The sequence below is a fragment of the Lactococcus sp. dk101 genome (genome assembly GCF_009601055.1).
Taxonomy (GTDB): domain Bacteria; phylum Bacillota; class Bacilli; order Lactobacillales; family Streptococcaceae; genus Lactococcus.
In genome coordinates this window covers 1-55,824 of the sequence record NZ_WITI01000011.1, presented here as the reverse complement: position 1 = coordinate 55,824, position 55,824 = coordinate 1, and the positions used below count along the sequence as shown (strand labels likewise).

Sequence of the window (55,824 nt, the reverse complement as noted above, 5' to 3'; positions counted from 1 at the left end):
GTAAAGAGAACAGCGTCGTTCAACCCTAATTCATTGACCAATGCTTTCAAATCATCTTCGTATGGGCCGTGGCCGACAATGACCAAACGTACAGGGAATTCTTTGAGCATTTCAGGTAAGGCACGAACGACTGCTTGAATGTTCTTTTCTGGCGCAATGCGAGACAAAGAAAGCAAAATGCGTTCCTCAGCTTTAATTCCCAGTTTTTCGCGGAGTTTCTGAATATCGTCAGCATTGATATCGGGGCGCTTAAAGCGATTGATTTCAATTCCTGTTGGAATAACGCGTTTGGGGATTTTAACACCGTAACCATTGACGGTGTCAAGAACCATTTCGCTTGGGCAAATAATTCCTTCAGTTCCTCTGAGATAATTTCTGACGATGTATTTGACCATGGAAGGACGGATGATGCGCCCTTTGGCAATGTAATGGACATAGTCTTCATATTTGGTATGCAAGGTGTGAATAACAGGAATATGAAGCTGATTGGCGACCATTTTCCCTAAAATTCCCATACCAAATTCAGTTTGTGTATGGATAATGTCCAAATGATAATCTTGTGCAATCAGATAGGCAGCAAAAACGCCTTTGACAACAATCTTTCGTTCTGCCAATGAGACAAAAGGAATGGATTGGAGGCGTATGATATTGCGTTCATGGTCAACGTCGGCATTTTGGTCTGTTGTTGTAAAAATATAAACTTCATGCCCTAATTTTTCGAGTTCTAGTGTTAGTGTTTGAATACTTGTAGCTACCCCACTGACTTGTGGGAGATAACTATCTGTAAATAAACCAATTCTCATAATGATAAACTTCCCTAAACATTCTAATTATTGATTATAAGCTTGTTTGTAAGCTTCTAAAAGTTGTTCGGCAGATTTTTCAATGCTTCGTGACTGAGCAACTTCATATCCTGCAGCAGTTTTATCAAGATTGTTGTAAAGTACGTCCTGCAAAGCAGCTACGAAGCCGTCAACATCGCTTGCCATCGCGCTAGAATTGTCATCAAGCCAGCCATTGTAAACGGGGATGTCTCGAACAACCACTTTTTGATGGCTTGCTAATGCTTCAAGCACAACAATGCCTTCTGTTTCTTCTCGTGAAGGGAAAAAGAAGCAATCAGCCGCCGTCATTGCGCCCTCAAAGACATCTCCTGAAATATATCCAGGGAATTCAACATTTTTCGGGTGCTTTTTCTTAACGATACGACGTACTTTTCCTGGAATTGTCCACAGGTTCTGATAACCAAACCAGATGAAGCGAACGTCAGGCATTTTTTCAGCGACTTTGACAAAGTCGTCAATTCCTTTTCTCATAAAATAAAGCCCGGCCGTAATGACCACTTTTTCGCCAGCTTTGATGTTAAAATGCTGACGAAAGGCTTCTTCCTTCTTTTCAGAACGTGAATATTTTGCCAAATCAATTCCGTTTGAAATAGGAATGATAGGACATTCGATGCCGTAGGAACGAATAAGACTCTTGGAATATTCGGTGGGCGTGATTATCAAGTCTGCAGCGCGATAAAAGCGCAGTAAATACATTTTGAAGAGCGGGGCGATAAAATTGGACAGCAAGAAAGAGTTTTGGAAATCTTCTTTTGTTGAATGGCCGTGAAAAATCACTTTTTTCCCTTCTTTTTTGGCCTGTTTCAAAATTTTCCAGCTGTTGGGACTATATGTATTGAGGTGTAAGATATCATAATCATCATTTGGATCTTTTGTCCAATCAATGTGCATCAAATCCAACGCACGTTGCTGATGTTTCATTGCGCGGCCAATTCCTGAGTGACTCAGAAAATCTTCGGCTCCTAAGTATAGTAAAATTTTCATGCTTACCCTCTATTTTACCACAAATGTAATGAGAATTGATAGCTCATTTTAGGGCAAAAGGCTGAAAATTGATTTTATTTACGATTTTAAATAATCTATAAAATACAAAATGTAATATAATATAAAAAATATTTCATCGAAAAGGAGCGTAAAATGAAAAAACATCTTTTACGTTGGGGAATTTTGTATTACTCAGTACTGTCATGCCTCGCAGTTGTGGCTTATGCCATGCTACACCTGATTGTTTATAAGGTCGATTGGTACAAATATGAAACCAACGGAAACTATTACATTAAAATTTCTAAATTGATGTCAGGTGGATTGGTAAGAATTTCAGGAAATGAGCGGCAAATTAACTCTCCTTTCTTAATCTCTGTATTTCTGATTGGTTTTTTGATTGCTTTTGGAATTTTCATTTATGCTTATCGCACCTTTTATGCAAGGACTTATACACCTTTGCTGCCCATGTTTGGCTATCTTGTCCCCATATTTTATGCTTATGGCTTGAGTTCGAATAGTATCACAGTTCTCGCGATTTGCTATCCTTTAATCATTGTAGGGGGCATTATTTCGGCTGCTGCTTTAAAAAGTCTTTATTAAAATAAAAAAATATCTCCGAGGAGATATTTTTATTTTTAAGGATTTGTAGAGCTGCTTGAAGTTGATGTCTGCAAGTCGCTGTTTGATTTGTTCAAATTAAGTGTTGCAGTCGTTTCTTTACCACTACGGTAATAAGTGACCTTGATTGAGTCTCCAACGCTGTACTTGTAAAGTGCGCTTTGGAGGTCAGTAGAAGAAGTGATTGTAGTATCGCCAATCTTGGTAATGACATCGCCTTGCTTGAGTCCTGCAACGGCTGCTGGCATGCCAGATTGAACGCTGTTAACAACAACTCCACCTGTAACGCTGTCTGGAAGTTTGAGTTTTGAAAGTTCATCAGTGCTGAAATTAGACAAGTCATACATTGTAATTCCGAGTGCTGGACGAACAACTTTACCATCTTTTTCAAGTTTGGCAATGATATTGACAACATCATTTGATGGAATTGCAAAGCCCATACCTTCAACAGTTGTGCTACCGTCTTCAGTCGTTGTCAATTTACTTTGAGTAATCCCAATGACTTGACCTTCGATATTGATCAAAGCACCACCTGAGTTACCAGGGTTGATTGAAGCGTCTGTCTGAATGGCATTGACACTGACGTTTTGATTTTCGCTATTTGTCATGGATACTTGACGGTTGATGGCAGAAACAATTCCTTCAGTTGCTGTGTTGGCAAACTGACTACCAAGTGGCGAACCAACGGCAATCGCAGGTTCACCAATGGTCAATTTACTTGAGTCGGCAAAAGTTGCAACAGATTTAACGTTTTTAGAACTGATTTTCAAAACGGCAAGGTCTGTATAAGAGTCAGAACCGACAACAGTTGCTTTCACACGTTGACCACCGGCAAGGAGGACTTCGAGAGAAGTATTTCCTTCGATAACGTGATTGTTGGTAACGATATAAGCTGTATCACCATCTTTTTTATAAATGACTCCAGAACCTTCGCTTGCAGGACCTGAAGAAGTGCTGCTTGAAGAATTTGAGCTATTTCCAAAAATGGAGCTATAGATATCGTTAGAACTACTTGATTGATAATTTAAAACGGAAACGACAGAATTTGATACTTTTTTTACAGCAGCAGTTGTGTCAGTACTGACATTTACTTTTACTGTGCTGACTGGTGAAGAGCTGGAAGATGAATTCGTTGTACTTCCTTGAGTTTGCTGATAGACCGCATTTCCCCCGAGTGCGATTGCACCGCCAACAACGCCAGTTAAAACGAGTTTAGTGATGTCACCTTTTTGCATGAGTTTTCCCCTTCTTGTTTTCTAATAAATTTATAAGAATAATTTTATACCCATATACTTAATAGTACCTTAATTGTTGGTAAAAGGGAAATGATAAGAGAGTTATCCACATAATTGTGGATAAAAAAAATAACTTTGTGTACAAGTGGAATAAATCAAGAAGTTTTCCACAGAAAAGTGGAAAAAAGAGTTAATTTGTTGATAACTACCCGTTTTCATAAGATTTTCAAAGGGGGAAAAGACAAATTTTAGTGAAAAAGGAGGATAATCTTTCCAAATTATCATAAATTTTGGTAAATTTAGTAGAGAAATAAAAATAAAGTGAGAAAAAATGAAGATAAAACTTATTGTTGTGGGGAAATTGAAGGAAAAATACCTGAAAGAAGGAATTGCGGAGTATCAAAAAAGGTTATCCACCATGCTTCCTGTGGAAATCATTGAGCTTGCGGATGAAAAAATTCCTGACCATGCTTCTGAGAAAGAGAGAACAGCAGTCAAAAATCGCGAGGGAGAGAAGATTTTGGCGCGTGTCAGTGCTGACGACAAGCTTGTCATCCTGGCCATCAAAGGAAAATTGATGTCGTCAGAAGAACTGGCTGAGCTGGTCAAAAGCTCTGAAATTTATGGCACGAAAAATCTAGTTCTTGTGATTGGTGGCTCGCTTGGGCTTTCTGACAGTGTTTACGAACGTTCCAATGTTCAGATTTCATTTGGGCGAATGACTTTGCCTCATCAACTCATGCGTTTGGTTTTGATGGAACAAATCTATCGCGCACAAATGATCAATCGCGGTTCTGCCTATCATAAATAAACAATTCCTGTGGATAAGTAAAAAAATTCTCAAATTTGGGAATTTTTTTTGATTGGCAAATTTACGTGGTATAATTAGGCAAAAGGAGGCTCCAATGAAAATAAATGTTGAAAAATTAAATGTGACCTACGGCGCAAAAAAAGTAATCATCGATGGATTTGCTAGCTTTGATGAAGGAAAAATTTATGGGATTGTAGGAAAAAATGGTGCTGGAAAGACGACTTTCTTTAAGAGTTTGACCAATATCATTACAAATTACGGAGGACAAGTTACTTTTGATGGCCAAGATGTGCGTCAATTTCCGTCAGTACTGACAAAAGTAGGAATTTTACTGGATGACATCGAACTCTACAAATCTTATACAGGCTGGTTTAATTTGCGCTATTTTGGTGGTTTGCGTGGCACTTTTGATGAAGACAACGCAATGAAATTGGCTGAGTCCTTGGAAATTTCTGATGTTTTGAACAAAAAAGTATCGACTTATTCACTCGGCATGACCAAAAAGTTGCTGCTTTTGATTTCGTTGATGAATGATGCCGAAGTCTTGATTTTCGATGAACCCTTACGTGGCATTGATGCAGATGCAGTGCGTTGGTTCAGACATTATTTACTTGATTTGAAACAAAAAGGAAAAACAATTTTGATTTCAAGCCATGTTCAAGAAGATATTGAGTCTTTATGTGATGAAGTTTTTGTTTTATCTGAAGGAAAATTCGCAGCGCCGATTGATTTGACGGATCAAAACCGACTTTCTGTTTATAAAGTCTTTGTCAATGAGCTGTCAGCACTGACAAACTTATTGGAGCAGGCTGGACTTCGCTATCAAGTCGATTTGGAACAGGTGATTTTTGAGGCAGAGCCAAAAGCTTATCAAGAAATTTTCCAAGCGGCTGTAAATCAAGGGCTTGTTTTCAAGGAAATCAGAAAAGAAGCAAAATTTTCTGAGCATATCAACTAGGAGGCGAAAATGACAAAATCAAGTATTTTTAAAATGGAAATGTATCGAAATTTTCGGGACAAGGCTTATCTCATTGTGATTGCCATTTTGACTGGCCTATCCGCAGTTGCAGCAGGAATTGGCGTTTATCTTTTTTCACAGGATCCAACCATGTCAACATCGAACACACTTGCGATTTTTGAAACCACATTTGCAGTTGGATTAATCTTAGGTACTTTGGCTTTTGCGATTGTTTATCCTTGGCATTTGTTGAGTACGGATTATAACAATAAAGTTCTGAGTTTGGTGATTGCGAGTGGCGTTAAGCGGACGGATTACTACTTTGTTAAAATTTTTGCGACAATCTTGACCAATCTGATGGCTTATCTTGTCATTGGTTTCATTCCGGTTGTTTTGCTTTTAGGATTTTTCAACAAAGCATTTATTTCAGCCGTTCAGAGTTTCGCGTCATCATTTACGAGCAGTGAAGCTTGGCTTATGTTATTTGATACGATTTTTTCTGCAATCGCCATGATTGTCATTCTTTACTTTGTGGTAATCATCACACGAGGCAAGTTCTGGGGCATCTTTGTTTATCTGGGCATTAACTTTGGAATTGGCATTTTTACAAATATGATTACGGTATCCCTTGCGATTTTTGCAAGTTCTAGTTCAATGCCAACATTTTGGGTGGCAACTTTCTTTTCAGTCGCGGAAATAGTGGCGTTTGGTCTTGCAGGATATCTGATGCTTAAGAAGCAAGATTTATAAAAATCAAATTTGACAGGGCAGTCATACTATGATAAAATTATTACAATGTTCAAAAAAATGGGCTAATAAGATAAAGAGGAAATATAAAAATGGGTAGTTCAATGTCATTAGTATTGATTGTTATTGTTTTTGGTGGAATGATGTTCTTCATGAACCGTCAACAAAAGAAACAACAACAAAAACGCCAAGAACAACTGAATTCAATGAAAACAGGTTCAGAAATTGTTACAATCGGTGGTTTACACGGTGTGCTTTCAAGCATCAATGAAGCTAAAGGAACAATCGAATTGGATTGCGAAGGCGTAATCTTGACATTCGATCGTGCAGCTGTAAAAACTGTAAAAGCTCCGGCAACTGCTGAAACAGCAACAGTAGAAGCTCCAGTAGCTTCAGAAAATCCAATCGAAGAAAATTAAGAGTTTTGTCAGCGCTGACAAAGAGAAAAGTTCAATTGAACGTTCTTATCAAGGCTGACAAGCTTTTTTTATTCCAAAAAATACAATTTATTCAAAATTTATGATACAAAAACCTGTAGAAATATGGTAAAATAGGAATACTAACTGTGAGGTAATATGAACAATCATTTAAACCACTTACAAGATGATATTCCACTTCCAAATCATGTTGGCATCATTATGGATGGTAACGGACGTTGGGCAAAAGCACAGGGGAAACCACGTATCTTTGGTCACCGTGCAGGAATGGACACTCTTAAGAACGTCGCTATTCACGGACAACATCGCGGCATTAAGGCCATGACAGTTTACGCTTTTTCGACAGAAAACTGGAAACGACCGCTTGATGAAGTCAAATTTATTATGAGTTTACCTATTGATTTTTATAGCAAATATGTCCCAATCTTAAACGAAGAAAACATTCAAATTCGTTGGATGGGTGAACGTGAGGGATTGCCTAAGGCAACCTTGGCATCAATTGACCGTGCTTCCCGTGAAACTGCTGGGAATACAGGGATGATATTGAATTTCGCCTTAAATTACGGTGGCCGTCGGGAACTTGTTTTAGCCATTCAAGAAATGGCAGCAGCAGGAATTGATTTGTCAGTAGTGACAGAAGAAGAAATTTCAGCTTATTTGCAAACAAATGTTCTTCCTGAAGGCTTGCGTGATCCGGATTTGATTATCAGAACTTCTGGCGAAGAACGCTTGTCTAATTTCTTGCCCTGGCAGTCTGCATACAGTGAATTATTGTTTACAGAAACCTTATGGCCAGATTTTGACGAAGATGAATTTGATAAAGCCTTGCTAGAATACCAAAAACGCGATCGTCGTTTTGGTGGGGTTAAAAATAAATAAAAAAGTTCTATGGAGGAGCAATGAAACAACGAATTATTACAGCGGTAGTTGCGGGAGCAATTTTCCTAAGCCTACTCGTCTTGGATAATGGCATTTACTTTCAAATATTGGTAGGTTTGCTTGTCATTATTGCCATGCAAGAACTTTTCAAAATGGCAAAACTGCATCTCTTATCTTTTGAAGGAATATTAGCAACACTTGCAGCACTTAGTTTGGCAATGCCTTTTGGGCAAAGCTGGTTAGGATTAAATATTGATCGTGGCTTTGGCCTCTTTACAATTTTTGTCTTTGCCATGCTGACGGGAATGGTCTTTTCAAAAGGCAAATATAGCTTTGAAGATGCTGGCTTCCCCTTCCTTTGTGCATTTTATGTAGGGATTGGCTTCCAAAACTTGTTAGCTGCGCGTGAAGCAGGGATTGCGATTGTCTTTTTGGCATTGTTCATTGTCTGGTCAACAGATACAGGAGCTTATTTTATCGGGAAATCATTTGGGAAAAATAAACTTATCCCATCTGTATCTCCAAATAAGACGGTTGAAGGCTCATTGGGCGGTATCGCTTGTGCAGTCGTAGTTGCCATCATCATGTACTTCTTGTACAGTAAAGAATTGCCACAAATTGGCTACTTGCGTCTCATTTTGTTTACTGTGATTTTCTCAGTTGTTGGACAAATTGGCGACCTTGTAGAGTCAAGTATCAAACGCCATTTTGGTGTGAAAGACTCAGGAAAATTGTTGCCAGGACATGGCGGAATTTTGGACAGATTTGACAGTTTGATTTTCGTTTTCCCAGTCATGCACATTTTAGGTTTATTTTAAATCAAAGCTAAACAGCAAAAAGGAGATTTTTATTGATTGAAACTCTCATAACATTTATTATCGTATTTGGAGTGATTGTTGTTGTTCACGAATATGGTCATTTATGGTGGGCGAAACGTGCAGGAATTCTCGTGAGAGAATTTTCTGTTGGAATGGGGCCTAAAACATTTGCCCATCAAGCGAAAGACGGCACTTTTTACACCATTCGTATTTTGCCAATCGGTGGTTATGTCCGCATGGCCGGTTGGGGCGAAGATAAAACAGAAATTAAAAAAGGACAACCAGCAGCTTTGGTTGTCAGTACTGACAGCGAAAATTTAGTTACTCGGATCAATTTGTCAGACCGAGTAGAATTAGACAATGCCGTTCCCATTTTGGTAACGGATTATGACTTTGAACAAGACCTTTACATTGAAGGTGAAGTATTTGGCGAAATGAAACGTTTCGCCGTTGACCATGATGCAACCATTATTGAAGAAGACGGAACGGAAGTGCGCATTGCACCTCTTGATGTTCAATATCAATCGGCAAGCATTATAGGCAAGATTTTGACCAATTTTGCAGGTCCCTTGAATAATTTTATTTTGGGACTGATTGCATTCATCGTCGTTGTTTTCATGCAAGGCGGTGTTGCCAACCAAGCAAACATTATCGGAAGTGTCGAGAAAGGCACACCTGCTTATTCAGCAGGTTTGAGAGCCAATGATAAAATCATGGCTGTCAATGGACAAAAAACGGCAACTTGGTCGGATGCCGTGACAGAAATTCAATCCTCTGAAGGTAAGACGCTTGATTTAACGATTGAGCAGGCTGGAACTGAAAAAGAAGTGAAAGTAACGCCTAAAAAAGTAGATGGCACTTATCTCATTGGCATACGTCAAAGCCTAAAAACAGGATTTTGGGATAAAATTACGGGTGGCTTTGAGCAAACAGCTTATATGTTCACCGCGATTGGACGTGCGCTGAGTCAGTTGATTTCACGACCGTCACTAAATGATTTAGGTGGCCCTGTTGCAATTTATCAAATGAGCGGACAGGCTGCCAAAGGGGGAATCATTACGGTCATCAGCTTCTTAGGAATGCTGTCTATCAATCTGGGCTTGGTAAATTTGATGCCTATTCCAGTACTTGACGGTGGAAAAATCTTACTCAATCTTATCGAAGCAGTAAGACGCAAACCACTTTCACAAGAAAAAGAATCAATTATTACGATGATTGGGGCGGTTTTCATGATTGTACTCTTTATTGCAGTCATGTGGAATGATATTATGCGCGCCTTCATTCGCTAAAATGATAACGTTATTTAAAAAAGGGAAAATATAATAAAATGAAACAATCAAAAATGCTTATTCCTACGCTTCGTGAAATGCCTTCCGATGCACAAGTTATTAGCCACGCACTTTTAGTTCGAGCAGGATATGTACGTCAAGTCTCAGCAGGGATTTATGCTTACCTTCCACTTGCCAACCGCGTTTTGGAAAAATTGAAAACCATCATGCGTGAAGAATTTGAAGAAATCGGTGCAGTTGAACTTTTGGCTCCCACCTTGTTGACAGCAGATTTGTGGCGCCAATCAGGTCGTTACGATACTTACGGTGAAGATTTGTACAAATTGAAAAACCGTGACCAATCAGACTTTATCCTTGGCCCAACGCATGAAGAAACAATGACAGCACTGGTTCGTGACGAAATCACTTCATACAAGAAATTGCCATTGAACATTTACCAAATTGCTTCAAAATATCGTGACGAAAAACGTCCACGTTATGGGCTCTTACGTGGTCGTGAGTTCATCATGAAAGACGGTTATAGCTTCCACGCAAATTATGACAGTCTTGATGAAACTTATGAAGACTACAAACACGCTTACGAACGTATTTTCACACGTGCCGGTCTTGAATTCAAGGGAATCATTGGTGACGGTGGTGCAATGGGCGGAAAAGATAGCCAAGAATTTATGGCTGTCACTGCTGACAGAACAGACCTTGACAAATGGGTAGTGTTGAGCAAAAATATTGAATCAATCGATGAACTCCAACAAACAACTTTAGAAGACATTCAAGCAGAACTTTCTGCTTGGCTGACTGCTGGTGAAGATACAATCGTTTATGCTGAAGGTGGCGACTACGCAGCCAACATCGAAATGGCTTCAAACCTCTTTGAAAAGACAGCAAGTTATACAGAAGAACTTGAGCTCGAAAAAGTAGCAACACCAAATGTAAAAACAATTGATGAAGTTGCTGAATTTTTGGATATTGATCCAATGACAACCATCAAAACATTGGTTTACAATGCAGATGACCAACTTGTCGTTGTATTGCTCCGTGGAAATGATCAACTCAATGAAGTCAAATTGACGAATTTCTTGGGAGCTGATTTCCTTGAAGCTGCTAGCGAAGAAGACGTTGAAAAATTGATTGGTGCACATTTTGGTTCACTTGGTCCTGTTGGACTCAAAGACATCAAAATCATTGCTGACCGTGAAGTTGAACTCGTTAAAAATGCTGTTCTTGGTGCAAACGAAGATGGCTTCCATTACATCAATGCAAATGCAGGACGTGATTTCCAAGTTTCAGAATACGTTGATTTACGTACAGTCAATGAAGGTGAAGTTTCACCTGACGGACGTGGAACGCTTAAATTTGCGAAAGGGATTGAAATTGGACACATTTTCAAACTTGGAACACGTTATTCTGACAGCATGGGAGCAAATGTTCTTGACCAAAACGGTAAATCAATGCCAATCATCATGGGCTGTTACGGTATCGGCGTAAGTCGTCTCTTGTCAGCCGTTTTGGAACAATTTGCACGCATTTATGTTGAAAAAACACCAAAAGGCGAATTCAAATATAGCTGGAGTATCAATTTCCCTAAAGAATTGGCACCTTATGACATTCACCTCGTTCCAGTCAATACAAAGGACGAAGCAGCAATGGCATTGACACAAGAGCTTGAAGACAAACTCCGTGCCAAAGGCTATCAAGTGTTGGTCGATGACCGTAATGAACGTGCCGGCGTTAAATTTGCAGATAGCGATTTGATTGGACTTCCAGTTCGTGTCACAATCGGTAAAAAAGCCGCAGAAGGCATCGTCGAAGTCAAAATTCGTGCGACAAGTGAAGTTATTGAAATCAATAAAGATGAACTTGTAAATACGATTGAAATTTTGAATAAATAATCATATTCTCGATGATAATTAATACTGTTTAACTTCTAAAAAATATAGAAGTTAAAGTTTGCGTTTTACGCAAACCACTTCTTGCGCTAGCGCAAGGCAGTATATCTGCAGTTGCCATTTGGCGTTATCGCTTCAGCGATTTACAGCCAATGGACAGCGTAGCAATCTACTAAACGACTAAAAAGTCGTTTAGAGGTTAACTAGTATAAAAAATGAATCACCTGTCAGCTCTGACAGGTGTTTCAAGTTCAAGAGGAAGCCTTGAAAATAGGGCAAAATCAAATAAAGGAAGAAATAAAATCATGGAAAATCTTTTTGAAAAATTGATGGATCAGATTAAGCTCCCACGCGAATGGCGTGAGCAGCCTCTTTTTCAAACTGCTGAAATAAGAGAAGTACAAGTCCATACAGAACGTCAGTTTTGGGATTTTCAGCTTAATTTTTCAGAAATTTTACCAGTTAATGCCTATCGGTTGTTGTCAGAGCTGACAGCTGCCGCATTTGCCACGATTGCAAAAACAGATATTAAAATTAGTATTGAAAATCCGCAGTTTGATGAGCAGTTGCTCAATGCATATTATCAATATATTTTGACTCTGCCTGATTTTGATGAAACCTCGTTTTCGAGTATTTTCAAAAAATATCATCTCGTCTTGCGCGAAAATCAAATCAATTTGATGGTGGAGGATAATCCTCAACTGGATCGCTTTGTTAAAAATTATTTTCCACAATTAGAAGAAAAATTTGCTGACTTTGGCTTTGGAAAAATTGTTTTACGACCAATGGTTGACGAACAATTAACGGCTCAAATAAAAGCAGCACACGAAGAAAAAATCAATCACAGCATGGCTCAAGTGGCTGTTGAACAACAGCAGGTGGAGTCACAGAAAAAACAGCGTGCGGAAAAACGAGAGTCAGAAACGGTTTCTGAAAAACCTGAATTTGTTGAAACTGCCTTGTCAAATGGTATTTCATTTGGACGGAAAATTTCTGGACAGAGTCCGATGACCTCGATGGCTTTCATTTCTGCTGAAGGTTTAGGTGTTATTTTTGAAGGTTACGTTTTTGAAGCCAGCCACCGCGAATTTCAAAGTAAAGATGGAAGTAAAACCAACCATATTTTAGAGTTGAAAATGGCAGATGATACTTCGACTTTCCAGATTTCTAAGTGGGGCAGAAAAGACGAAGAAATCGCTCAATTTGATCAAATCGTTAAGCAAGTAGCGGCAGCAAACGAGGACGAAAATCCTGTCAGTGCTGATGGACTTTGGCTCCGTGTTCAAGGAAATATTGAACATGATAAATACAAAGATGAATTGGTAATGACTGCCAATGCCGTGGTTCAGATTGAAGCGAAAAATAATGCTGATCGTGTCAGCATGCAAATCAAGGCGGTCAAATCTGACAAAATTCAAATTGGCCGTGAAATTAAAAACAATGAACCAATTACGCCAATGCGTTCGGTTAGTGAATTTTCGGCCAATGGCCCCCTTGTATTTGAAGGCTATGTTTTCAAGGCTGAATTACGTGAAATTAAATCCCGCAAAACAGGAAATGTTAACTACCTGCTTGAATTTGAAATGACTGACTATACGTCAAGTTTTTACATTCAAAAATGGGTGCGTGGTGATCAAGAAATCGCATTGGCCAAACAAGTCAAGGCAGGACTTTGGTGCCGTGTCCGTGGGAATGTTCAACGGGATAATTTCAAAAACGATTTGACATTGCAGTTGAATGATTTGATTGAAATTCCAACACAAAATGTACGTGAAGATAAGTCTGAGGAAAAACGTGTCGAATTCCATGCCCATACACACATGAGCCAAATGGACGCCATTCCAACGCCAGAAGATTTGGTTAAATTGGCACACAAATTTGGTCACAAGGCAGTTGCCATTACTGACCACGGTGGTTTGCAATCATTCCCGCATGCGCATCAAATGGGGAAAAAACTGGGTGTCAAAATTTTGTACGGTGTGGAAGCAAATCTGGTTGAAGATAAAATTCCAATCGTCTATAACGAAACTGATGTTGACATGTACGAGTCCACCTATGTGGTCTTTGACGTTGAAACAACAGGACTTTCAGCTGTTCACAACGATCTTATTCAGATTGCGGCGACAAAGATGCACAAAGGAAATCCGATTGACCAATTTGTTGAGTTTCTAAATCCGGGCTATCGTTTGAGTGAATTTACGACAGAACTAACTAGAATTACAGATGATGATGTTAAAAATTCGAAGCCACTTTATGAAGTGCTGACCAATTTCCAAAAATTCTGCGAAGGCTCAATTTTGGTTGCCCATAATGCGACCTTTGACGTTGGTTTTATGAACATGAACTATCAACGCAACGGCTTGCCAACGATTACGCAGCCGGTTATTGATACGCTGGAATTTGCGCGCAATCTTTTCCCCGACATGAAACGTTTTGGTTTGGGACAGTTGACCAAAAAATTCCAAATTGATTTGGGCGCTGCGCACCATAGGGCAGACTCAGATGCCGAAGCTACGGCACGCTTACTTTGGGTTTTCTTGCTCGAATTACGTGATATTCGCGACTTGGGTTGGACATCATTGCTAGACTTGAACAGCAAGCTTGTCAGTGCTGACAGCTTTAAAAGAGTCCGTCCAAAACACATGACCCTGTATGCTAAAACGCAAGCAGGTTTGAAAAACTTATTTAAGTTGGTGAGCTATTCCAACGTTAATTATTTTGCAGGTGTGCCACGCATTCCGCGGTCTGTTTTACAAGAGCACCGTGAGGGGATTGTGGTGGGTTCAGCCTGTGAAGTGGGCGAAGTTTTTGATGCCATCATGAATAAAAGCTTTGAAGAAACGGTTGAAATTGCCAAATTCTATGATTTCATCGAAGTGATGCCACCAGCACTTTATCGTGCATTGGTTGTCGGCGGGAATTTCAAGAACGAAAAAGAAGTTGAGCAGACCATCAAAGATTTGATAAAGGTCGGAAAAGTTTTGGACAAACCAGTTTTGGCAACTGGAAACTCGCATTATCTCAATCCAGAAGATGCGATTTATCGTGAAATCATTGTTCGCTCACTTGGGCCAGGTGCTGAAATCAACTGGACACAAGGACATGGCGAGCACGCAAAACCATTGCCATTACCAGAAGCACATTTCCGCACCACTGACGAAATGCTTGACGCCTTTAATTTCTTAGATGAAAAGACAGCGCGTGAAATTGTCATTGAAAACACCAATAAAATGGCGGACAGTTTTGATACCTTGACACCCGTCAGAGATGACCTTTATACGCCAGTCATGACATTTGAAGGTGGCGAAGGTTCAGAAGAACGGATTGTTAGATTGGCTTACGAAAAAGCGCATGAATTGTATGGTGATCCGCTCCCTGATATGATTGATGCCCGTCTTGAGCGTGAGTTACGTTCCATCGTGGGAAATGGTTTCTCCGTTATTTATATCATTGCACAAGAACTCGTTTTTCGTTCTAACAAACGTGGGTATATCGTTGGATCTCGTGGCTCTGTCGGTAGCTCATTAGTGGCAACAATGATTGGGATTACCGAGGTTAATCCATTGCCGCCGCATTATATTTGTCCAGAATGTCGTTATTTTGAAGAACATGATGACGGATCAGTTGGTTCAGGCTATGATATGCCAGATAAAAACTGTCCAAAATGCAATCATCCGCTCAAAAAAGACGGCCATAACATTCCATTTGAAACCTTCTTAGGCTTTAAAGCGGATAAAGTACCCGATATTGACCTGAATTTCTCAGGCGATGACCAACCTTTTGCCCATTTGGACGTGCGTGATATATTTGGAGACGAATACGCCTTCCGTGCCGGAACAATCGGTACCGTTGCGGATAAGACAGCCTTTGGGTTTGTCAAAGGTTTTGCCAGAGATTATGATCAATACTACAGTAATGCAGAAGTCGATCGTCTCGCAATGGGCTCAACAGGGGTCAAACGAACGACAGGTCAGCATGCTGGTGGGATTATCGTTATCCCATCTTATATGGACGTGTACGATTTCTCACCTGTCCAATTTCCAGCAGATGATGTCAATGCAACTTGGAAAACGACTCACTTTGATTTCCATGCCATTCACGACAACATTTTGAAACTTGATATTCTTGGACATGATGATCCAACTATGATTCGAAAACTGCAAAGTTTATCTGGTATTGTGCCACAGGATATTCCGATGGACGATCCAGCAGTTTATAAAATATTTACAAGTACTGAAAGTTTGGGTGTTACACCTGAGCAACTAAACGGCGTTACTCTTGGCACGCTTGGTATTCCAGAAATGGGAACTTTTACCTCAATGAATATGATTGCGGAAGCCAAGCCAAAGAATTTTGCTGATTTGCTCCAAATCTCTGGACTGTCACATGGAACGGACGTTTGGTCAGGGAATGCGCAAGATTTAATTCGTTCAGGAATTGCCGATCTGTCAACAGTTATCGGCTGTCGTGATGATATCATGGTTTATCTGATTCACAAAGGACTTGAAAACGGTATGGCATTTACGATTATGGAACGCGTGCGTAAAGGAATGTGGTTCAAAATCCCAACCGACGAACGCGAGAAATACATCGAAGAGATGCGTGCCCATGATGTGCCTGAATGGTACATCGAGTCTTGTTCGAAAATCAAGTACATGTTCCCGAAAGCCCATGCGGCAGCCTATATCATGATGGCACTCCGGATTGCATATTTCAAAGTTCATTATCCAATTTATTATTATTGTGCGTGGTTCTCTATCCGTGCAACAACCTTCGATTTATCGGTCATGGGTGCAGGACTTGAGGCAGTAAAAGCCAAGATGAAAGAAATCAAAGAAAAAGGATTTGACGCCACCAACACTGAAACAGCATTGATGACAACCCTTGAGTTGACCAATGAAATGCTTGAGCGTGGTTTCAAATTCAGTAAGATTGACTTGTATCGTTCGGATGCACTTGATTTTGTTATTGACGGCGATACCCTCATTCCACCATTTGTTACAATGGATGGTTTGGGAGAAAACGTTGCAAAACAAATTGTTGAAGCACGTAAAGAAGGCGAATTCCTCAGCAAAATGGAACTCAGAAAACGTGGAGGCGTCTCACAAACCATTGTTGAAGCCCTCGATAACATGGGTGTCCTCAAACGTATGCCAGACGACAATCAACTCAGCTTGTTTGATGACTTATTCTAAAATAAAAAAATTCTGTCAGAGCTGACAGGATTTTTTTGTTAAATAATATATAAGAAGAAGGAGTTATTTTCAATAAATATGGGAGATGAAATAAATAAAAAGTTAAAAAAATTTTATGAATATCAATATTAAGTAATTTAATAATTTTTTTCAGTGATGAAAAATCTGGCTCAGTTCGATCGTTCTCCCAACTTGAGATTGCTTGTTTTGATGTGAAAAGATGTTTTGCTAATTGTTCTTGAGTCCATTTTTTTGATTTTCTAGCTTCTTGAATAATTTTTCCTAAAGATTCATTTTTCATAAGTTCCTTCTCTCTATTCACTATTTTAACCATTTTACCATATATGTATTTTTTTTACTACTAAAATTAGTAAATAACGATGCTGATTTAAAAAGTCAACAAAACTGATACTTTTTACTATTGCCAAATAATAATAAATAGAATACAATATTATTGTGAACGTTTGCTAAAATATTATGGAGGACAAAAATTTGAAAAAAACAATGTCATCAACCTTATTCATTGCAGTGCTCTGTTTTGGATTTTCTTTACAAGCAAAGGCTTATACTTTACAGGCTTGGTGGTTGGGAGGAAGTAATAAAATTTTACGATATAATGAACCCCAAACAAAACATACATTGCAAGTGGCACATGCTGATATATATTGGAATCAGCAGTCTTCAGGTACTATCCAAAGAATGGATAATGCAGCAAATGCCTATTTGAGCGATTTTAATGACCCAACCTCATTAGTAGGTGGACAGACGTCAATATTATCAGGACCTGGGTTTAGTGTATACCCACGGGGAACAATTCAATTCAACGATTACTGGATGATTAAGGATAATCATCCAGATAAAAGAGAATATAGCTTTCATATTGCTGTCCATGAATTTGGTCACGCATTAGGGTTAGGACATAATGGTGATTCATTGAGTATTATGTATCCAAACTTTGGGGCAAGCCTCCCCATTGTAAATCTTCCTTCCGCAGATGATAAATCTGGACTTCTTCAATCAAAAACAAGGTGGTAATTATGAAAAATAATAAAATTTTATCAATAACAACGCTTGTCTTATTAACGTTTGCACTTTCCGGTTGTACTTCTGGAAAATCAGCTAAAGTAAATGTATCGGTCTTAGAGCAACTTAACCTTAAAAATCAAAATAATGTGAGAACTTCCACGAGTAAAATTCCTATTGTTGTAAGTCAGGCAGATTATATGGGAGCAACTACAGAAACAGGAAAAATATTAGAATCAGATAATATTTTTGTTGCAACTGTCCAAAATATGAAAACTTCTTATACAAACCCTGTAAATGACTCGAATGGTAATTTTTTATCCAGCATTCCACGGACAGAGTTTCATTTAAAGGTTTTAGAAAATTTACAAGGAAATCTTCCCACAAAAAAAGTAATTAAAGCTTCCCGTTCTTTTTTTGGCTATACACAAAATCAAAATCAGTTTATGACTTTGATTGAAAATGATATTATCCCAGAAAAAGGTAAAACTTATATCTTTCTTTCTCGTGTTGTAGACGGAAAATTATATATTCAAGAGGGAGGAAATGTTCCAAGTAATTTCCCACTGGATGATTCACCAATGGATTTAGATCAACAATCACAAGAAGTAATTAAAAAAATATTAGTAAATTCTAAAAAAATAAAATCAGTTGAGGCTGAGATTAAAAATGAAAAAATAGACTTCGAGAAATTTGGGAGAGATTTAGTCACGGCTCCAGAAATTGAAAAAAGATTAAATGGGAATGGTAATAAAGTTGATTTTAGTCAAATCATGGACTAAAAGACTTTCTGCTAGTTTTTAAAAAAATTGTTAAGTCAGAGAGTACTTCTCCTATTATATATCGAATTGTACTGCAATAAGGTGGGTGATTTGACGAAAAATTTCTCAACTAATAAATAAAAAAATCCTGTCAGAACTGACAGGATTTTTTTGTTATTTATTTATTATTGGTGAGCAATGGCGTAAGCGATTTGAGCGCTTGTAAATCCCCAAGATTGCATATTTGATTGAATATCTGCTGTGGATAGGCCTTTCAGCTGTTCGTCCAATGCCACTTTTGCCGCAGTATTAAAGTCAGCAGCAGGTGTATTTGCGACCGCATAATCAGCTTGAGCGCTTGTAAATCCATCTGTCAGCAGTTGAGCTTTCAAATCTGTTGGAGATAAATCAGATTTTACAGATGGAGCCATATATTCGAGGGCAGATTCCAATGCGGAGCCATTATAGTCTGCATTGACATTTGCAATGGCATAAGCGACTTGTGAACTTGTGAATCCATCAGTTGTCAGTTGCTTAGCTAATTCAGTTTGAGAAAGGTTTGATTTCGTGCCATCAGAAGCAGGAGCCATATATTCGATAGCAGATTCTAAAGCTGCAGCATTGTAGTCAACTGTGAGATGACTCAAAGCATATTGTACTTCTGAAGCAGCATAGCCTGCTTTTGTCAATGCTTGTTGCACTTCTGTAGCAGACATGTTTGCAGGTGCAGCTTCTAAAGTATTGGCATCTTTCAAAGCAGCAATATCATTTGCTGTTGCTGGGACTTGATAGCCATACCAAGCAACTTGACGGTTGCCATAAACTGCAGGTGTGAACGTATGATTGCCATCAACATTATAATAATGGCTGCCTTGAGTATTGAACCAGACATAGACAGGCATGGCATTGCCATCAGTTGAACTTGCTGAAAGTAATCCTGTGCTTCCGTCCATTTCAACATAACCAAGTGCTGTGAGACGTGCTTGATTGGTTGCTGAATCATCAGTTGTCAAATAATGCCCTTGTTGTGTACTGTACCAGCTATGAATGGGAGTGCCACCAGTTACGGGCTGATAACTAATTACAGTTTTTGAATTATAGCCTTGTTGTAAAAGCTGGTTGACACGATTGAGGTCAGTTGTTAAGTAATGGTCAGTTCCCTTAGCAATCGAATATACTGGAATTGAAGTTGTGGTATCAGCAGAAACTGCAGTTACAGTGACTCCACCAGCGAGCAAAAAAGTTCCTAAAGCAAGCCCAGAATAGCTTGCCAGTTTTTTTAATGAAATCTTCATTACATCTCCTTTTGTAATTTAATAATTACAGAATTTATTATATCAAATGTAGAGGAGATGTCAATAACACAGTCATGACAAAAAACAAAAAAATGGTATCTTATCTTATCTTATCTGCTTGATGACATTATTAAAATAAAAAGCCTGTGACAAAGAAAGCAAAAAAACGTATATAAAAGTATGATACAAAAAGAAGCCAAAAAAATGATTGAAAGAGCCGTAAAATCAGGCATTTATGACATTTATATCCATTATGAGAGAGAAGCCTATCAGGTTTATTTTAAGGGAATAGGCGTCAGAAGTTTGGAGAAAACTTATCCAGAAGCTGAAGGCCAGGCACTCATCACGCATTTTAAATTCATGGCAGGCATGAATGTGGGAGAAAAAAGGCGCACCCAGTTGGGCAGTTGTTGGTATGACACATCAGAAACTAAAAGACGGCTGCGGCTCTCTAGCGTTGGCGATTTCAATGGCGGCGAGTCACTTGTCATCCGGATTTTGCATGAGCAAAGTCAGGAGTTGAAGTTTTGGTTTGAGTCAGAAAAAGCACTTGATAAAGTGACGCTTTCGAGAGGATTACACCTTTTTGCAGGCCCTGTTGGTTCAGGAAAAACGTCAGTGATGTTTGATTTGGCGGCGCGCACCTTTGCTGGAGAGCAGATTTTGACCGTGGAAGACCCTGTTGAAATGGTCAATGCTCAATTTCTTCAGCTTCAAGTCAATGAAACGATTGGCAATGACTATGAGGAATTGATTAAATTATCATTAAGACATCGTCCAGATTTATTGATTGTAGGCGAAATACGAGATAGAAAAACAGCGCGTGCCGTTCTACAAGCGAGTTTAACAGGATTTACGGTTTTTTCGACCGTTCACGCGAAGTCAGTATCGGGTGTCCATTCACGTCTGTTGGAACTAGGCTTGTCGGCTTGGGAAATAGATAATGTCCTCCAAACCGTGGTATATCAGCGTTTAATCAAAGGAAAAGGAGTGCTTGAAATTGCCGAAAACAATTTTTCGTCTTGGGACGATGGAAAATGGAATGAAAAGATTGATGCGCTTGTTGCAGACGGACATCTCACAGCTCCTCAAGCTCAAAAAGAAAAAATTAAGTCTTGATAAGCAAGCTAAATTGATTCAACTGATGGGAAATCTCTTGTCAAATGGTTTTCATTTGGGCGAAGTAGTCGATTTTTTAGAACGTTCTCATTTGGTTGAAAAAACATTCGTTCAAAATATGAAAATGGGATTAAAGTCTGGTCAAAATCTAAGCTCTATCTTAGAAAAACTCAATTTTTCTCATTCTGTCCTCACACAAATTTCATTAGCTGAACAGCATGGAAATCTAGCAGGAACCTTGCAACTGATAGAAGTTAATGTGCGAAAGAAGTTGCAAATTCAACGAAAATTGATAGGAATTTTGATGTATCCCATCCTGTTGATTACTTTATTGATTGGAATTATGCTGGGATTGAAAAACTATTTATTGCCCCAAATTTCAGATGGTCAGGACAACTTGCTCACTCAAACCATCAGTCATTTGCCCAGCATATTTCTCCTCAGTTTGCTCTTTATTATCATTTTAAGTGGCTTAACTAAGTATTTTCTAAGAAAGAAAAAAGCAATTTTTAAAGTTTTACTCATGATAAAAATTCCTTTACTGTCAGAAGTCGTCAAGCTGTATTTAACAGGCTATTTCTCAAGAGAATGGGGAAATTTGATTGCTCAGGGCGTGGATTTACAAGAGATTTTTTATTTGATGAGCCAGCAGAAAAGTCCAATTTTTAGTGAAACAGGAGATTTGTTATTAAAAAAACTGAATTCTGGAACTTCATTTGGAAAATCTGTGAATCAAATGAGATTTTTCAAGCCAGAATTAGCATTGATGATTGAATATGGTGAACTCAAGGACAAATTAGGCCTCGAATTAGAAGTGTATGCGGAGGAGTGTTGGGAACAATTTTTCCTGAAAATTGAACGCGCAATCCAACTCATTCAACCCCTTGTTTTCATTTTTATCGCCTTAATGATTGTCCTTTTGTACGCCGGAATGCTGATGCCAATTTATTCAAATATGGGGCAAATGATGTGAGTATAATGAAATAAATTTTAAAAAAAGAGAATAAGGAAAGAAAAAATGAAAAAACAAACAGTTCGTGCATTTACCCTGATTGAAATGCTTGTTGTGCTTGCGATTATCAGTGTTTTGATTTTACTTTTTGTCCCAAATTTGATGAAAGAAAAGAAACAAGTTCAAAAAACTGGAGAAGCTGCTGTTGTAAAAGTCGTTGAAAATCAAGCAGAAATGTATAAATTGGAGCATTCAGAAAACGTTAGTCTTTCAGATTTGATTACTTCTGAAATGATTACCAAAAAACAGGCAGAAAGTTACGAGCATTATTATGCAGAAAATAAAAATGAGACTCGCAGCATCCCTAATTAAAGGATTTACATTGATAGAAGCCTTGCTGGTTTTGATGATTACAAGTTTTATTTTGCTTTATTTTTCGTCAGAGCTGACAAAAACGGTGAAATTTGTGCAAAACCAACTCTTTATTTTGACATTTGAAAATGCATATAAAGATACGCAGGCTGATGCCGGATTACTTGGTATTCCTACCAGTTTTTCATCAAAAAATAAGATTTTGATGAGTCGTTCTCAAAAAATTGATGTGCCAAATGAGATTTTAATTGATGATTTTAATATTATTTTTAATGAGAAAGGGGAGAATTCGAGTTTGTCTAAGATTAAAATAAGAATTCCCTCAGAAAATAAAACAATAACGTATCAATTGGAGATGGGAAGTGGAAAATATAAGAAAACAATCAGTTAAGGCATATCTCTTACTAGAAAGTCTGATTACAATGGCTTTGCTTTCAGTTTTGGTGACGGATGTTTTATCAGCACTGACAAAGAGTAAACAAGAAGACGAAGCAATCAATCGGCAGATAGAGGCGTACAATGTGGCACAAATGGCTTTACAGAGTAATCAAAATAAGCTGTCATTGAACGGTTCAGAAATTGAAATCGTAAAAAATGAACATGAGACAATCATTAAAAACAACGGAGAGGAATTGCTAAGATTTGAAGAAAAAGATTAGTGCATTCTCATTATTTGAAGCATTATTGGCTTTGCTCGTAATCTCCCAATCGGTACTTGTCATCATCGGACTGACAAAAATATTGAACCAGCAGATTGTGGCAAGTCGTCAAAATACAACAAAAGATTGGCAGATATTTTGCCAACAAATGCGTGCGGAACTGGGACAGGCAAAACTTGTTAAAGTAGAGCAAAACTATCTGTTTGTCAGCACTGACAAGGACTTACGCTATGGGCTAGTAGGCGAAGATTTCAGAAAAACGGACGCAAATGGGCGCGGTTATCAGCCGATGCTTTACGGAATTAAAAAGGTCGAAATGAGCCAGCAAGGACAAACGGTTAGTCTTGAGCTAAATTTTGATCAGGGAGGAAGACGAACATTTATTTACACATTTTTAGAAGCTACCGAGTAAAAGCGGGCGTTTTACTCTATGCGATGTTGATGGGGCTCATATTTTCCATGCTTTTACAGTTTGCCCTGCAATGCCAGCTCGCTTCAAAAAAGCAACTTTTAGAACGTAAAAACCACTTGATTGCAGAAATGATGGTGAATTTATCTCTTGATCAAGTGAGAGAAAATCATGGAACTTTTAACTTTTCCACTGGCACATTAGTTTACCAAAAGGATGCAACAGGTCTGGTTTTTGAAGCGCGCTTGAAAACGGGGGAAGTTGTCCGAATTAATAAATAAAAAAAGAATGGCAAATCGTTGACATTCATTTATTTTTTAGATATACTTAACCAGTAAACTAATTTTAAGAGGAGAAAAAATGAGTTTAGAACTTCAAATTGATCAGTTTTTAAGTCAAGTCACGCAATTTGCTGAGAATAAACATGAAATATTACTCGGAAAATGCGAGTCAGGTGTACAACTGACTAGCACACAAGAACATATTTTAATGTTACTAGAAACTGAAACATTGACGAATGCAAAAATCGCCGAACTATTGTCCATCTCCCCGGCCGCTGTTACTAAAGCCATCAAGAAATTGCAAGAACAAGGGTTGACAATCTCAAGCCGCTTGCAAGCAGATGAACGCGTTGTTTTGTGGAGTTTGACCCCCAAAGCTTTGCCGATAGCACAAGAACACGCACAACACCATGCTTCAACTTTAGAAGCTTACAAAAAATTGACTGAAAAATTTACCAGCGAAGACCAGGAAGTAATTCATCGCTTTCTGTCAGAGCTGACAGAGGTACTCGAATGAAAAAATGGCTCTTAATTCCAATCTTATCTGTCTTAGTTTTACTGACAGGTTGTCAAAAAACAGCATCTAAACCACAAATTATGACAACTTTTGAACCCATGTATGAATTTACAAAAGCAGTTGTAGGGGACAAAGTTGATGTGGCAATGATTGTACCAGCCAATCAAGAAGTACATGATTATGAACCTAGTGCAAAGCAAGTCGCTCAAATGACCGACGCTTCTGCCATTGTGTATAATTCAAATGACTTAGAAAAATGGGTGCCTTCTGTTAAGACATATGCGACAAAGATCGAAGCTGCAAGTGCCGTAGATCAGATTGCGGGAGACCCACATACTTGGATTAGTCCAAAGCAAGCTATCAAGGAAGTCAAATATATTCAAGAAGAACTAAGCAAAAAATTTCCAGAATATAAAACAGATTTCGCTAAAAATGCCGAGGCTTATCTCATAAAATTGGAAGCATTAGATGCCCAATTTGATACATTAAAAAATGCCAAACAAAAGACATTTATCACACAGCACGAAGCATTTTCATATTTAGCGCGTGATTATGATTTGAAAGAAATCGCGGTCACAGGTATTGACCCAGATATTGAACCTTCTGCGTCAGCACTGGCAAATTTGAAAAAGGAAATGGAAAAAGCAGGGCTGAAATCAGTCTATGTTGAAGAAAATGCCAACAGTAAAATCGCTGATACATTAGCTAAGTCGGCAGGAGCAGATACGCTGCTCATCAATACGGTTGAATCGCTTTCAGACGCCCAAAGAAAAGCAGGCGACGACTACATCAGCCTCATGCAAGAAAATTTAAAATCACTTCAAAAAACGATTAAATAATTTAAGGATATGTTAAGGGATTGGCACTATAATAAAGTCCTTCCTAAAAAAATCTTTTCATAAACTCCTTAAAGTTCTCGTTTAATATTTATTCGAGAACTTTTCTTTTTAATTTGTTAAAATAAAGAAACAATCAACCAAAAAGGAAGTAACATGCGCTACATTGACGTAGAAAATTTGACTTTTTACTATGATAAAGAGCCAGTATTAGAAAATATAAGCTACCATATCGACTCAGGTGAGTTCGTCACACTGACAGGCGAAAATGGTGCGGCCAAGTCAACTTTAATTAAAACAACACTCGGCGTCTTAAAACCCAAACATGGAAAAGTAACGATTTCTGCCAAAAATAGTTTTGGAGAAAAGCTCAGAATTGCTTATTTGCCACAGCAAGTTGCAAGTTTTAATGCAGGATTTCCAAGCTCTGTCGAAGAATTTGTGACGAGTGGACGTTATCCAAGACGAGGCTGGTTCAAAAAACTCAATGCGCATGATACAGAACATGTCAAATCAGCTCTTGAGTCAGTTGGCATGTGGGAATACAGAAACCATCGCCTTGGCGAGCTTTCTGGTGGACAAAAACAAAGAATCGCTATCGCAAGAATGTTTGCGAGCGATCCTGATTTGTTTGTTTTGGATGAACCAACGACTGGGATGGACGATGTTTCTTCGGCTGATTTTTATCAACTCATGCACCACGCGGCACACAAACATGGAAAAAGTGTGTTGATGGTCACGCACGATCCAGAAGAAGTCAAAGCATTTGCTGACCGTAACATTCATCTTTATAAAGATCAAAATGGAAAATTTGCTTGTTTCGATTTACACACGGATCGTGAACATATCGAGACAAAGGAGGCACAAAATGCTTGATATTCTCAGTTATGATTTTATGAGAAATGCCCTCCTTGCAGCAACTGCGATTTCGATTTTCTCACCACTTCTCGGTGTTTTTCTAGTACTTCGTCGGCAAAGTTTAATGTCTGATACCTTGTCGCACGTCTCTCTTGCAGGTGTTGCATTTGGTATTTTATTGAGTTGGGATCCAACCATTACCACATTGATTGTCGTAGTATTGGCTTCTGTTTTCTTGGAATATTTGCGAACAATCTATAAAAATTATATGGAAATTGCAACGGCCATTTTGATGTCGGCAGGGCTTGCAACGGCGCTTCTGGTTTTGAATTCTTCAAAAGGAGCAACCAATGTCAGCCTTGACCAATACTTATTTGGTTCGATTATTACCATCACAGTTCCACAAGTAATCATGCTCTTTGTTATGGCAATTTTTGTTTTGATTTGTTTTGCATTATTCCTTCGTCCCTTGTATGTTATGACTTTCGATGAAGACACGGCTTTCGTTGATGGCTTACCTGTTCGTCTCATTTCGATTTTATTCAATATCGTGACAGGAATTGCCATTGCCTTGATGATTCCCGCAGCAGGTGCCCTCTTAGTATCAGCCATCATGGTGCTTCCGGCATCTATTGGGATGCGCATCGGTAAATCATTCAAGTCAGTCTTGACTTGGTCAGTGATTATCAGCTTTATTGGGCTGAATGCAGGGATTATTGCTTCTTATTATCTAAATGCGCCAGCCTCAGCGGCCATTACTTTGATTTTAATTGTCCTCTTCTTGTTGACATCGGCGATCAAAAGTCTCACTCGGCGCTGATATTTCAATCCATTCATCTGTAAATGGATGTCTTAAACGGATTTGTCTAGCATGGAGCATCAAACGTGCTTCATACTTATCATTGCCATAAAGCAAATCACCAATAATCGGTCTTGTCAGCGATGACAGATGAACACGAATTTGATGTGTGCGGCCTGTGTCAAGGCTTAACTTGACGAGGCTGCTTTTTTTATAGGCTGTCAGCACTGACAAATGTGTAATTGCCTTTTTTCCCGTCTTACTCACCACTTGTTTGCGTTTGTCATGGCGGTCACGCCCGATGGGACGGTCAATGGTCATATTCTTTTGTGGAAAATGTCCACGCACAAGTGCCACATATTCCCGATGGATTTGATTGTCCTCAAACATCTTCCCAAGAATAGGAAGCACCAGCTGATTTTTTGCAAAGAGCACAAGCCCAGACGTTGCTTGGTCCAAGCGATGAACAACAAAAACGGGCTGGCCAATGGCTGCCGCAACGTGATTCTGTAAGGCAAGCTCATCTGCTTGGTTCGGATGAGTTTTCATGCCTTCAGGCTTACTGGCGATGACCAAATGCTCGTCTTCATACATGATATTGGCTTGGCTTTTGTCGCCAAATTCCACAGATAATTCATTGAAATCTTCTTTGTCAAAGCTGATTTTGATTTTGTCACCGCTGACAAGTAAAGTCTCATCACTGACCGTTTGACCATTCAGCAAAAAATGCTTTTTTTGACGTAAAAAATGGCGTTGCTTACGTGGAAGAAGCCATTTTTCTTCTAATAATTGCTTAACACTTTGTTCTTCAAAGTTTTTTGGTAAAATAAAGTTAAATTCCATGTCCATATTATATCACAAAGCGAAATTTGATAAAATAGTCGGATAAGATTTTTTAAGAGTAGTTATAAAAAAGTTAAAAAGCTATAATAGAACTATCAGTATAAAGAAAGTCATCGTGTTCATTTTTGTCTCATCAAAATGAATGCGACAGGACTTAAAATAAAGAGAAGCTAAGGAATAAAACAATGTCTGAAAATCAAAATTTTAGCCGTCGTTCTAAGGACTCGAAGCCCAAGAAAAAGAAGCTGATTAAAACAAAAAATACAGAAGAAAAAGAAGTTAATGAAGCAGAAGAGTTGCTTCCGGAAGGAAAATCAACTTTTTCAAAAATCATGCGTCCAATCAAGCGCTTCTGGAAAAGATATAATCTGACCAAGATTTTAATTATTTTGGTCTTATTGACCGTTGTAAGTATGGGCTCATACCTTTTTTATCTTGCCAAAACAGCAAATGTAAAGGTACTTGAGAGTTCCATTGCAGCGCAAACAGAAATTATTGATAAAAACGGTGCCGTTGCCGGTAAACTATACGGTCAAAAAGGAACAACTGTCGAATTAAGTCAGGTTTCTAAAAACATTAAAGATGCAGTTATTGCTACGGAAGATAGAACTTTTTATTCTAACCACGGAGTCAACGTCAGTCGTTTTACACTTGCTGTGCTGACTTTTGGTCGTTTCGGTGGTGGGTCAACCATTACGCAGCAACTGGCTAAAAATGCGTATTTAACACAAGCCCAAACCATTGACCGTAAAGCAAGAGAATTCTTCTTGGCACTTGAAATCAATAAGCATTACTCAAAAGATGCGATTTTGGCTATGTATCTTAACAATTCCTATTTTGGAAATGGAATATGGGGCATCGAAGATGCTTCTGAAAAATATTTCGGTGTTCATGCCAGTGAGGTCACAGTGGATGAAGCCGCGACTTTGGCAGGAATGCTCAAAGGGCCAGAAATCTACAATCCACTTTATCTCAAAGGGAAATATGCAACGAACCGTAGAGATACCGTCTTACAAAACATGGTCAATGCAGGCTATCTCAAGCAAGCCCAAGCGGATCAGTACATGAAAGTTGATCTACTTTCACAAGTCAAGGACAACTACAAATCCCCATCAACACAGTATCAATATCCAAGCTATTATAACGCCTTGATTTCTGAAGCAGAGAGCAAATACGGTCTGAGTCTTCAGGAAATCATGAATAATGGCTATAAGATATATACAGGAATGGATCAAAGTATGCAAACGGGACTTCAAAAGACCTACAGCAACTTGAGTTTGTTCCCTCAAGCTTCTGATGGTACCTATGCACAGTCTGCTTCAGTTGCCATAGATCCTAAAACAGGTGAAGTAGAAGCGCTGGTTGGAAATGTGGATACTTCCACATCAAATTCATTTACAGACTTCAACTATGCGACTATGGCTAAACGCTCGCCAGGTTCTGCAATCAAACCCTTAATTGTTTACACACCTGCGATTGAAGCGGGCTGGACAATCAATCGTATCGTCAATGACGTGCCAACTGATTTCGGAAATTGGTCTCCAACGGAAGCTAGCGGAACATGGGCAGGACAGGTGCCACTTTATCAGGCACTTGCAAATTCATATAATATACCTGCTATTTCAACTTATAAGACCATTGGCCCAGCAGTTGGAAATGCAAAAGGAAAAGAATTTGGCATTACAGTAAATACGACCAATCTGACCAATGCTTTAGGCTCTGGTATTGAGACAAATCCTTGGCAAATGGCACAAGCTTATCAAACTTTTGCCAATGGCGGCGTGATGAAATCCGCTCATCTCATCACAAAAATAGAAAATGCGGCAGGGCAAGTCATTAAAACGGCAGACGTTACTTCAAAACGTGTTGTCAGCAAGGCAACTGCCGATACAATGACCCAAATGATGCTCGGAACATTTAGTAATGGGTCTGCCTACAATGCAGCTCCAAAAAGTTACACCATGGCTGGTAAAACGGGAACCAACGAAAATGTTGACCAATGGGTTGTCGGCTACACACCAGATATTGTAATGGCACTTTGGGTTGGTTATTCTAATCCAAATGACACCCTCTACAAACTTTCCGGTACTTCCGAAGGACAAACGTCAGTTATTTTCAGGCAGGCGGCAAGCTATTTGCTTCCATATACTAAGGGGACAGCTTTCACCGTTCAAAATCCTTATGTAACAAACGGAATTTCTGCGAAAACACCATATTATACTTATCAAAGACAGTTACAAGATAATATTGTGGCACAAGAGCAAGCTCAAGCAAATACAACAGGAAATACCCCTACAACGAGCAGCAGTAGCAGTTCAAGTACAACAAAATCATCAAGTAATGTGCTTGATAAAACAGTTAAAAGTATTCAAGATGGAGCAAGCTCTGTCTGGAATTCAATTAGTAATTTATTTAAGAATTAGCAACAGTAACAATATTGAAAAAATATGCTAAAATAAAAGCAAACATGCAATGAACGAAGCCAAATTGCAGGAGTTTGTCAGGAATTAGAAAGATTTAATTTAGAAGGAAGAAAAATTAGGAAATGAAGCGTTACATCACAGGCTTTAATGGATTAAGAACACTCGGGGTAGTGGCAGTTATTCTATACCATTTATTTCCCGCGACCATAAAAGGAGGATTTCTAGGGGTTGTTTTATTCTTTGTGCTTTCGGGGTATTTGGTAACCAATTCCCTCCAAAGAGAGTATGAAAAGACACAATCAATCAACATATTTAAATTTTTAGGGAAGCGAATGAAGCGGATTTATCCGACTTTAATTGCCATGTTCTTTATTGTGACGCCCTATTTATTCTTCTTTCAAAAAAACTTGCTACAAGGGCTGCGCTCAGAGTTCTTCTCAAGCTTGTTTTCAATACAAAACTGGTGGCAAATCCAACAGGGAAATTCATATTTCACTGACATCACGGGTGCTTCACCTTTTAAACACATTTATTATCTGTCTATTGAAGGTCAATTCTTCATCGTTTGGTCAATCCTTTTCCTCCTTTTATTGAAATTTGTTAAAAATAAAGGAATAATATTTATTGTCAGTTCAGTGATTTCGTTTATTTCAGTATTGCTGATGGCAATCTTATATGTGCCTGGAAGTGACCCAACGCGCGTTTATTATGGAACAGACACACGTTTGTTTAGTTTGATGATGGGGGCAAGTCTAGCCATCATTTGGCCAATGAATAAACTGTCCAAAAAGGTCAATCAAAAAGGAAGACAAGTTGGCTTATATGCAACGATAGTAACAACGGCCATTTTAATCCTTGCTTATCTGTTTATGCCTGCCGAGAGTAATTTTGTTTACTATGGTGGTATGTGGTTGATAAGTTTTGTAACCATGATTTTAATTGCTTTAATCGCTCATCCAGCACTTCCTGCAAATAAAATCTTCAGTAATAAATTTTTTGATTATATTGGAAGTCGGTCTTTGGGAATATACATCTGGCAACTGCCAGTCTTTGCCCTCTCTGAAGCGAAATTATTAGAGCCAACAGCATGGTACAATATTCTTTGGCAACTTGCTTTGATTGGTATCCTTTCAGAGCTCTCTTACCGCTTTGTTGAGCTACCAGCACAGCATTTTGATTATTCCAATATCATGGACATTGTTCATAAGTTTATAACGGGCGGAAACTGGAAAACACGAAAGAAAATAATTCAGTCTGCTTGTATTCTAGTGGTTGTTGCCATTTTGAGTATGATTGTATTTTCTCCAGCTTCTGCGCGTGACCAAGAAATTTTGCAAAATAAAATCTTAGCTCAACAAGAAGCCTTGATTAAAGAGCAAAAGCAACAAGCCAATGCCAATGTTAGTTTGCCACTTAAAACAGTGGCGACAAAATATAGCGTGGAGCCAGTCATTGCTGAGGAAATGAGCAAGAAGCCGATTTTAGCAATCGGGGACTCGGTTATGGTTGCTGCATCAAGTAATCTTAAAGAAATGTTTCCAAAGATGATGATTAACGCAACAATCGGTGAGCAAGCAGCCACAGGTGCTACGTATTTGGAAAGCCAAAAGAACAATTTGAAAAACTATGATGCGATTTTGGTTGGTTTGGGGACAAATGGAACACTAACGTATGGTGGCACAAATTATATTGACAAGATGATGAGTCTGGCAGAAGGTAAGCCCGTTTATTGGATCAATATTCAAGCGCCAAACAAACCTTGGGTTTCACCAAATAATAAACAACTGGCAGAAGCTGCTAAGAAATACAGTAACTTAACGATTATTGACTGGAATAAGGCTTCAAACAATCAAAAGAGTTGGTTTTATAGTGATTTGATTCACCCACAAAATGAAGGGGCGATTCATTATACAAGTTTAGTGGCTAAGGCAATGGCCAAATAAAAAAGCACAATAAAGCAGAAAATACAAGAAATCATTTATCGTTTTCTTGCGAATTTTCTATTTTTTTGATAGAATGGAGAGCAGATATGATTAAAAAAGCAGGATTAGCATGTACAGAGTGCGGTTCAAGAAACTACACTTTGAATTTGTCAGGCAATGCAAAAGAAAAACGAATTGAAGTTAAAAAGTTTTGCAAAACTTGCGGCAAACATACATTGCATAAAGAAACACGATAATAAGAATTAGACGATAGGTCTAAAAGACAGGATAGCATATGAATTTTATCAAGGGTATCATTGAAGAAATGAAATTAACAACTTGGCCAACGCGCAAACAATCTGTTCGCGACTTTTTCCAAGTCATTGAGTACACAGTATTCTTTTTGGTGTTTATTATGATTTTCGACTGGATCAGCAAAAACGGAATTACAACGGCTGTAAATCACTTGTTGCCACTCTTTTTTAAATAAGAATTTAAAATTGGAGAGTGAGCGGATAATTTTCTCTATTCGTTTTAATTAAAACGTAGAAAAGTTATTCCAATCGCTTAAAAATATGTTATAATAAAGAAGTTGAGGGGGAACCCCTTTTTCTTTTTAAAATAAAGTGAAAATAAGAATAAAAAATAGAGGTATTTAAAAATGGACGAAAATTCAACAGTTAATTTGGACCAAGGCTGGTTCGTTATCCAAACTTATTCTGGATACGAAAAGAAAGTAAAGGAAGATTTGTTGGATCGTGCTCAACTTTACAACATGTCTGATAACATTTTGCGTGTTGAAATCCCAACAGAAACAATCCGTACCGAAGTAAACGGAAAAATGAAAGATGTTGAGGAAAATCTTTTCCCGGGATACATTTTGGTTGAAATGAACATGACTGACGAAGCTTGGTTTATCGTTCGTAACACACCAAACGTTACTGGTTTCGTTGGTTCTCACGGGAACAGATCAAAACCAACACCACTTTTCGAAGAAGAAATCAATGAAATTTTGGTTGGTATGGGACAAATGGTTCGCGAAGTGGACTTTGAAGTTTTTGTTGGCAAACGTGTCCGTATTGTTGACGGTGCATTTTCAGGATTTGAAGCACCAATTACAGCCATCAACGGTGATAAATTGACTTTGATTGTTGATATGTTTGGTCGTGAAACACCAGTTGAACTTGACATGCACCAAATTGAAGAAATCACTGAATAAAATAACTAACGAATTAAATAAAAGGGTTGCCTAAAATATGCAGCCCTTTTTTGTTATAATGACATTAAGAAGAAATGCAGAGGTTGTCTACGTGAAAAATAATAAGGAAATCATTAAATTTGCTTTTCCAGCCATGGTTGAAAACTTTTTACAGATGTTGGTCGGCTTGAGCGATACGTTTTTGGTGACTCGAATTAGTCTTTCTGCCGTCGCGGCCGTTTCCTTATCAAACAACATTATTGCTGTTTATCAAGCCTTGTTTATTGCCATTGGGACGATTGTTGCTAGTCTTTATTCGCGGCGTTTGGTTGACGGAAGTAAAGAAAGTCGTCAGAAAATTGTTGACTCAGGATTGAAATTAACAGGAATTGTCGGTCTTGTCTTAGGTCTGGTTTCACTTTTTCTGGGCTCTTTTCTGGTCAACCTTTTCGGCGCAAGAGGAGAAGTTTTGACACTTTCCTATGATTATCTGGCTTTGGTAGGTGGAACAATCATCTTGCTTGGTTTAATGACAACTTTTGGGAGCTTTTTGCGCGCACATGGAGACTCAACCACACCGATGCTTGCAAGTTTACTGGTCAATGTTGTTAATTTGCTTTTGGCGGCCGTTTTTATCTTTGTTTTTCATTGGGGTGTGATTGGTGCAGCGCTTGGTACGGTGATTGCTCGCTTATTAGGAACTATTTATCTTTATCAGAAGATAAAGGAAGAACGTCCCAGCCGTCAGTTCTGGCGGCTGAAATTGGACAAGGAACTGGTCAGAATGACCTTTCCGGCGGCAGGTGAGCGGTTGTCAATGAGACTTGGTGATTTGTTGATTATGATGTTGGTCATCAGCTTTGGCGAAAAAGTATTTGCAGGAAATGCGATTGGCGAAAGTATCACCCAGTTTAATTATATGCCCATGTTTGGAATTGCGACAGTTACAGTCGTTCTAATTGCACAAGAATTTGGTAAGCATGATTTTGAGAATATTAAACGCTATATTCGAAAGACAATGTTGCTGTCAGTACTGATGATGGCTGTTATTGGTGGTGTTATTTTGGCATTTGCGCATCAGTTGAGCCAGATGTTTACGTCAGATGCTGTCGCTATCCAAAGTAGCGATACGGTGATTTTATTTTCTTTTATTGCCATCTTTTTTGTGACGGGAGCAAATATTTACACAGCCGCATTTCAAGGGATTGGTAATGCCAAACTGCCGTTTTATGCGACAACATTTGGCATGCTTGTGGTTAGGACACTTTTTGGCTTATTCTTTGGCCATTTTCTTGGCTTGGGGCTAGAGGGCGTCTGGTTTGGCGTGATATTGGATAATCTTTTCCGTTTCCTCTTCCTTAGATATAAGTTCAAGCAAGTGAGTACCATATAAAAAAATCTGTCAGAGCTGACAGATTTTTTTTATTTTATTTGTTCGTTGGCTTTTAGTAAGTCACGAATTTCGCGAAGGGTTTGAAGTTCTTCGTTGATTTTTTCTTCTTTAATTTCGTCTTCTTCTTTTTTAGTTGGGAAAAGTTTGTTGATTGTTTTGATAATCAAGAACAAGACAAAGGCAACAATGATGAAGTTGATGACGTCGTTCAAAAAGGCACCATAACTAAATTTTGCTTTTCCAATCGTGAATTCCATGTGGGCGAGCGCACCACTACTTGTGAATAAACCGATGAATGGGTTGAAAATGTTGTTGACAAGTGATGTCACAAGTCCAGTAAAAGCAGTACCTATGATAACACCGACTGCCAAGTCAAGCACGTTTCCGCGCAAGATAAATTCTTTAAATTCCTTAATCATAAAAACCTCCAAATAATATAAATATGATAAATCAATTATATCAAATGAAAGCTGTGAAATAAATTTTGACTGACTGAAAAAAAGAGACCCTGAAGGTCTCTTTTGATTGGTTTATTCTTCAATGGTTTTTGCACGGCGCGTTTCATTGATGAAGTCTTGGTAAAATGAAGTTAAACCTTCATTGTCGCGTAAGTCTTCTAAGTCAAGGTGCAAACGATAACGCCAGTAATGATAGGTATGTTCAGGATTGTTAATGCGTTCGTCAGAAGGATTATCGACACGCAATTCGCTCGTCATGTCAATCCAATCTTGAATTGGAATAATGGCAAGCATAGCTTTCGTGTTCAGGTTGCGACGGACAATTTCTTGAACGATTTCAGGTTCAGCGAACTGAGGTGCTTCGCCAATCCAATGCATGACATCATTGTAATAACGTTGCGTGAAGTCGCGGTCTTCTTCCCACCACATTCTCAGCGGTGTGGTATCGTGTGAAGAAGTTGTCACGACTGACAGATACGGCGTGTAAACTAAGTCGCTGACAAAATCGCCATCAGCAGGCATACGTTCGATAATCAAACGAAGGATTTGCAAATTCCACATGACATTTGGCACATTGTCAGGAACCATGCCGAGATCTTCGCCGCACGCAAGCATTTCAGTTGCTCCCTTGATGGCAGGCAGTTTTTTATAGGCCTGTTCTTCCCAGAAACCATAGTTTCTTCCATAGAAGTAATCATTGTAAAGGCGTTCGAGATTATTTCTAAACTCATCGCCGAGTTCACGGAAAGAAGAAGTTTCGAGCATCTTAATCCGTGGGTGATACATGTATTCGTTTTGGTGGTCGCGAACGAAAAGAACATTTTCATGCAAACGATAAAGCCCTTCAATTTGCCAATCTGGCGTATCTGCTAATGCTTCGACCTTGCGTTGTGTATTGACAAATGCTTTAAGGCGATAATTGCCATTTCCAACATAATCCAAGAATTGACTGATGATATAGTCGCGATTGTCACGTCCGAAATTTTCGTCAATGACCCAGTCCTTGATAAACGGTTCAAGGAAACGTTCAACTCCCCACCAACGGAAAGGAATGCCATAGTTTTCAATTTCCCAATCAGGCATGGCAAGCGCTGGTGAAAAATGACCAAGCAAACCGCGAACAGCAGTGGCTGGAATTTCCCAAATGCGGAAGAAACCTAAAATGTGGTCGAGGCGGTAGGCATCAAAATATTCAGCCATGCTCTTCATGCGACGTGTCCACCAATCAAAGCCGTCTTCAGCCATCTTGTCCCAGTTGTACGTTGGAAATTCCCAGTTTTGTCCAACGGCAGAAAATGGGTCAGGTGGGGCTCCAGCTTGCATATCCATATTAAAGAGGTCTGGATTTGCCCAAGCGTCAGCAGATTTACGGTCAACACCGACAGAAATATCACTTTGACAGCAACGCCGAGTGCATGACAAAACTCAACGGCTTCTTTTAATTGTTGATGAAGTAAAAATTGGACGAACATCTGCAGATTGATTTGTTCAGCGAGTTTAGGGTCGCTAGTCAGCTCTGACCAAATGCTTTCAGAATATTGAACGAAATGTTCTCCCCAAAGGTTGCTGTCAGCACTGACAAATTTGTCCCGTAAGACGCAAAAGGCTGCGTATGCTTTCAACCATGCTTGGTTTTCGTCAAAGAATTCCTTAAAGTCATCACTTTCTATAGTAGATTTGCCGATTTTTTTGTAAATTGCTCCTGCAAATTTCCATTTTGAAGCCAGCGTTTGTTCATAATCAACTTGAGTTAAAGCGTTAAGTTCAGCCTGTTCAGTTGCAAATTTCTTTTGCATACTGTCTGAAAGTTGGTTGATAAATGGTGCCAAGTCAAGATAGATTGGGTGCAAGGCGAAAACAGACACCGCACGATAAGGAGAAGAATCCTTCCAATTCATGAAAATCGTAGTGTCATTGACGGGGAGCAGTTGAATAATATCCATGCCGGAGCGTTGAACGAACTCAGCAAGAATTTTCAAATCAGAAAACTGGCCAATACCGAAGTCATGTTCAGTTCTCAAAGAAAAGATAGGAACGGCCACGCCTGTGTGATAGGGCTTGTCGCCATGTGGTCGAATCACGAAGTTTGTATCCATTGAATTTGCCTCAAATTTTTAGTCTGTAAAAATAAAACGTTATCATTTTATGTAATAAATATATTATAAACTTTTTCAATTAAATGTGCAATAAGAAAATGCAATCGCTTGCATAAAAAGTTAAAGTGTCTATTCGAAGCCTCTTGAAAAACTTTTAAAAAACAAGGAAAAGTTCTTGACAGACCGTTTATATTCTGTTAAAATTGATAGGTGCTGTTAAAAAACAGTATGTAGCAATGAAGCGAGAGGTTGCGACACACCCGAAGGTATTGCCATACCAACCGTGTCGGTTTTCTCGCAGAGCTAGCCTATTATTAAACAATAGACGAGGAGAACAAATGGCAACTAAAAAAATTCGCATTCGTTTGAAAGCTTATGAACACCGTATCCTTGATGCAGCAGCAGAAAAGATCGTTGAAACAGCTAAACGTACAAATGCAGAAGTAAGTGGACCAATTCCACTTCCAACAGATCGCAGTGTCTACACAGTTATTCGTGCAACACACAAATACAAAGACAGCCGCGAACAATTCGAAATGCGCACTCACAAGCGTTTGATCGACATCATCAACCCAACACAAAAAACTGTTGACTCATTGATGAAACTTGATCTTCCAAGTGGTGTAAATATCGAAATCAAACTCTAATTAAGAAAGGTAATTCTCATGTCAAAAGGAATCTTAGGGAAAAAAGTGGGAATGACTCAAATCTTCACTGAAAACGGCGAACTTATCCCCGTTACAGTGATCGAAGCGACTCCTAACACAGTACTTCAAGTTAAAACTGTTGAAACAGACGGTTATGAAGCAACTCAAGTTGGTTTCGATACACTTCGTGAAGTTTTGACTAACAAACCTGCCAAAGGTCATGCAGCAAAAGCAAATACGACTCCTAAGCGCTTCGTTCGTGAATTCAAAGGACTCGAAGGCGCTGAAGTAGGAGCTGAAATCACTGTTGATACATTCACAGCTGGAGAAGTCGTTGATGTTACCGGAACTTCTAAAGGTAAAGGTTTCACAGGCGTTATCAAACGTTGGGGACAATCACGTGGTCCTATGGCTCACGGTTCTCGTTACCACCGTCGTCCAGGTTCAATGGGACCTGTTGCGGCTAACCGCGTACCAAAAGGCAAACGTCTTTCAGGTCGCGCTGGTAACCAACGTGTAACTGTACAAAACTTGGTAATCGCACAAGTGCTTCCTGAACAAAACGTTATCCTTGTAAAAGGTAATGTACCAGGTGCTAAGAAATCATTGATTGTTGTTAAATCAGCAGTTAAAGCTAAATAAGAAGGAAAGGAGATAGATAATCTATAATGGCTAAAGTATCATTATTCAAACAAGATGGAACACAAGCTGGCGAAGTTGAATTGAACGACGCAGTATTTGGTATCGAACCAAATGAAGCAGTTGTCTTCGACGTTGTACTTTCACAACGTGCTAGCCTCCGTCAAGGAACACACATGCACAAGAACCGCTCTGCAGTTCGTGGTGGTGGTAAAAAACCTTTCCGTCAAAAAGGAACAGGTCGTGCTCGTCAAGGGTCTACTCGTGCGCCTCAATGGCGTGGTGGTGGTACCGTATTCGGTCCAACTCCATCTGACTATTCATACAAACTTCCACAAAAAGTTCGTCGCTTGGCTCTTAAATCAGTTTACTCAGCTAAAGTTGCTGAAGAAAAACTCATTGCAGTTGACGCTTTGAACTTTGACGCTCCAAAAACTAGTGCATTCGCAAAAGTGATTGAAGCGCTCTCTATCGAACGTAAAGTTCTTGTTATTCTCCCTAACGAAGGAAATGAATTCGCAGCTCTTTCAGCTCGTAACCTTTCTAACGTAAAAGTTGCAACAGCAAACACTACAAGCGTTCTTGATGTCGTATCAGCTGACAAACTTCTCGTTGTAGAATCAGCTCTTTCACAAATTGAGGAGGTTCTTGCATAATGTCACTCTATGATGTAATCCGTAAACCAATTATTACTGAAGCTTCTATGCAAGCAATGGATCAAAAGAAATATACTTTTGAAGTTGCTGCTGGCGCTCACAAACTCCTTATCAAACAAGCTATCGAAGCTGCCTTTGAAGGTGTAAAAGTAGAAACTGTAAACACAATCAACGTTAAGCCAAAAGCTAAACGCGTTGGTCGTTACACAGGTACTAAATCTGGTTACAAAAAAGCAATCGTTACTCTTACTGCTGACTCTAAGAGCATCGATATCTTCGGCGAAGACGCTGAATAAGAAAGGAGAATAAATCGTGGGAATTAAAGTTTATAAACCAACCTCAAACGGTCGTCGTAACATGACGTCAAGCGATTTTGCTGAAATTACTACCAGCACTCCTGAAAAGAGCTTGCTTGTAAGCATGAACAGCAAAGCTGGTCGTAACAACACAGGTCGTATCACTGTACGTCACCAAGGTGGTGGACACAAGAAGAAATATCGTATGATTGACTTCAAACGTAATACTGACAATGTTGTTGCCAAAGTTGCTACAATCGAATACGATCCAAACCGTACTGCAAACATCGCTTTGATCGTTTACGAAAATGGTATCAAATCATACATCTTGGCTCCTAAAGGCCTTGAAGTAGGAATGAAAGTTGTATCTGGACCTGAAGCCGACATCAAAATTGGTAACGCACTTCCACTTGCAAACATCCCTGTTGGTACATTGATCCACAACATCGAAATGAAACCTGGTAAAGGCGGACAACTTGTTCGTGCTGCCGGAAGTTCAGCTCAAATCCTCGGTTCTGAAGGTAAATATACACTTGTTCGTCTCCAATCAGGCGAAATCCGTATGCTCCTTTCAACTTGCCGTGCGACAGTTGGTGTTGTTGGTAATGAACAACAAAACTTGATTAATCTTGGTAAAGCCGGTCGTACTCGTTACCTCGGTATCCGTCCTACAGTTCGTGGTTCAGTAATGAACCCTAATGATCACCCACACGGTGGTGGTGAAGGTAAACAACCAGTTGGTCGCAAGTCTCCAATGACTCCATGGGGCAAACCAGCTCTTGGTCTCAAGACTCGCAACAAGAAAGCAAAATCAAGCAAATTTATTGTCAAACGTATCAACGGCAAATAATTTTCTGCTTATTGAGCAAACAAGCGCCTTTCGGCGTCTTGTCAGTGAGGATAGTAAGCTGTCAGTGCTGATAAGATGCCGAAAGACATCTATAATCCGCCAGCTCCGCCTTAGTAGCGGTAGTGGTAACAAAAATTTAAAGGAGAAACTCATACAATGAGTCGTAGTCTTAAAAAAGGACCTTTCGCTGACGAGCATTTGATGAAAAAAGTCGAAGCTCAAGTTGCAGCCGAAAGAAAATCAGTGATCAAGACTTGGTCACGTCGTTCTACAATCTACCCTGATTTCGTAGGACTCACTATTGCTGTTTACGATGGTCGCAAACACGTCCCAGTTTATGTTCAAGAAGATATGGTTGGACACAAACTGGGTGAATTTGCACCTACACGTACATTCCGCGGTCACTCAGGTGACGATCGCAAGACTAAATAAGGAGAAAAATAATGGCAGAAATTACTTCAGCTAAAGCAACTGCAAAAACAGTTCGCGTTTCTCCTCGTAAGACTCGTCTTGTTCTCGATCTTATCCGTGGAAAACGCGTTGCAGACGCAATCGCAATTTTGAAATTTACACCGACTAAAGGTGCTGCAGAAGTAGAAAAAGTACTTAACAGTGCTATCGCTAACGCAGAAAACAACTTTGGTCTCGAAAAAGCTAATTTGGTAGTTAGCGAAACATTCGCAAACGAAGGACCAACGATGAAACGTTTCCGTCCACGTGCGAAAGGTTCAGCTTCACCAATTAACAAACGCACTACACACATCACAGTTGTAGTTGCAGAGAAAGAATAAGGAGGTAAAATCGTGGGTCAAAAAATTCATCCAATTGGTATGCGTGTTGGCGTTATTCGCGATTGGGATGCCAAATGGTATGCTGAAAAAGAATATGCGGATTACCTTCACGAAGATTTAGCAATTCGTAACCTTGTCGCAACTAAACTTGCTGATGCTTCAATTTCAACTATTGAAACTGAACGTGCAGTAAACAAAGTCATCGTTACTTTGCACACTGCTAAACCAGGTATGGTTATCGGTAAATCAGGAGCTAACGTTGATGCACTTCGTGCAGAACTCAACAAACTCACTGGTAAACAAGTACACATCAACATCGTTGAAATCAAGAAACCTGATTTGGACGCTCATCTTGTTGGTGATGGTATTGCTAAACAACTCGAAGCACGTATCGCTTTCCGTCGTGCTCAAAAACAAGCTATTCAACGTGCTATGCGTGCTGGTGCCAAAGGTATCAAAACTCAAGTATCTGGTCGTTTGAACGGTGCTGATATTGCCCGTGCAGAAGGATACTCTGAAGGTACAGTTCCACTTCACACATTGCGTGCAGATATCGACTATGCTTGGGAAGAAGCAGACACTACATATGGTAAACTCGGCGTTAAAGTTTGGATTTACCGTGGTGAAGTTCTCCCAACAAAACATGCTGTGAAAGGAGACAAATAATCCATGTTAGTACCAAAACGTGTAAAACACCGTCGTGAATTCCGCGGTAAAATGCGTGGCGAAGCTAAAGGTGGTAAAGAAGTAGCATTCGGTGAATTTGGCTTACAAGCCACTACATCTCACTGGATCACTAACCGCCAAATTGAAGCTGCCCGTATTGCTATGACTCGTTACATGAAACGTAACGGTCAAGTTTGGATTAAAATCTTCCCACACAAGTCATACACTACTAAAGGTATTGGTGTACGTCAAGGGTCAGGTAAAGGTGCTCCTGCAGGTTGGGTTGCCCCAGTTAAACGTGGTAAAATCATGTTTGAAGTTGGTGGCGTAAGTGAAGAAGTTGCACGCGAAGCGTTGCGTCTTGCATCACACAAACTCCCTGTTAAGACTAAATTTGTGAAACGAGGTGAAGCGTAATGAAATTGAGCGAAACTAAATCACTTCTTACTGAATTGCGCGCATTGTCAACTGAAGAATTGACAGCTCGTGAAGCAGAATTGAGAAAAGAATTGTTCGAACTTCGTTTCCAAGCCGCTGCTGGTAAACTCGAAAATACTGGTAAACTTAACGAAGTGAAGAAAACTATTGCACGTGTAAAAACTGTGCAAGCTGAATTGAACAAATAATAGGTCAGGAGAAAATAAATGGAACGCAATCAACGTAAAGTTTATCAAGGCCGCGTTGTTTCAGACAAAATGGATAAAACTATCACAGTTGTCGTTGAAACTAAACGTAATCACCCTGTCTATGGTAAACGTATCAATTATTCTAAAAAATATAAAGCTCACGACGAAAACAACTCTGCTAAAACTGGCGACATCGTTCGTATCATGGAAACTCGTCCTTTGTCTAAAGACAAACATTTCCGTTTAGTAGAAATCGTTGAAGAAGCTGTAATTATCTAAGCAAAACTAGGAGGAAAATAGCATGATTCAAACAGAATCTCGTTTGAAAGTTGCAGATAACTCTGGTGCTAAAGAACTTTTGACTATCCGTGTACTCGGTGGTTCATCACGTAAGTTCGCTGGTATCGGTGATATTATTGTGGCTTCAGTTAAATCAGCTGCTCCTGGAGCTGCTGTTAAAAAAGGTGACGTCGTTAAAGCTGTTATCGTTCGTACAAAACACGGTGCTAAACGCGCTGATGGTTCATACATCAAGTTTGACGAAAATGCTGCAGTTTTGATCAAAGATGACAAAACACCTAAAGGAACTCGTATCTTCGGTCCAGTTGCACGTGAACTCCGCGAAGGCGGCTACATGAAGATCGTGTCACTCGCTCCAGAAGTACTTTAATTTTCAAACAAAATTATCGTAAAATATTGTTAGGTATGATAGAATTTTGTTCTGTCATTCTGACAATAATAGTCCCCTCGGTTGTCATCACTGACAATCAGGGTGTCCGATAGGACGTAAGAAAGGAACATTAACATGTTTGTAAAAACTGGTGATACAGTTAAAGTTATCGCAGGTAAAGACCGCGGAACTACTGGGAAAGTAATCAAAGCTTTGCCAAAATTCAATAAAGTTGTTGTTGAAGGTGTTGCTATCATGAAGAAACACCAAAAACCAAATGCTGAAAATCCAAACGGCGCTATTCTTGAAATCGAAGCAGCTATCAACGCTTCAAACGTTCAAGTACTTGACAAAAATGGCGTTGCTGGACGTGTTGGTTACAAAGAAGTTGACGGCAAAAAAGTTCGTTTCAACAAAAAATCAGGCGAAGTCCTAGACTAATAGAAGGGAGAACAGAAAATGACTAATCGTTTAAAAGAAAAATACACAAGCGAAATCGTACCAGCCTTGACTGAAACATTTAACTATACTTCAATCATGGCAGTACCTAAAGTTGATAAAATCGTTATCAACATGGGTGTTGGGGATGCGCTTAACAACTCTAAAAACCTTGATAAAGCAGTTGCTGAATTGGCTTTGATCTCTGGTCAAAAACCACTCATCACTAAAGCTAAGAAATCAGTTGCCGCTTTCCGTCTTCGTGAAGGCCAATCAATCGGTGCTAAAGTTACACTTCGTGGCGAACGCATGTACGAATTTTTGGACAAACTTGTAACTGTTTCTCTTCCACGTGTACGTGACTTCCATGGTGTATCTAACAAAGCCTTTGACGGTCGTGGTAACTACACACTTGGTGTTAAGGAACAATTGATCTTCCCAGAAATCACTTATGATGATGTTGATAAAGTACGTGGTATGGATATTGTTATCGTAACTACTGCCAACACTGACGAAGAATCACACGAGTTGTTGAAACAACTCGGAATGCCGTTCGCTAAATAAGAAAAGGGAGAATATATAAATGGCTAAGACATCTATGGTTGTTAAAAACCAACGCCCAGCAAAATTCTCAACGCAAGCTTATACTCGTTGCGAACGTTGCGGACGTCCACACTCAGTTTACCGCAAATTTAAACTTTGCCGTATCTGCCTTCGCGAATTGGCTTACAAAGGTCAATTGCCAGGCGTTAAAAAAGCTTCTTGGTAAGAAGTATTGCTCATACGATATAGAGGCGACCTCATTTGAGGTCGTTTTTTTGTTGTCAGAGCTGACAGAAGAAAAAATCATGACACACCCGAAAATATGGCTATCAAACTATTGACAAGGGCAAGGAAAACTGATATACTATATAAGTTCGGTTATTTTGAGCTTTTGTCCTGTTTTGACAAGACAAAGTTACTTAAATAACCTCATTAATTTGAAAGTGGGATTTGAACAAGCCCAAACTACAAATAAGGAGAAATTACATTATGGTAATGACTGACCCAATCGCAGACCTCTTGACTCGTATTCGTAACGCTAACATGCGTAAATTCGACGTTGTTGAAGCACCTGCATCAAAAATCAAACGTCAAATCGCTGAAATCCTCAAAGCTGAAGGTTACATCAAAGATGTTGAATACGTTGAAGATAACAAACAAGGTGTTATCCGCATGTTCCTTAAATACGGACAAAACGGCGAAAAAGTTATCACTAACTTGAAACGTATCTCTAAACCAGGTCTTCGTGTTTACGTTAAATCTGAAGATATGCCTAAAGTATTGAACGGTTTGGGAACTGCTATCATCTCTACATCTGAAGGTGTTGTTACTGACTCAGTAGCGCGCGCTAAAAATGTTGGTGGTGAAGTACTCGCTTACGTTTGGTAAGATTTTAGCTTCGCTAAAATTAAGATTCGTCTGTTCTGATTAAATCAGAGCTGACAAACCCGTGAAAACAGCTTATGGCTGATAATTTAACAGGAAAAGGAAAAGAATAATGTCACGTATTGGTAACAAAGTCATCGTTATCCCTGCAGGAGTAACTGTAGAACAAAACGGTGCAACTGTAACTGTCAAAGGACCTAAAGGTGAACTCGTTCGTTCATTCAACGAAAACATCACACTTGAAATCGCTGGAAACGAAATCACTGTAAAACGTCCTGACGATACAAAAGAAATGAAAATGCTCCACGGTACTACTCGTGCCCTTCTTGCCAACATGGTAGAAGGTGTTTCAAACGGCTTCTCAAAAGCGCTTGAAATGATCGGGGTTGGATACCGTGCTCAACTTAAAGGAACTACATTGAGCCTTTCAGTTGGTAAATCTCACACAGATGAAGTTGAAGCTCCAGAAGGCATCAAATTCGTTGTTGCTACTCCAACATCAATCGTTGTTGAAGGTATCAGCAAAGAAGCTGTTGGACAAACTGCAGCTTACATCCGTAGCCGTCGTTCACCAGAACCTTATAAAGGTAAAGGTATCCGCTACGTTGGTGAATACGTTCGTCGTAAAGAAGGTAAAACTGGTAAATAATTTTTCGCGTTGCGCTTACTTCGTCAACTTTTACCTTACGACCTCAAGGTTGCTTCGGCAGGGCTTTCAGCCTAAAAGTTTCCTCGTAATCGCTTAGCGAAACGATTATTTATAATCCGTAGTTGGTGTTCTGTCAATCTGACAGAAATGCCAAGATTTTGTCAATGCTGACTTTGTCAGACAGACAGAAACTTCCCGCTTGTTCTTTGTCAGTACTGACAAGATTTGAACAAGACAATCGCTGGCAAAAACTAGTGATAATAAAATATAAAAGAGGTAGAATTGTGATTTCTAAACCAGATAAAAACAAACTCCGCCAAAAACGCCACACACGCGTTCGCGGAAAAATCAGCGGAACAGCTGAAACTCCACGTTTGAACGTTTTCCGTTCAAACACTAACATTTACGCACAAGTCATTGATGACGTTGCTGGCGTAACACTTGCATCTGCAAACTCACTTAAATTGACTGGTTCTAAATCAGAACAAGCTGCTCAAGTAGGTACAGCAATCGCTGAAGCTGCTAAAGCTAAAGGTGTTGAAGTAGTTGTATTTGACCGTGGCGGATATCTTTACCACGGACGTGTACAAGCACTTGCTGAAGCTGCTCGTGAAGCAGGATTGAAATTCTAAGGAAAGGGGTAATCATAAAAATGGCTAGAAACGAAGAAGTAAAAGAATTCGAAGAACGCGTTGTTGGAATTAACCGCGTTACTAAAGTTGTTAAAGGTGGTCGCCGCCTCCGTTTTGCAGCACTTGTTGTTGTTGGAGACCGTAACGGTCGTGTAGGTTTCGGTACTGGTAAAGCTCAAGAAGTTCCAGAAGCTATCCGTAAAGCTATCGAAGCTGCTAAGAAAAACCTCATCACAGTACCTATGGTTGGTACAACTCTTCCTCACGAAGCACTTGGTGTATTCGGTGGTGGTAAGATCTTGCTCAAACCAGCTGTTGAAGGTTCTGGAGTTGCCGCAGGTGGTGCTACACGTGCCGTCCTCGAACTTGCTGGTGTAGCTGACGTTACAACTAAATCACTTGGTTCAAACACACCTATCAACGTTGTACGTGCAACTGTTGACGGTTTGAAACAAATGAAACGCGCTGAAGAAGTTGCTGCACTCCGTGGCAAATCTGTTAGCGAATTAGCATAAGGAGGATATCATGGCTCAAATTAAAATTACATTGGTTAATTCACCAATCGGCCGTATCCCTGCTCAACGCAAAACTGTAGTTGCACTTGGTCTTGGTAAACTTGGCTCATCAGTAGTCAAAGAAGACAATGCTGCACTCCGTGGTATGGCAAACTCAATTTCTCACCTTGTAAAAGTTGAAGAAGTATAATAAAATTGATCATCAATAATAAAGCTGCCATTTGGTAGCTTTATTTTTATCTGAGTGCTGTAAAACAGAAAAGTCTTGCACTTTGGCGACTTTTATAGTAAAATTATAGAAGCCCTATTGTTTAGGGAAATAAATCTAGCGCATCAGCGAGTGAGTCACTCAAGTTCCTTACCTGAGAGGCAAGCGTCAGCAGGGTGCGAAATAAGGAGAAATCTCATGAAACTTCATGAAATGAAAGCTGCAGAAGGCAGCCGTCACTCAAAAAACCGCGTAGGTCGTGGTACATCATCTGGTAATGGTAAAACTGCTGGACGTGGACAAAAAGGACAAAAAGCACGTTCAGGTGGATCAATCCGTCCAGGTTTTGAAGGTGGACAAACTCCATTGTTCCGTCGTATGCCAAAACGTGGTTTCTTGAATGTAAACCGTAAAGAATACGCTATTGTAAATCTTGATGTTTTGAACAAACTTGAAGATGGCGCAACAGTTTCAGCTGAAACTCTTGTTGCAGCTAAAATCATCAAATCTGTTAAAGACGGTGTTAAAGTTCTTGCTAACGGTGAATTGACTGCCAAAAACTTGACTGTTGACGTTGCTAAAGTATCTGCTGCTGCTAAAGCTGCAATCGAAGCAAACGGCGGTAAAGTTGTCGTAGCTGCTGAAGCTGAATAATTGATTAACGGTTGATTTATCAACCGTTTATTGACATTTTGACTAATCTAAATATTCAAATTATTAGATTCTGTCAAATTGAAGAGGAGTTGAAACTCAAGTCTTGTTCAATTTGACAGAAATTAAACAAAAAAATTAGCTTAAGGAGGGGAAATGTTTTTTAAAACCCTTATTGAAGCATTTAAGGTTAAAGATGTTCGTGCCAGAATTATTTTCACGATCTTTATCTTATTTGTCTTTCGTTTAGGTGCGCATATCACTGTTCCAGGGATTAACGTAACCAATTTAAATAACCTCAGTGATTTACCATTCTTGAGTATGATGAACCTTGTCTCAGGGAATGCCATGCAAAACTATTCACTCTTTGCCATGGGAGTATCACCATATATCACCGCTTCAATCATTGTACAACTCTTACAGATGGATATTTTGCCCGTCTTCGTTGAATGGTCTAAGCAAGGTGAAGTCGGACGTCGGAAGTCAAATCAAGCAACACGCTACATCACACTTGTCTTGGCAATGGCTCAATCTATTGGGATTACAGCCGGTTTCCAAGCTATGGCAAGTACAGGCGCAAACATCGTTAAGACACCAAATCTACAAACTTATTTAATGATAGGAATTATTCTTACCACGGGTTCAATGATTGTCACTTGGATGGGTGAACAAATCAATGAAAAAGGATTTGGTTCTGGTGTGTCTGTAATTATCTTTGCAGGGATTGTTTCTGGAATTCCAAGCGCGATTCAATCTGTTTACACAGAAAAATTTGAAAACGTTCGTCCTTCAGAAATTCCAATGTCTTGGCTTTTCGTAGCTGGCTTAATCATTGCAAGTATCTTGATTATTTACATCACGACATTTGTTCAACAAGCAGAACGTAAAGTCCCAATTCAATATACAAAATTGACTCAAGGCGCACCAACAAGTTCTTACTTGCCACTTCGTGTCAATCCAGCCGGTGTTATCCCTGTAATTTTTGCAGGTTCAATCACATCAGCTCCTGCAACAATCTTGCAATTTGTCCAAAAAGCAAATGGAGGAAGTATTGGTTGGCTGAATGGCCTTCAAAATGCCTTGTCTTATTCAACTTGGACAGGAATGCTCTTCTACGCCTTGTTGATTATCTTGTTTACTTTCTTCTACTCATTTGTTCAAGTTAATCCTGAAAAAATGGCAGAAAATCTTCAAAAACAAGGATCATACATTCCATCAGTTCGCCCAGGTAAGGGAACAGAAAAATACATTTCTCGCTTGCTGATGCGTTTAGCAACAGTCGGTGCCCTCTTCCTTGGTTTCATTTCTGTTATTCCAATCGCAGCACAAAATGTTTGGGGACTTCCTAAAATTGTTGCGCTCGGTGGAACATCACTCTTGATTTTGATTCAAGTTGCGATTCAAGCAGTTAAACAACTCGAAGGATATCTCTACAAGAAGAATTATACTGGTTTCTTGGATAATCCAATCGAAAATGCATAAAAATCTTGCTTCGGCAAGGTTTTTCTTTATTTTTCTAGCAAATTACGATAAAATAGAAAGGTAAATAGAGCAAGGCAAGCTTTGCTAAAAATAGGAGAAAAAACAAAAATGAATTTGTTAATCATGGGCCTTCCAGGTGCAGGTAAAGGGACACAAGCAGAATTTATCGTTAAAAATTATGGTGTTAATCATATCTCAACAGGAGATATGTTCCGTGCCGCAATGAAAAATGAAACTGAAATGGGTAAATTGGCTAAATCATTTATCGATAAAGGCGCACTTGTTCCTGATGAAGTGACAAATGGTATCGTAAAAGAACGTCTTGCGCAAGATGACATCAAAGAAAGTGGCTTTTTACTTGATGGTTACCCACGTACATTTGATCAAGCATTGGCATTGGATAGCATGCTTCTTGAACTTGGCATCAAACTTGATGGTGTTGTCAATATCGAAGTTGACCCAAGCATTCTTGTTGATCGTTTGAGCGGTCGTTATATCTGCCGCAACTGTGGAGCAACTTATCACAAAATCTTCAACCCAACAAAAGTTGAAGGCACTTGTGATGTTTGTGGTAGCAAAGATCTTTATCAACGTGCAGATGATGTTCCAGAGACTGTTAAAAACCGTCTTGATGTCAACATCAAAGAGTCTGCTCCAATCTTGACACACTACGAAGAACTTGGCCTTGTCAAAGCAATTGACGGCGGACAAGAAATCGCTAAAGTAACAGAAGACATCAAAGCTGTACTTGGATAAGCACTCAGAAAATAGACTTATAGAAGTCTATTTTTTATTTGCTTTATTGTATTCTATGGAATTCTAGTGTATAATGATGTGAAATAGGGGAGGAGCATATGAATGTTTATATTTGAATTAAAAAGATTCATGATAAATAAGAGAAATGTGATAATGTTTCTCGCTTTATCATTTGTCCTCCTATTTACTTTATATTTTTCAGTTTTCAAAACAGGATTGTCTCGTTCTATTTTTTTTGCAACAGGCAGAAACCGCAACTCAGACCATGCTTGCTACTGACACTCAAAGTTTGACAAGTCATAAACTAAATGAAGAAGAAATTACTTTTCAAAAAGAAAATATTCAACTTTTAAGTCAACAAATAAAGGCTTTAGAAAACAAGAATATCAATCAATACTTTGATTTACAATTAAAACTGGATAAAAAATTAAGCAAACTTTCTTTAGATAATGGTCTTGGGATTACTTCAGATATGTTAAAAAGAAATGCTGAGGAAATCAGTTATCTCAGATTAGTGAAAAGTAGAAAATTATCTTTTGAAATTATGCTGACAGTTCAATTTAACGCTTTTGGACAGTTTGTTGATTTTACTCTCGAATCCAATTATTTTACGACTTTATTTTTATTACTTTTTTCTTTTTTAGTCAGCACGACAGTTGCTTTTTATATAGAAAATAAAGAAATCATGACTTATAAATTTTTGAATATTTCGTCACGAAGAAGTCTTTGTTCAAAAATATTGTCAGCTGTGACAACGACATTTTTGGGTATTTTACTATTAAGTTTTATTGATGTCATTATTGTAGGACTTAAAAATGGTTTTGGTTCATGGGATTATCCAGCCTATCTCGTTAATATATGGAGTAATCCAGCTTCTGACCCTACTTTACCAGATAATATGGCGATTTCAGTTGGCTCAGTCATTGTTTTGTCAATGCTATATCTTTTTGTTGTCTTGCTTTTTCTAGCTACATTAGGTGCTGTGATTGCTGTTATTTTCAAAAGAAGTATGGTAGTCATTGGAATAATGGCTCTTATAATTTTAGGTTGGGCTTCTATCGTCTCATTTTCTGAAATTCAAATGATTAAGAGGTACCTCCCCTTTAGTTATCTAAATCCTGTTGAGTTACTTTGTCAACCAAAATATCTTTTCGGCAATTTATCCTATTTTGTCGGATTTATCTATTTAGTATTTTTAAGCCTTATCAGCTTTGGGCTAGCAGTCTTTCTGCTCAAGAATCAAAAAATACGGAGGATTTAAGATGATTTTAAAAATTGAACATTTAAAGCTCCCAGAGCTAGCCCCATTTGATTTTGAAATTAAGGAAAATGGTCTTTATGGAGTTATTGGTCGAAATGGTATTGGAAAAAGCACACTATTTTCAATTTTATCTGGACAAATTGGACTTACAGAAGGAAAAATTAAAGCAGGACGGGTGGCATATTTAGCAAGTGTAGAGACTTTTGATGAAAACTTAAAAATGAATGATTATTTTAAAATTTTAAAAATGAATGAACGTCAAAAAGCGGAACGTTTGCTACACGTTTTTGAAGCTGAAAAAATTTCGAAAAAGCATATTGGTACTTTTTCACTCGGAATGAAGGAGTTTTTTGCGACAATTTTATGTTTGTCTGTTGGTTGTGAAATTTTAGTTATTGATGAGTTATTGAGTGGCTTAGATATTTCTAAAAAAGCAAAAGTTTATGAAGAAATCAAGAGTCTAGCAACAGAAAAGATTATTCTGATCACCTCGCACCATCTCAAAGAAATCGAGCATTTTTGTGACCAAACTTATTTATTGTCAGAAGAAGGACTTCATTTAGTTACAGATTTTGAAGCAGCGGCGCAAGCAATCGGCTACATGGATATCTTTTTTTAGAAGAAGGGGGAAGCACAATGTCAGTAATCACACCAGCACCACAACCTAAAAATGATTTTTACAAAATCATCGAACAAACAGAGAAAAAATTGACCCAAGAAGACAACAAACCTTTGATGGATACCAATAAAAAATATAAAAATGTGAAAGATAAAAGTAAAAAAACAGAGCAACATTAGTTTTTAAGTTTTTGTAGCGTTCAGTTCTCTCTTTAGAATATTGTTTACGTTGAACGCGAAAGACAGGGATTTTATTAAAGCGATAAGCTATTTCGGCATTGCGTATGTGGCAATTTATGACGGAATAAGAGTGATTTTAAAGTCGAAGAGAAAGTTCTATTATTTGGAATGCATATCAATATCCTAAAAGCTGGAAAAGTTAAAATGTTTTATTTGTTGCATTTAGGCCTTAAATGATTACTTTTATTCTTTGTCAGCACTGACAACACACCCGAAAGCATTGTCATGATTGGTTTGAGCGCTTGAAAAACCTTGAAAAACGGGCGAAGGCTGAAAAATAAAGCTTTAAAAAGAATAAAGACTTGCTTTTTTTTGATATTCATGTTAAAATATACAAGTCCGACTTTTTAGATATATTGATATCTAACGGAAAAATTTAAGGAGGTGCTTTTGCTTGGCAAAAGATGATGTAATTGAAGTCGACGGCAAAGTCGTAGATACGATGCCGAACGCAATGTTCACAGTTGAACTCGAAAATGGTCACCAAGTTTTGGCTACGATCTCAGGTAAAATTCGTAAGAATTATATCCGTATCCTACCTGGCGATAAAGTTCAAGTTGAGCTTTCACCATACGACTTGACGCGTGGACGCATTACTTACCGATTTAAGTAAGCGGACATTCATTGAGTGCAACACGCACAGTAACCTATAGAAAGGAAGACACAATGAAAGTAAGACCATCTGTAAAACCAATCTGCGAATACTGTAAAGTAATTCGTCGTAACGGTCGTGTTATGGTAATTTGCCCTGTTAATCCAAAACACAAACAACGTCAGGGATAGAAAGGAAACTAAAAAACTATGGCTCGTTTTGCTGGAGTTGACGTTCCAAACGAAAAACGTATCGTTATTTCATTGACATACGTTTACGGAATTGGACTCAAAACATCTCAACAAGTTCTTGCTGCTGCAGGAATTTCAGAAGATATCCGTACTAAAGATCTCACAGCTGATCAAGAAGACGTAATCCGTCGTGAATTGGACAGCTTGAAACTTGAAGGTGACCTTCGTCGTGAAGTAAACCTTAACATCAAACGCTTGATGGAAATCGGTAGCTACCGTGGTATGCGTCACCGTCGTGGACTTCCTACACGTGGACAAAATACTAAAAACAACGCTCGTACTCGTAAGGGTCCTGCTAAGTCTATCGCTGGTAAGAAAAAATAATTATAGAAAGGAGTTAAAATGCCAAAAATTACACGTAAACGTCGTGTTAAGAAAAATATTGAATCAGGTATCGTACATATCCAATCAACATTTAACAACACAATTGTCATGATTACAGACGTTCATGGTAACGCTCTTGCTTGGTCATCAGCCGGTGCTCTTGGATTCAAAGGTTCTAAAAAATCTACACCATTCGCCGCTCAAATGGCTTCTGAAGCTGCTGCTAAAGCTGCTCAAGATCAAGGGTTGAAAACAGTATCCGTTACAGTTAAAGGTCCTGGTTCAGGTCGTGAATCAGCTATCCGTGCACTCGCTGCCGCTGGCCTTACAGTAACTTCTATTTCTGATGTGACTCCTGTACCTCACAACGGTGCACGTCCTCCAAAACGTCGTCGTGTATAATTAGTCACTCTTGTCGCTAAACACTTTTTGTTTTAGAGGAGAATATACATGATTGAGTTTGAAAAACCAAAAATTACAAAATTTGACGAAACAGAAGATTACGGAAAATTTGTTGTCGAACCACTTGAACGTGGTTATGGTACAACTTTAGGTAACTCTTTGCGTCGTGTTCTTTTGTCATCATTGCCTGGTGCAGCTGTTACTGCAGTACAAATTGAAGGTGTTCAACACGAATTTGCAACTATTCCAGGTGTACGTGAAGATGTCATCCAAATCGTTCTTGCGATTAAAGGAATTGCCATCAAATCTTACGTAGGCTCTGATAAACAAATTGAACTTGATGTAACTGGTCCTATGGCTGTTACTGCCGGCGATATTTTGACTGATAGTGATATCGAAATCGTCAATAAAGACCACTATTTATTCACTATCGCAGCAGGTCATTCAATGCGTGCTGTCATGACTGTCAAAAAAGGTTATGGCTACGTTCCTGCTGACGAAAATAAAGTTGAAGGTGCACCAATCGGAACGATTGCTGTAGATTCAATTTACACACCAGTTAGTAAAGTGAACTATCAAGTAGAACCTGCCCGTGTTGGTGGAAATTCTAACTTCGATAAATTGACACTTGAAATCTCAACAAATGGTACAATCGTTCCTGAAGAAGCTCTTTCACTTTCTGCAAAGATTTTGACAGATCACTTGAATTTATTCGTTGACTTGTCAGAAGTAGCTCAAGAAGCTGAAACTCTTGTAGTTAAAGAAGAAGTTAAAACTGAACGTGTGCTCGATAAAATTATTGAAGAAATGGACTTCTCTGTCCGTGCTTACAATGGTTTGAAACGTGCTGGTATCAATACAGTTGCTGATATTGTTGAAATGAGCGAAGCTGACATGATTAAAGTCAAAAACCTCGGTCACAAATCAGTAGAAGAAGTCAAAGTTAAATTGACTGAATTGGGACTTTCCCTTAAAAAAAGAAAATAAAATAAGGAGGAGACAAAATGAGCAATCGTAAACTTGGACGTACATCTTCACAACGTAAAGCAATGTTGCGTGACTTGACAACTGATCTTATCATCAATGAAAACATCTACACAACTGAAGCGCGTGCTAAAGAAGTTCGTCGTACTGTTGAAAAAATGATTACACTTGGTAAAAAAGGTGATCTTCATGCACGTCGTCAAGCAGCTGCTTACGTTCGTAACGAAATCGCTATTAAAGATTTCAATGAAGAAACTGAAACTTTCCCAACAGCACTTCAAAAACTCTTCAACGATCTTGCTAAACGCTACGAAGGCCGCAACGGTGGTTACACTCGTGTCCTTAAAGTTGAACCACGTCGTGGTGATGCTGCGCCTATGGCAATCATCGAACTTGTTTAATTTTATTTAAACAACTAAGACGATTTTTGAATCGAAAAAACAATTAAACCTGAGTGTTATGATGTTGGCGGTGTGCCCGAGTTAGCAATCAAGGCGAGAAATGAAAATTTCATGCTGATATTGATTGCTGAGTAGCATTGCTTAGTCTAGCTCTGTCCGCTTTTTAGCTTGCCTAAACAGTGGGACACTCAAGGTTTTTTTTTGTCAAAAAATAGCCCTGTCAGTACTGACAGGGCTATTTTGATTTGACAGCTTTAAAAAGAGCCTGCCTATAGATATTACTTGATTTTTACCAGAATTTTGGTAAAATAGAGGAATGGAAATTGCACAGAGATTTTCCAATAAGTGCTCTTGTAAGCAATCAAAAATTCTAGGATATAAGAATTTCAATAATAAAAAATATTTGCCGTTTTAGCTCAGTCGGTAGAGCTTAACAGTCCAGTGGACTGTTAAGGTTGCGAATTGTAAATTGCGTAGCAATTTTCCAATAAGTGCTCTTGTAAGCAATCGAAAATTCTAGGATATAAGAATTTCAAAAATAAAAAACATTTGCCGTTTTAGCTCAGTCGGTAGAGCACTTCCATGGTAAGGAAGGGGTCGCTGGTTCGATTCCAGTAAATGGCATAAAATAATTTATCGAACGAAAAGGTCTAGATTTATTTCTAGGCTTTTTAGTATTTTAAAGATTTCATTTTGATTTAAGATAAATGATTATAATGGAGATATTAAAACAAATGGAGGATTCAAAAATGATGTCAGGAAACTCAGGACACACGGAAATGATGTCACGTTTTAGCCAAGAAGGTCATTTAGGACTTCATCTTATTGGAGGAGGATTCGTTATGGGTCTTGTCGTACTTGCTGTTATTGCAGCTATTTACTTTTATCACAAAAACAATGGTCAATTTTTCATTAAATCATTTGAAAAATCTGGTGTTCATGGTCCAAGTCAAATGTCAGATGAAGAACTTGAAAGCCGATTGGCTGAATTAAATGCCGAATACAAACGTCGTCATCAGGCTGAAAAACTTGAAAAAGAATTACTGCTCGTAAAAGAGGAGCTTGCAAATTTACGTGCTGAAAAAGCCGAAGAAGTAAAATAAAAAAAGGTAAATTGTAAAATTAGTTTAGCCACCTTGAAGTAAGCAAAACGCATCTGAATTTCTTATACTTGAATTGGGAAACACAAGTAGGAAGAGGATTCAGATGCAAGACCATTATAACACACGAAATAA

69 protein-coding genes, 1 tRNA gene and 1 pseudogene (1 of these 71 only partly in view) are annotated in these 55,824 nt (G+C 38.8%); 63 read left to right on the top strand and 8 right to left on the bottom strand.

Features of this window, described 5'->3' with window-relative positions:
- On the bottom strand, positions 1-803 hold the 5' portion of the coding sequence (locus GHI45_RS08565; RefSeq protein WP_147780275.1) for a glycosyltransferase family 4 protein. 532 nt of this gene lie to the left of the window's left edge; the window shows 803 of its 1,335 coding nt (coding positions 1-803); it begins with the start codon at positions 801-803; its stop codon lies beyond the left edge, outside the window.
- 27 nt (positions 804-830) lie between these two features.
- Complete coding sequence (locus GHI45_RS08560; protein ID WP_147780276.1) at positions 831-1,829, bottom strand: glycosyltransferase family 4 protein; 999 nt, start codon at positions 1,827-1,829, stop codon at positions 831-833.
- A 153-nt stretch (positions 1,830-1,982) separates the two neighbouring features.
- Between GHI45_RS08560 and GHI45_RS08555 the strand changes: the two genes are divergently transcribed.
- Positions 1,983-2,429 (top strand): hypothetical protein, encoded by a 447-nt coding sequence (locus GHI45_RS08555; RefSeq protein ID WP_147780277.1) that lies wholly within the window; start codon positions 1,983-1,985, stop codon positions 2,427-2,429.
- Positions 2,430-2,464: 35 nt separating this feature from the next.
- On the opposite strand, the gene GHI45_RS08550 is transcribed toward GHI45_RS08555, so the two are convergent.
- On the bottom strand, positions 2,465-3,682 hold the full coding sequence (locus GHI45_RS08550; protein WP_147780278.1) for a S1C family serine protease: 1,218 nt from the start codon (positions 3,680-3,682) through the stop codon (positions 2,465-2,467).
- A gap of 331 nt (positions 3,683-4,013) precedes the next feature.
- Here GHI45_RS08550 and rlmH point away from each other — a divergent pair, with 331 nt between their 5' ends.
- From rlmH to GHI45_RS08505, 9 genes are all read left to right on the top strand, one after another.
- Positions 4,014-4,493, top strand: a complete 480-nt coding sequence (gene rlmH, locus GHI45_RS08545; RefSeq protein WP_147780279.1) for a 23S rRNA (pseudouridine(1915)-N(3))-methyltransferase RlmH — start codon at positions 4,014-4,016, stop codon at positions 4,491-4,493.
- A gap of 94 nt (positions 4,494-4,587) precedes the next feature.
- Complete coding sequence (locus GHI45_RS08540; RefSeq protein WP_147780280.1) at positions 4,588-5,451, top strand: ABC transporter ATP-binding protein; 864 nt, start codon at positions 4,588-4,590, stop codon at positions 5,449-5,451.
- A gap of 9 nt (positions 5,452-5,460) precedes the next feature.
- Positions 5,461-6,201, top strand: coding sequence for an ABC transporter permease (locus GHI45_RS08535; protein WP_147780281.1), 741 nt, complete (start codon positions 5,461-5,463; stop codon positions 6,199-6,201).
- 89 nt (positions 6,202-6,290) lie between these two features.
- Complete coding sequence (yajC, locus tag GHI45_RS08530) at positions 6,291-6,617, top strand: preprotein translocase subunit YajC (RefSeq protein ID WP_147780282.1); 327 nt, start codon at positions 6,291-6,293, stop codon at positions 6,615-6,617.
- A gap of 156 nt (positions 6,618-6,773) precedes the next feature.
- The gene (locus GHI45_RS08525) at positions 6,774-7,514 is read left to right on the top strand and encodes an isoprenyl transferase (RefSeq protein WP_147780283.1); all 741 of its coding nucleotides are present in this window, start codon (positions 6,774-6,776) and stop codon (positions 7,512-7,514) included.
- Positions 7,515-7,534: 20 nt separating this feature from the next.
- Positions 7,535-8,332: a phosphatidate cytidylyltransferase gene (locus GHI45_RS08520; protein WP_147780284.1), complete on the top strand. Its 798-nt coding sequence runs from the start codon at positions 7,535-7,537 to the stop codon at positions 8,330-8,332.
- A 32-nt stretch (positions 8,333-8,364) separates the two neighbouring features.
- Complete coding sequence (rseP, locus tag GHI45_RS08515; RefSeq protein WP_147780285.1) at positions 8,365-9,621, top strand: RIP metalloprotease RseP; 1,257 nt, start codon at positions 8,365-8,367, stop codon at positions 9,619-9,621.
- A 38-nt stretch (positions 9,622-9,659) separates the two neighbouring features.
- A complete protein-coding gene (locus tag GHI45_RS08510; protein ID WP_147780286.1) occupies positions 9,660-11,510 on the top strand; it encodes a proline--tRNA ligase in 1,851 nt (616 codons plus the stop codon).
- A 302-nt stretch (positions 11,511-11,812) separates the two neighbouring features.
- Positions 11,813-16,702, top strand: coding sequence for a PolC-type DNA polymerase III (locus GHI45_RS08505; RefSeq protein ID WP_147780287.1), 4,890 nt, complete (start codon positions 11,813-11,815; stop codon positions 16,700-16,702).
- Here the strand turns inward: GHI45_RS08505 and GHI45_RS08500 are convergent.
- Complete coding sequence (locus GHI45_RS08500; RefSeq protein ID WP_187230108.1) at positions 16,677-17,003, bottom strand: helix-turn-helix transcriptional regulator; 327 nt, start codon at positions 17,001-17,003, stop codon at positions 16,677-16,679. The two genes, GHI45_RS08505 and GHI45_RS08500, sit on opposite strands and share 26 nt — an antisense overlap.
- A 191-nt stretch (positions 17,004-17,194) precedes the next feature.
- Between GHI45_RS08500 and GHI45_RS08495 the strand changes: the two genes are divergently transcribed.
- Together GHI45_RS08495 and GHI45_RS08490 are read left to right on the top strand one after the other, a co-directional pair.
- Entirely contained in the window at positions 17,195-17,737 is a 543-nt protein-coding gene (locus GHI45_RS08495) for a matrixin family metalloprotease (RefSeq protein ID WP_187230107.1), read from the top strand.
- A gap of 2 nt (positions 17,738-17,739) precedes the next feature.
- Entirely contained in the window at positions 17,740-18,507 is a 768-nt protein-coding gene (locus GHI45_RS08490) for a hypothetical protein (protein WP_147780290.1), read from the top strand.
- Between the two features lie 164 nt (positions 18,508-18,671).
- Here the strand turns inward: GHI45_RS08490 and GHI45_RS08485 are convergent, their stop codons facing one another.
- Positions 18,672-19,781: an Ltp family lipoprotein gene (locus tag GHI45_RS08485; RefSeq protein WP_147780291.1), complete on the bottom strand. Its 1,110-nt coding sequence runs from the start codon at positions 19,779-19,781 to the stop codon at positions 18,672-18,674.
- A 180-nt stretch (positions 19,782-19,961) separates the two neighbouring features.
- On the opposite strand from GHI45_RS08485, the gene comGA reads away from it, so the two are divergent.
- The 11 genes from comGA (at position 19,962) to GHI45_RS08430 (ending at position 26,604) form a co-directional block, all read left to right on the top strand.
- A complete protein-coding gene (gene comGA / locus GHI45_RS08480) occupies positions 19,962-20,900 on the top strand; it encodes a competence type IV pilus ATPase ComGA (protein ID WP_147780292.1) in 939 nt (312 codons plus the stop codon).
- Positions 20,824-21,873, top strand: coding sequence for a competence type IV pilus assembly protein ComGB (gene comGB / locus GHI45_RS08475; protein WP_228386056.1), 1,050 nt, complete (start codon positions 20,824-20,826; stop codon positions 21,871-21,873). Before comGA ends, comGB begins: the two co-directional genes overlap by 77 nt.
- A gap of 45 nt (positions 21,874-21,918) precedes the next feature.
- Entirely contained in the window at positions 21,919-22,224 is a 306-nt protein-coding gene (gene comGC / locus GHI45_RS08470; protein WP_147780293.1) for a competence type IV pilus major pilin ComGC, read from the top strand.
- Positions 22,199-22,615 (top strand): competence type IV pilus minor pilin ComGD, encoded by a 417-nt coding sequence (gene comGD, locus GHI45_RS08465; RefSeq protein ID WP_228386055.1) that lies wholly within the window; start codon positions 22,199-22,201, stop codon positions 22,613-22,615. Before comGC ends, comGD begins: the two co-directional genes overlap by 26 nt.
- Complete coding sequence (gene comGE, locus GHI45_RS08460; RefSeq protein ID WP_147780295.1) at positions 22,587-22,883, top strand: competence type IV pilus minor pilin ComGE; 297 nt, start codon at positions 22,587-22,589, stop codon at positions 22,881-22,883. The genes comGD and comGE overlap by 29 nt, the downstream gene beginning before the upstream one ends.
- Positions 22,867-23,295 (top strand): competence type IV pilus minor pilin ComGF, encoded by a 429-nt coding sequence (gene comGF, locus GHI45_RS08455; RefSeq protein ID WP_147780296.1) that lies wholly within the window; start codon positions 22,867-22,869, stop codon positions 23,293-23,295. Before comGE ends, comGF begins: the two co-directional genes overlap by 17 nt.
- 23 nt (positions 23,296-23,318) lie before the next feature.
- Entirely contained in the window at positions 23,319-23,573 is a 255-nt protein-coding gene (comGG, locus tag GHI45_RS08450; RefSeq protein ID WP_153497429.1) for a competence type IV pilus minor pilin ComGG, read from the top strand.
- Between the two features lie 79 nt (positions 23,574-23,652).
- Positions 23,653-24,090 (top strand): zinc-dependent MarR family transcriptional regulator, encoded by a 438-nt coding sequence (locus GHI45_RS08445; RefSeq protein WP_147780298.1) that lies wholly within the window; start codon positions 23,653-23,655, stop codon positions 24,088-24,090.
- On the top strand, positions 24,087-24,929 hold the full coding sequence (locus GHI45_RS08440; protein WP_147780299.1) for a metal ABC transporter solute-binding protein, Zn/Mn family: 843 nt from the start codon (positions 24,087-24,089) through the stop codon (positions 24,927-24,929). Before GHI45_RS08445 ends, GHI45_RS08440 begins: the two co-directional genes overlap by 4 nt.
- A gap of 153 nt (positions 24,930-25,082) precedes the next feature.
- Entirely contained in the window at positions 25,083-25,802 is a 720-nt protein-coding gene (locus GHI45_RS08435; protein ID WP_147780300.1) for a metal ABC transporter ATP-binding protein, read from the top strand.
- Positions 25,795-26,604, top strand: coding sequence for a metal ABC transporter permease (locus GHI45_RS08430; RefSeq protein ID WP_147780301.1), 810 nt, complete (start codon positions 25,795-25,797; stop codon positions 26,602-26,604). Before GHI45_RS08435 ends, GHI45_RS08430 begins: the two co-directional genes overlap by 8 nt.
- Here GHI45_RS08430 and GHI45_RS08425 read toward each other — a convergent pair.
- Positions 26,551-27,426 carry an RluA family pseudouridine synthase gene (locus tag GHI45_RS08425; RefSeq protein ID WP_147780302.1) on the bottom strand — a complete coding sequence of 292 codons (876 nt, stop codon included), beginning with the start codon at positions 27,424-27,426 and terminating at the stop codon, positions 26,551-26,553. The genes GHI45_RS08430 and GHI45_RS08425 overlap by 54 nt on opposite strands.
- A 185-nt stretch (positions 27,427-27,611) precedes the next feature.
- Between GHI45_RS08425 and GHI45_RS08420 the strand changes: the two genes are divergently transcribed.
- From GHI45_RS08420 to GHI45_RS08395, 6 genes are all read left to right on the top strand, one after another.
- Positions 27,612-29,849 carry a PBP1A family penicillin-binding protein gene (locus GHI45_RS08420; RefSeq protein ID WP_147780303.1) on the top strand — a complete coding sequence of 746 codons (2,238 nt, stop codon included), beginning with the start codon at positions 27,612-27,614 and terminating at the stop codon, positions 29,847-29,849.
- A gap of 122 nt (positions 29,850-29,971) precedes the next feature.
- The gene (locus GHI45_RS08415) at positions 29,972-31,792 is read left to right on the top strand and encodes an acyltransferase family protein (RefSeq protein ID WP_147780304.1); all 1,821 of its coding nucleotides are present in this window, start codon (positions 29,972-29,974) and stop codon (positions 31,790-31,792) included.
- 86 nt (positions 31,793-31,878) lie between these two features.
- Complete coding sequence (gene rpmG, locus GHI45_RS08410) at positions 31,879-32,028, top strand: 50S ribosomal protein L33 (RefSeq protein WP_147780305.1); 150 nt, start codon at positions 31,879-31,881, stop codon at positions 32,026-32,028.
- Between the two features lie 38 nt (positions 32,029-32,066).
- Positions 32,067-32,261, top strand: coding sequence for a preprotein translocase subunit SecE (gene secE / locus GHI45_RS08405; RefSeq protein WP_147780306.1), 195 nt, complete (start codon positions 32,067-32,069; stop codon positions 32,259-32,261).
- A gap of 171 nt (positions 32,262-32,432) precedes the next feature.
- The gene (nusG, locus tag GHI45_RS08400; protein WP_147780307.1) at positions 32,433-32,990 is read left to right on the top strand and encodes a transcription termination/antitermination protein NusG; all 558 of its coding nucleotides are present in this window, start codon (positions 32,433-32,435) and stop codon (positions 32,988-32,990) included.
- Between the two features lie 91 nt (positions 32,991-33,081).
- Complete coding sequence (locus GHI45_RS08395) at positions 33,082-34,362, top strand: MATE family efflux transporter (protein ID WP_147780308.1); 1,281 nt, start codon at positions 33,082-33,084, stop codon at positions 34,360-34,362.
- 29 nt (positions 34,363-34,391) lie between these two features.
- On the opposite strand, the gene mscL is transcribed toward GHI45_RS08395, so the two are convergent.
- Positions 34,392-34,781, bottom strand: coding sequence for a large-conductance mechanosensitive channel protein MscL (gene mscL / locus GHI45_RS08390; protein ID WP_147780309.1), 390 nt, complete (start codon positions 34,779-34,781; stop codon positions 34,392-34,394).
- A gap of 111 nt (positions 34,782-34,892) precedes the next feature.
- Positions 34,893-36,916 (bottom strand): annotated as a pseudogene (locus tag GHI45_RS08385) (4-alpha-glucanotransferase).
- Between the two features lie 338 nt (positions 36,917-37,254).
- Between GHI45_RS08385 and rpsJ the strand changes: the two are divergent.
- The 34 genes from rpsJ to GHI45_RS08220 all read left to right on the top strand — a co-directional run bounded on the left by rpsJ (position 37,255) and on the right by GHI45_RS08220 (position 55,692).
- Entirely contained in the window at positions 37,255-37,563 is a 309-nt protein-coding gene (gene rpsJ, locus GHI45_RS08380) for a 30S ribosomal protein S10 (protein ID WP_147780310.1), read from the top strand.
- An 18-nt stretch (positions 37,564-37,581) separates the two neighbouring features.
- Positions 37,582-38,205, top strand: a complete 624-nt coding sequence (rplC, locus tag GHI45_RS08375) for a 50S ribosomal protein L3 (RefSeq protein ID WP_147780311.1) — start codon at positions 37,582-37,584, stop codon at positions 38,203-38,205.
- Positions 38,206-38,231: 26 nt separating this feature from the next.
- Complete coding sequence (gene rplD, locus GHI45_RS08370; protein WP_147780312.1) at positions 38,232-38,858, top strand: 50S ribosomal protein L4; 627 nt, start codon at positions 38,232-38,234, stop codon at positions 38,856-38,858.
- Positions 38,858-39,154: a 50S ribosomal protein L23 gene (locus GHI45_RS08365; protein WP_147780313.1), complete on the top strand. Its 297-nt coding sequence runs from the start codon at positions 38,858-38,860 to the stop codon at positions 39,152-39,154. The genes rplD and GHI45_RS08365 overlap by 1 nt, the downstream gene beginning before the upstream one ends.
- A 16-nt stretch (positions 39,155-39,170) precedes the next feature.
- Complete coding sequence (rplB, locus tag GHI45_RS08360) at positions 39,171-40,004, top strand: 50S ribosomal protein L2 (RefSeq protein ID WP_147780314.1); 834 nt, start codon at positions 39,171-39,173, stop codon at positions 40,002-40,004.
- 156 nt (positions 40,005-40,160) lie between these two features.
- A complete protein-coding gene (gene rpsS, locus GHI45_RS08355; RefSeq protein ID WP_147780315.1) occupies positions 40,161-40,436 on the top strand; it encodes a 30S ribosomal protein S19 in 276 nt (91 codons plus the stop codon).
- Between the two features lie 11 nt (positions 40,437-40,447).
- Positions 40,448-40,795, top strand: a complete 348-nt coding sequence (rplV, locus tag GHI45_RS08350; RefSeq protein WP_147780316.1) for a 50S ribosomal protein L22 — start codon at positions 40,448-40,450, stop codon at positions 40,793-40,795.
- A gap of 12 nt (positions 40,796-40,807) precedes the next feature.
- Positions 40,808-41,461: a 30S ribosomal protein S3 gene (rpsC, locus tag GHI45_RS08345; RefSeq protein ID WP_147780317.1), complete on the top strand. Its 654-nt coding sequence runs from the start codon at positions 40,808-40,810 to the stop codon at positions 41,459-41,461.
- A 3-nt stretch (positions 41,462-41,464) separates the two neighbouring features.
- Positions 41,465-41,878, top strand: a complete 414-nt coding sequence (gene rplP, locus GHI45_RS08340; protein ID WP_147780318.1) for a 50S ribosomal protein L16 — start codon at positions 41,465-41,467, stop codon at positions 41,876-41,878.
- Positions 41,878-42,087: a 50S ribosomal protein L29 gene (rpmC, locus tag GHI45_RS08335; protein ID WP_147780319.1), complete on the top strand. Its 210-nt coding sequence runs from the start codon at positions 41,878-41,880 to the stop codon at positions 42,085-42,087. The genes rplP and rpmC overlap by 1 nt, the downstream gene beginning before the upstream one ends.
- 18 nt (positions 42,088-42,105) lie before the next feature.
- Positions 42,106-42,366 carry a 30S ribosomal protein S17 gene (rpsQ, locus tag GHI45_RS08330; protein WP_120772555.1) on the top strand — a complete coding sequence of 87 codons (261 nt, stop codon included), beginning with the start codon at positions 42,106-42,108 and terminating at the stop codon, positions 42,364-42,366.
- Positions 42,367-42,388: 22 nt separating this feature from the next.
- Positions 42,389-42,757, top strand: coding sequence for a 50S ribosomal protein L14 (gene rplN, locus GHI45_RS08325; protein WP_147780320.1), 369 nt, complete (start codon positions 42,389-42,391; stop codon positions 42,755-42,757).
- A gap of 135 nt (positions 42,758-42,892) precedes the next feature.
- Entirely contained in the window at positions 42,893-43,198 is a 306-nt protein-coding gene (rplX, locus tag GHI45_RS08320) for a 50S ribosomal protein L24 (RefSeq protein WP_147780321.1), read from the top strand.
- An 18-nt stretch (positions 43,199-43,216) separates the two neighbouring features.
- A complete protein-coding gene (gene rplE / locus GHI45_RS08315) occupies positions 43,217-43,759 on the top strand; it encodes a 50S ribosomal protein L5 (RefSeq protein ID WP_147780322.1) in 543 nt (180 codons plus the stop codon).
- Between the two features lie 19 nt (positions 43,760-43,778).
- The gene (locus tag GHI45_RS08310) at positions 43,779-43,964 is read left to right on the top strand and encodes a type Z 30S ribosomal protein S14 (protein WP_147780323.1); all 186 of its coding nucleotides are present in this window, start codon (positions 43,779-43,781) and stop codon (positions 43,962-43,964) included.
- A gap of 263 nt (positions 43,965-44,227) precedes the next feature.
- Positions 44,228-44,626, top strand: a complete 399-nt coding sequence (gene rpsH, locus GHI45_RS08305) for a 30S ribosomal protein S8 (protein WP_147780324.1) — start codon at positions 44,228-44,230, stop codon at positions 44,624-44,626.
- Positions 44,627-44,735: 109 nt separating this feature from the next.
- Complete coding sequence (gene rplF, locus GHI45_RS08300) at positions 44,736-45,272, top strand: 50S ribosomal protein L6 (protein WP_147780325.1); 537 nt, start codon at positions 44,736-44,738, stop codon at positions 45,270-45,272.
- A 284-nt stretch (positions 45,273-45,556) separates the two neighbouring features.
- Positions 45,557-45,904, top strand: coding sequence for a 50S ribosomal protein L18 (gene rplR / locus GHI45_RS08295; protein WP_147780326.1), 348 nt, complete (start codon positions 45,557-45,559; stop codon positions 45,902-45,904).
- 20 nt (positions 45,905-45,924) lie between these two features.
- Complete coding sequence (gene rpsE / locus GHI45_RS08290; protein WP_147780327.1) at positions 45,925-46,419, top strand: 30S ribosomal protein S5; 495 nt, start codon at positions 45,925-45,927, stop codon at positions 46,417-46,419.
- A 10-nt stretch (positions 46,420-46,429) separates the two neighbouring features.
- Positions 46,430-46,609, top strand: coding sequence for a 50S ribosomal protein L30 (gene rpmD, locus GHI45_RS08285; protein WP_147780328.1), 180 nt, complete (start codon positions 46,430-46,432; stop codon positions 46,607-46,609).
- Positions 46,610-46,825: 216 nt separating this feature from the next.
- Positions 46,826-47,281, top strand: a complete 456-nt coding sequence (gene rplO, locus GHI45_RS08280; protein ID WP_147780329.1) for a 50S ribosomal protein L15 — start codon at positions 46,826-46,828, stop codon at positions 47,279-47,281.
- Between the two features lie 153 nt (positions 47,282-47,434).
- Positions 47,435-48,760: a preprotein translocase subunit SecY gene (secY, locus tag GHI45_RS08275; protein ID WP_147780330.1), complete on the top strand. Its 1,326-nt coding sequence runs from the start codon at positions 47,435-47,437 to the stop codon at positions 48,758-48,760.
- A 108-nt stretch (positions 48,761-48,868) separates the two neighbouring features.
- Entirely contained in the window at positions 48,869-49,516 is a 648-nt protein-coding gene (locus GHI45_RS08270; protein WP_147780331.1) for an adenylate kinase, read from the top strand.
- A gap of 235 nt (positions 49,517-49,751) precedes the next feature.
- Positions 49,752-50,777: a hypothetical protein gene (locus GHI45_RS08265; RefSeq protein ID WP_147780332.1), complete on the top strand. Its 1,026-nt coding sequence runs from the start codon at positions 49,752-49,754 to the stop codon at positions 50,775-50,777.
- 1 nt (position 50,778) lies between these two features.
- Positions 50,779-51,396 (top strand): ATP-binding cassette domain-containing protein, encoded by a 618-nt coding sequence (locus GHI45_RS08260; RefSeq protein WP_147780333.1) that lies wholly within the window; start codon positions 50,779-50,781, stop codon positions 51,394-51,396.
- Positions 51,397-51,413: 17 nt separating this feature from the next.
- Complete coding sequence (locus GHI45_RS11285) at positions 51,414-51,575, top strand: hypothetical protein (RefSeq protein WP_187230106.1); 162 nt, start codon at positions 51,414-51,416, stop codon at positions 51,573-51,575.
- A gap of 454 nt (positions 51,576-52,029) precedes the next feature.
- Entirely contained in the window at positions 52,030-52,248 is a 219-nt protein-coding gene (infA, locus tag GHI45_RS08255; protein WP_003130554.1) for a translation initiation factor IF-1, read from the top strand.
- Positions 52,249-52,301: 53 nt separating this feature from the next.
- Positions 52,302-52,418, top strand: coding sequence for a 50S ribosomal protein L36 (rpmJ, locus tag GHI45_RS08250; protein WP_014024193.1), 117 nt, complete (start codon positions 52,302-52,304; stop codon positions 52,416-52,418).
- A gap of 18 nt (positions 52,419-52,436) precedes the next feature.
- Positions 52,437-52,802: a 30S ribosomal protein S13 gene (gene rpsM, locus GHI45_RS08245; RefSeq protein ID WP_147780334.1), complete on the top strand. Its 366-nt coding sequence runs from the start codon at positions 52,437-52,439 to the stop codon at positions 52,800-52,802.
- 18 nt (positions 52,803-52,820) lie between these two features.
- Complete coding sequence (rpsK, locus tag GHI45_RS08240) at positions 52,821-53,204, top strand: 30S ribosomal protein S11 (protein WP_147780335.1); 384 nt, start codon at positions 52,821-52,823, stop codon at positions 53,202-53,204.
- A gap of 48 nt (positions 53,205-53,252) precedes the next feature.
- The gene (locus tag GHI45_RS08235; RefSeq protein ID WP_147780336.1) at positions 53,253-54,191 is read left to right on the top strand and encodes a DNA-directed RNA polymerase subunit alpha; all 939 of its coding nucleotides are present in this window, start codon (positions 53,253-53,255) and stop codon (positions 54,189-54,191) included.
- Positions 54,192-54,208: 17 nt separating this feature from the next.
- Entirely contained in the window at positions 54,209-54,589 is a 381-nt protein-coding gene (gene rplQ / locus GHI45_RS08230) for a 50S ribosomal protein L17 (RefSeq protein ID WP_147780337.1), read from the top strand.
- A gap of 551 nt (positions 54,590-55,140) precedes the next feature.
- A tRNA-Thr gene (locus tag GHI45_RS08225) sits at positions 55,141-55,213 on the top strand.
- A 92-nt stretch (positions 55,214-55,305) separates the two neighbouring features.
- Positions 55,306-55,692 carry a hypothetical protein gene (locus GHI45_RS08220; RefSeq protein WP_147806226.1) on the top strand — a complete coding sequence of 129 codons (387 nt, stop codon included), beginning with the start codon at positions 55,306-55,308 and terminating at the stop codon, positions 55,690-55,692.
- The last annotated feature ends 132 nt before the right edge of the window (positions 55,693-55,824 follow it).

What these genes read in the sequence shown, in the direction of transcription:
- GHI45_RS08560 (WP_147780276.1), bottom strand. Translation starts at nt 1,829, where the DNA reads ATGAAAATTTTACTATACTTAGGAGCCGAAGATTTTCTGAGTCACTCA.
- GHI45_RS08555 (WP_147780277.1), top strand. Translation starts at nt 1,983, where the DNA reads ATGAAAAAACATCTTTTACGTTGGGGAATTTTGTATTACTCAGTACTG.
- GHI45_RS08550 (WP_147780278.1), bottom strand. Translation starts at nt 3,682, where the DNA reads ATGCAAAAAGGTGACATCACTAAACTCGTTTTAACTGGCGTTGTTGGC.
- rlmH (WP_147780279.1), top strand. Translation starts at nt 4,014, where the DNA reads ATGAAGATAAAACTTATTGTTGTGGGGAAATTGAAGGAAAAATACCTG.
- GHI45_RS08540 (WP_147780280.1), top strand. Translation starts at nt 4,588, where the DNA reads ATGAAAATAAATGTTGAAAAATTAAATGTGACCTACGGCGCAAAAAAA.
- GHI45_RS08535 (WP_147780281.1), top strand. Translation starts at nt 5,461, where the DNA reads ATGACAAAATCAAGTATTTTTAAAATGGAAATGTATCGAAATTTTCGG.
- yajC (WP_147780282.1), top strand. Translation starts at nt 6,291, where the DNA reads ATGGGTAGTTCAATGTCATTAGTATTGATTGTTATTGTTTTTGGTGGA.
- GHI45_RS08525 (WP_147780283.1), top strand. Translation starts at nt 6,774, where the DNA reads ATGAACAATCATTTAAACCACTTACAAGATGATATTCCACTTCCAAAT.
- GHI45_RS08520 (WP_147780284.1), top strand. Translation starts at nt 7,535, where the DNA reads ATGAAACAACGAATTATTACAGCGGTAGTTGCGGGAGCAATTTTCCTA.
- GHI45_RS08510 (WP_147780286.1), top strand. Translation starts at nt 9,660, where the DNA reads ATGAAACAATCAAAAATGCTTATTCCTACGCTTCGTGAAATGCCTTCC.
- GHI45_RS08505 (WP_147780287.1), top strand. Translation starts at nt 11,813, where the DNA reads ATGGAAAATCTTTTTGAAAAATTGATGGATCAGATTAAGCTCCCACGC.
- GHI45_RS08500 (WP_187230108.1), bottom strand. Translation starts at nt 17,003, where the DNA reads ATGAAAAATGAATCTTTAGGAAAAATTATTCAAGAAGCTAGAAAATCA.
- GHI45_RS08490 (WP_147780290.1), top strand. Translation starts at nt 17,740, where the DNA reads ATGAAAAATAATAAAATTTTATCAATAACAACGCTTGTCTTATTAACG.
- GHI45_RS08485 (WP_147780291.1), bottom strand. Translation starts at nt 19,781, where the DNA reads ATGAAGATTTCATTAAAAAAACTGGCAAGCTATTCTGGGCTTGCTTTA.
- comGA (WP_147780292.1), top strand. Translation starts at nt 19,962, where the DNA reads ATGATACAAAAAGAAGCCAAAAAAATGATTGAAAGAGCCGTAAAATCA.
- comGB (WP_228386056.1), top strand. Translation starts at nt 20,824, where the DNA reads ATGAAAAGATTGATGCGCTTGTTGCAGACGGACATCTCACAGCTCCTC.
- comGC (WP_147780293.1), top strand. Translation starts at nt 21,919, where the DNA reads ATGAAAAAACAAACAGTTCGTGCATTTACCCTGATTGAAATGCTTGTT.
- comGD (WP_228386055.1), top strand. Translation starts at nt 22,199, where the DNA reads ATGAGACTCGCAGCATCCCTAATTAAAGGATTTACATTGATAGAAGCC.
- comGG (WP_153497429.1), top strand. Translation starts at nt 23,319, where the DNA reads ATGTTGATGGGGCTCATATTTTCCATGCTTTTACAGTTTGCCCTGCAA.
- GHI45_RS08445 (WP_147780298.1), top strand. Translation starts at nt 23,653, where the DNA reads ATGAGTTTAGAACTTCAAATTGATCAGTTTTTAAGTCAAGTCACGCAA.
- GHI45_RS08440 (WP_147780299.1), top strand. Translation starts at nt 24,087, where the DNA reads ATGAAAAAATGGCTCTTAATTCCAATCTTATCTGTCTTAGTTTTACTG.
- GHI45_RS08435 (WP_147780300.1), top strand. Translation starts at nt 25,083, where the DNA reads ATGCGCTACATTGACGTAGAAAATTTGACTTTTTACTATGATAAAGAG.
- GHI45_RS08430 (WP_147780301.1), top strand. Translation starts at nt 25,795, where the DNA reads ATGCTTGATATTCTCAGTTATGATTTTATGAGAAATGCCCTCCTTGCA.
- GHI45_RS08425 (WP_147780302.1), bottom strand. Translation starts at nt 27,426, where the DNA reads ATGGAATTTAACTTTATTTTACCAAAAAACTTTGAAGAACAAAGTGTT.
- GHI45_RS08420 (WP_147780303.1), top strand. Translation starts at nt 27,612, where the DNA reads ATGTCTGAAAATCAAAATTTTAGCCGTCGTTCTAAGGACTCGAAGCCC.
- GHI45_RS08415 (WP_147780304.1), top strand. Translation starts at nt 29,972, where the DNA reads ATGAAGCGTTACATCACAGGCTTTAATGGATTAAGAACACTCGGGGTA.
- rpmG (WP_147780305.1), top strand. Translation starts at nt 31,879, where the DNA reads ATGATTAAAAAAGCAGGATTAGCATGTACAGAGTGCGGTTCAAGAAAC.
- secE (WP_147780306.1), top strand. Translation starts at nt 32,067, where the DNA reads ATGAATTTTATCAAGGGTATCATTGAAGAAATGAAATTAACAACTTGG.
- nusG (WP_147780307.1), top strand. Translation starts at nt 32,433, where the DNA reads ATGGACGAAAATTCAACAGTTAATTTGGACCAAGGCTGGTTCGTTATC.
- mscL (WP_147780309.1), bottom strand. Translation starts at nt 34,781, where the DNA reads ATGATTAAGGAATTTAAAGAATTTATCTTGCGCGGAAACGTGCTTGAC.
- rpsJ (WP_147780310.1), top strand. Translation starts at nt 37,255, where the DNA reads ATGGCAACTAAAAAAATTCGCATTCGTTTGAAAGCTTATGAACACCGT.
- rplC (WP_147780311.1), top strand. Translation starts at nt 37,582, where the DNA reads ATGTCAAAAGGAATCTTAGGGAAAAAAGTGGGAATGACTCAAATCTTC.
- rplD (WP_147780312.1), top strand. Translation starts at nt 38,232, where the DNA reads ATGGCTAAAGTATCATTATTCAAACAAGATGGAACACAAGCTGGCGAA.
- GHI45_RS08365 (WP_147780313.1), top strand. Translation starts at nt 38,858, where the DNA reads ATGTCACTCTATGATGTAATCCGTAAACCAATTATTACTGAAGCTTCT.
- rpsS (WP_147780315.1), top strand. Translation starts at nt 40,161, where the DNA reads ATGAGTCGTAGTCTTAAAAAAGGACCTTTCGCTGACGAGCATTTGATG.
- rplV (WP_147780316.1), top strand. Translation starts at nt 40,448, where the DNA reads ATGGCAGAAATTACTTCAGCTAAAGCAACTGCAAAAACAGTTCGCGTT.
- rplP (WP_147780318.1), top strand. Translation starts at nt 41,465, where the DNA reads ATGTTAGTACCAAAACGTGTAAAACACCGTCGTGAATTCCGCGGTAAA.
- rpmC (WP_147780319.1), top strand. Translation starts at nt 41,878, where the DNA reads ATGAAATTGAGCGAAACTAAATCACTTCTTACTGAATTGCGCGCATTG.
- rpsQ (WP_120772555.1), top strand. Translation starts at nt 42,106, where the DNA reads ATGGAACGCAATCAACGTAAAGTTTATCAAGGCCGCGTTGTTTCAGAC.
- rplN (WP_147780320.1), top strand. Translation starts at nt 42,389, where the DNA reads ATGATTCAAACAGAATCTCGTTTGAAAGTTGCAGATAACTCTGGTGCT.
- rplX (WP_147780321.1), top strand. Translation starts at nt 42,893, where the DNA reads ATGTTTGTAAAAACTGGTGATACAGTTAAAGTTATCGCAGGTAAAGAC.
- rplE (WP_147780322.1), top strand. Translation starts at nt 43,217, where the DNA reads ATGACTAATCGTTTAAAAGAAAAATACACAAGCGAAATCGTACCAGCC.
- GHI45_RS08310 (WP_147780323.1), top strand. Translation starts at nt 43,779, where the DNA reads ATGGCTAAGACATCTATGGTTGTTAAAAACCAACGCCCAGCAAAATTC.
- rpsH (WP_147780324.1), top strand. Translation starts at nt 44,228, where the DNA reads ATGGTAATGACTGACCCAATCGCAGACCTCTTGACTCGTATTCGTAAC.
- rplF (WP_147780325.1), top strand. Translation starts at nt 44,736, where the DNA reads ATGTCACGTATTGGTAACAAAGTCATCGTTATCCCTGCAGGAGTAACT.
- rpsE (WP_147780327.1), top strand. Translation starts at nt 45,925, where the DNA reads ATGGCTAGAAACGAAGAAGTAAAAGAATTCGAAGAACGCGTTGTTGGA.
- rpmD (WP_147780328.1), top strand. Translation starts at nt 46,430, where the DNA reads ATGGCTCAAATTAAAATTACATTGGTTAATTCACCAATCGGCCGTATC.
- rplO (WP_147780329.1), top strand. Translation starts at nt 46,826, where the DNA reads ATGAAACTTCATGAAATGAAAGCTGCAGAAGGCAGCCGTCACTCAAAA.
- secY (WP_147780330.1), top strand. Translation starts at nt 47,435, where the DNA reads ATGTTTTTTAAAACCCTTATTGAAGCATTTAAGGTTAAAGATGTTCGT.
- GHI45_RS08270 (WP_147780331.1), top strand. Translation starts at nt 48,869, where the DNA reads ATGAATTTGTTAATCATGGGCCTTCCAGGTGCAGGTAAAGGGACACAA.
- GHI45_RS08260 (WP_147780333.1), top strand. Translation starts at nt 50,779, where the DNA reads ATGATTTTAAAAATTGAACATTTAAAGCTCCCAGAGCTAGCCCCATTT.
- GHI45_RS11285 (WP_187230106.1), top strand. Translation starts at nt 51,414, where the DNA reads ATGTCAGTAATCACACCAGCACCACAACCTAAAAATGATTTTTACAAA.
- rpmJ (WP_014024193.1), top strand. Translation starts at nt 52,302, where the DNA reads ATGAAAGTAAGACCATCTGTAAAACCAATCTGCGAATACTGTAAAGTA.
- rpsM (WP_147780334.1), top strand. Translation starts at nt 52,437, where the DNA reads ATGGCTCGTTTTGCTGGAGTTGACGTTCCAAACGAAAAACGTATCGTT.
- rpsK (WP_147780335.1), top strand. Translation starts at nt 52,821, where the DNA reads ATGCCAAAAATTACACGTAAACGTCGTGTTAAGAAAAATATTGAATCA.
- GHI45_RS08235 (WP_147780336.1), top strand. Translation starts at nt 53,253, where the DNA reads ATGATTGAGTTTGAAAAACCAAAAATTACAAAATTTGACGAAACAGAA.
- rplQ (WP_147780337.1), top strand. Translation starts at nt 54,209, where the DNA reads ATGAGCAATCGTAAACTTGGACGTACATCTTCACAACGTAAAGCAATG.
- GHI45_RS08220 (WP_147806226.1), top strand. Translation starts at nt 55,306, where the DNA reads ATGGAGATATTAAAACAAATGGAGGATTCAAAAATGATGTCAGGAAAC.